Annotated in this window: 52 protein-coding genes and 1 tRNA gene (1 of these 53 cut by a window edge); 17 read left to right on the top strand and 36 right to left on the bottom strand. The window is 68.4% G+C overall.

The genetic code is table 11. The features are described from left to right. Positions 1-490: the 3' portion of an SDR family NAD(P)-dependent oxidoreductase gene (locus IRG63_RS01620; protein WP_349236231.1), read on the top strand. 380 nt of this gene lie to the left of the window's left edge; 490 of the gene's 870 nt are visible here — the last part of the coding sequence; its start codon lies beyond the left edge, outside the window; the stop codon is at positions 488-490. 8 nt (positions 491-498) lie between these two features. Further along, on the top strand, positions 499-1,245 hold the full coding sequence (locus IRG63_RS01625; protein ID WP_193509009.1) for a FadR/GntR family transcriptional regulator: 747 nt from the start codon (positions 499-501) through the stop codon (positions 1,243-1,245). Between the two features lie 46 nt (positions 1,246-1,291). Here IRG63_RS01625 and IRG63_RS01630 read toward each other — a convergent pair whose 3' ends face one another. Further along, on the bottom strand, positions 1,292-2,332 hold the full coding sequence (locus IRG63_RS01630) for a zinc-binding dehydrogenase (protein ID WP_193509010.1): 1,041 nt from the start codon (positions 2,330-2,332) through the stop codon (positions 1,292-1,294). Further along, the gene (locus IRG63_RS01635) at positions 2,329-3,324 is read right to left on the bottom strand and encodes a sugar phosphate isomerase/epimerase (protein WP_210422949.1); all 996 of its coding nucleotides are present in this window, start codon (positions 3,322-3,324) and stop codon (positions 2,329-2,331) included. The genes IRG63_RS01630 and IRG63_RS01635 overlap by 4 nt, the downstream gene beginning before the upstream one ends. 129 nt (positions 3,325-3,453) lie before the next feature. Between IRG63_RS01635 and IRG63_RS01640 the strand changes: the two genes are divergently transcribed. Genes IRG63_RS01640 through IRG63_RS01650 form a run of 3 tightly spaced genes read left to right on the top strand, consistent with a single transcriptional unit; the run spans position 3,454 to position 6,217 of the window. Then, positions 3,454-4,491: an Ldh family oxidoreductase gene (locus IRG63_RS01640; protein WP_193509011.1), complete on the top strand. Its 1,038-nt coding sequence runs from the start codon at positions 3,454-3,456 to the stop codon at positions 4,489-4,491. Continuing rightward, the gene (locus IRG63_RS01645) at positions 4,488-5,426 is read left to right on the top strand and encodes an NAD(P)-dependent oxidoreductase (RefSeq protein WP_193509012.1); all 939 of its coding nucleotides are present in this window, start codon (positions 4,488-4,490) and stop codon (positions 5,424-5,426) included. The genes IRG63_RS01640 and IRG63_RS01645 overlap by 4 nt, the downstream gene beginning before the upstream one ends. A 53-nt stretch (positions 5,427-5,479) precedes the next feature. Then, positions 5,480-6,217: an orotidine 5'-phosphate decarboxylase / HUMPS family protein gene (locus IRG63_RS01650; protein ID WP_370566151.1), complete on the top strand. Its 738-nt coding sequence runs from the start codon at positions 5,480-5,482 to the stop codon at positions 6,215-6,217. 101 nt (positions 6,218-6,318) lie between these two features. Here the strand turns inward: IRG63_RS01650 and IRG63_RS01655 are convergent, their stop codons facing one another. Continuing rightward, positions 6,319-7,740 carry a hypothetical protein gene (locus IRG63_RS01655; protein WP_168628123.1) on the bottom strand — a complete coding sequence of 474 codons (1,422 nt, stop codon included), beginning with the start codon at positions 7,738-7,740 and terminating at the stop codon, positions 6,319-6,321. A gap of 112 nt (positions 7,741-7,852) precedes the next feature. Here IRG63_RS01655 and gndA point away from each other — a divergent pair, with 112 nt between their 5' ends. Continuing rightward, entirely contained in the window at positions 7,853-9,295 is a 1,443-nt protein-coding gene (gene gndA / locus IRG63_RS01660) for an NADP-dependent phosphogluconate dehydrogenase (RefSeq protein ID WP_168628124.1), read from the top strand. Positions 9,296-9,408: 113 nt separating this feature from the next. Here the strand turns inward: gndA and IRG63_RS01665 are convergent, their stop codons facing one another. The 7 genes from IRG63_RS01665 to glmU all read right to left on the bottom strand — a co-directional run bounded on the left by IRG63_RS01665 (position 9,409) and on the right by glmU (position 18,507). Next, entirely contained in the window at positions 9,409-10,767 is a 1,359-nt protein-coding gene (locus IRG63_RS01665; RefSeq protein WP_193509014.1) for a CoA transferase, read from the bottom strand. A gap of 9 nt (positions 10,768-10,776) precedes the next feature. Next, positions 10,777-12,021 (bottom strand): APC family permease, encoded by a 1,245-nt coding sequence (locus tag IRG63_RS01670; RefSeq protein ID WP_193509015.1) that lies wholly within the window; start codon positions 12,019-12,021, stop codon positions 10,777-10,779. A 10-nt stretch (positions 12,022-12,031) separates the two neighbouring features. Then, positions 12,032-12,484, bottom strand: coding sequence for a hypothetical protein (locus IRG63_RS01675; protein ID WP_193509016.1), 453 nt, complete (start codon positions 12,482-12,484; stop codon positions 12,032-12,034). A 118-nt stretch (positions 12,485-12,602) separates the two neighbouring features. Further along, positions 12,603-14,258 carry a catalase gene (locus IRG63_RS01680; protein WP_193509017.1) on the bottom strand — a complete coding sequence of 552 codons (1,656 nt, stop codon included), beginning with the start codon at positions 14,256-14,258 and terminating at the stop codon, positions 12,603-12,605. A 109-nt stretch (positions 14,259-14,367) separates the two neighbouring features. After that, positions 14,368-16,062, bottom strand: coding sequence for a long-chain-fatty-acid--CoA ligase (locus tag IRG63_RS01685; RefSeq protein ID WP_193509018.1), 1,695 nt, complete (start codon positions 16,060-16,062; stop codon positions 14,368-14,370). Next, complete coding sequence (locus IRG63_RS01690; protein WP_168628130.1) at positions 16,062-17,039, bottom strand: ribose-phosphate diphosphokinase; 978 nt, start codon at positions 17,037-17,039, stop codon at positions 16,062-16,064. Before IRG63_RS01690 ends, IRG63_RS01685 begins: the two co-directional genes overlap by 1 nt. A 34-nt stretch (positions 17,040-17,073) precedes the next feature. Beyond that, positions 17,074-18,507: a bifunctional UDP-N-acetylglucosamine diphosphorylase/glucosamine-1-phosphate N-acetyltransferase GlmU gene (gene glmU, locus IRG63_RS01695; RefSeq protein ID WP_193509019.1), complete on the bottom strand. Its 1,434-nt coding sequence runs from the start codon at positions 18,505-18,507 to the stop codon at positions 17,074-17,076. A 104-nt stretch (positions 18,508-18,611) separates the two neighbouring features. Between glmU and IRG63_RS01700 the strand changes: the two genes are divergently transcribed. Together IRG63_RS01700 and IRG63_RS01705 are read left to right on the top strand one after the other, a co-directional pair. Continuing rightward, positions 18,612-18,683, top strand: a tRNA-Gln gene (locus tag IRG63_RS01700). Between the two features lie 39 nt (positions 18,684-18,722). Then, positions 18,723-19,217: a MarR family winged helix-turn-helix transcriptional regulator gene (locus IRG63_RS01705; RefSeq protein WP_168628132.1), complete on the top strand. Its 495-nt coding sequence runs from the start codon at positions 18,723-18,725 to the stop codon at positions 19,215-19,217. A gap of 16 nt (positions 19,218-19,233) precedes the next feature. Here IRG63_RS01705 and IRG63_RS01710 read toward each other — a convergent pair whose 3' ends face one another. The 9 genes from IRG63_RS01710 to rsmI all read right to left on the bottom strand — a co-directional run bounded on the left by IRG63_RS01710 (position 19,234) and on the right by rsmI (position 28,529). After that, positions 19,234-19,590 carry a TraR/DksA C4-type zinc finger protein gene (locus tag IRG63_RS01710; RefSeq protein ID WP_168628133.1) on the bottom strand — a complete coding sequence of 119 codons (357 nt, stop codon included), beginning with the start codon at positions 19,588-19,590 and terminating at the stop codon, positions 19,234-19,236. A gap of 179 nt (positions 19,591-19,769) precedes the next feature. Beyond that, positions 19,770-21,593 (bottom strand): ABC-F family ATP-binding cassette domain-containing protein, encoded by a 1,824-nt coding sequence (locus tag IRG63_RS01715; protein ID WP_193509020.1) that lies wholly within the window; start codon positions 21,591-21,593, stop codon positions 19,770-19,772. A gap of 121 nt (positions 21,594-21,714) precedes the next feature. Next, positions 21,715-22,455 (bottom strand): endonuclease domain-containing protein, encoded by a 741-nt coding sequence (locus tag IRG63_RS01720; RefSeq protein WP_227411691.1) that lies wholly within the window; start codon positions 22,453-22,455, stop codon positions 21,715-21,717. A 402-nt stretch (positions 22,456-22,857) separates the two neighbouring features. Continuing rightward, entirely contained in the window at positions 22,858-23,796 is a 939-nt protein-coding gene (locus IRG63_RS01725; protein WP_193509022.1) for a 4-(cytidine 5'-diphospho)-2-C-methyl-D-erythritol kinase, read from the bottom strand. Between the two features lie 27 nt (positions 23,797-23,823). Next, positions 23,824-24,342, bottom strand: coding sequence for a DUF4287 domain-containing protein (locus tag IRG63_RS01730; protein WP_193509023.1), 519 nt, complete (start codon positions 24,340-24,342; stop codon positions 23,824-23,826). A 9-nt stretch (positions 24,343-24,351) separates the two neighbouring features. Continuing rightward, positions 24,352-25,182 (bottom strand): 16S rRNA (adenine(1518)-N(6)/adenine(1519)-N(6))-dimethyltransferase RsmA, encoded by an 831-nt coding sequence (rsmA, locus tag IRG63_RS01735; RefSeq protein ID WP_193509024.1) that lies wholly within the window; start codon positions 25,180-25,182, stop codon positions 24,352-24,354. After that, entirely contained in the window at positions 25,179-26,102 is a 924-nt protein-coding gene (locus IRG63_RS01740; protein ID WP_193509025.1) for a TatD family hydrolase, read from the bottom strand. Before IRG63_RS01740 ends, rsmA begins: the two co-directional genes overlap by 4 nt. Continuing rightward, positions 26,099-27,682 carry a methionine--tRNA ligase gene (metG, locus tag IRG63_RS01745; protein WP_193509026.1) on the bottom strand — a complete coding sequence of 528 codons (1,584 nt, stop codon included), beginning with the start codon at positions 27,680-27,682 and terminating at the stop codon, positions 26,099-26,101. Before metG ends, IRG63_RS01740 begins: the two co-directional genes overlap by 4 nt. 31 nt (positions 27,683-27,713) lie before the next feature. Next, the gene (gene rsmI, locus IRG63_RS01750) at positions 27,714-28,529 is read right to left on the bottom strand and encodes a 16S rRNA (cytidine(1402)-2'-O)-methyltransferase (RefSeq protein WP_193509027.1); all 816 of its coding nucleotides are present in this window, start codon (positions 28,527-28,529) and stop codon (positions 27,714-27,716) included. Positions 28,530-28,569: 40 nt separating this feature from the next. Between rsmI and IRG63_RS01755 the strand changes: the two genes are divergently transcribed. Together IRG63_RS01755 and IRG63_RS01760 are read left to right on the top strand one after the other, a co-directional pair. Then, a complete protein-coding gene (locus tag IRG63_RS01755; RefSeq protein WP_193509028.1) occupies positions 28,570-30,240 on the top strand; it encodes a phospholipid carrier-dependent glycosyltransferase in 1,671 nt (556 codons plus the stop codon). 32 nt (positions 30,241-30,272) lie between these two features. Then, complete coding sequence (locus IRG63_RS01760) at positions 30,273-30,692, top strand: DUF1801 domain-containing protein (protein ID WP_168625532.1); 420 nt, start codon at positions 30,273-30,275, stop codon at positions 30,690-30,692. 2 nt (positions 30,693-30,694) lie between these two features. On the opposite strand, the gene IRG63_RS01765 is transcribed toward IRG63_RS01760, so the two are convergent. Continuing rightward, positions 30,695-32,512, bottom strand: coding sequence for a thioredoxin domain-containing protein (locus tag IRG63_RS01765; RefSeq protein ID WP_193509029.1), 1,818 nt, complete (start codon positions 32,510-32,512; stop codon positions 30,695-30,697). Between the two features lie 42 nt (positions 32,513-32,554). Between IRG63_RS01765 and IRG63_RS01770 the strand changes: the two genes are divergently transcribed. Further along, the gene (locus IRG63_RS01770) at positions 32,555-33,187 is read left to right on the top strand and encodes a pyridoxal 5'-phosphate synthase (RefSeq protein WP_370566152.1); all 633 of its coding nucleotides are present in this window, start codon (positions 32,555-32,557) and stop codon (positions 33,185-33,187) included. A gap of 90 nt (positions 33,188-33,277) precedes the next feature. On the opposite strand, the gene IRG63_RS01775 is transcribed toward IRG63_RS01770, so the two are convergent. The 6 genes from IRG63_RS01775 to IRG63_RS01800 form a co-directional block, all read right to left on the bottom strand. Beyond that, complete coding sequence (locus IRG63_RS01775; protein WP_193509030.1) at positions 33,278-34,099, bottom strand: aldo/keto reductase; 822 nt, start codon at positions 34,097-34,099, stop codon at positions 33,278-33,280. A gap of 36 nt (positions 34,100-34,135) precedes the next feature. Continuing rightward, positions 34,136-34,906, bottom strand: a complete 771-nt coding sequence (locus IRG63_RS01780) for a sulfite exporter TauE/SafE family protein (RefSeq protein ID WP_349236078.1) — start codon at positions 34,904-34,906, stop codon at positions 34,136-34,138. 46 nt (positions 34,907-34,952) lie between these two features. Next, positions 34,953-36,086, bottom strand: coding sequence for a bifunctional 2-methylcitrate synthase/citrate synthase (locus IRG63_RS01785; protein WP_193509545.1), 1,134 nt, complete (start codon positions 36,084-36,086; stop codon positions 34,953-34,955). A 76-nt stretch (positions 36,087-36,162) separates the two neighbouring features. Beyond that, positions 36,163-37,065 (bottom strand): methylisocitrate lyase, encoded by a 903-nt coding sequence (gene prpB / locus IRG63_RS01790; RefSeq protein WP_193509031.1) that lies wholly within the window; start codon positions 37,063-37,065, stop codon positions 36,163-36,165. Beyond that, a complete protein-coding gene (locus IRG63_RS01795; RefSeq protein WP_193509032.1) occupies positions 37,065-38,576 on the bottom strand; it encodes an MmgE/PrpD family protein in 1,512 nt (503 codons plus the stop codon). Before IRG63_RS01795 ends, prpB begins: the two co-directional genes overlap by 1 nt. After that, the gene (locus IRG63_RS01800; protein ID WP_193509033.1) at positions 38,573-39,253 is read right to left on the bottom strand and encodes a GntR family transcriptional regulator; all 681 of its coding nucleotides are present in this window, start codon (positions 39,251-39,253) and stop codon (positions 38,573-38,575) included. The genes IRG63_RS01795 and IRG63_RS01800 overlap by 4 nt, the downstream gene beginning before the upstream one ends. Positions 39,254-39,511: 258 nt before the next feature. Between IRG63_RS01800 and IRG63_RS01805 the strand changes: the two genes are divergently transcribed. Both IRG63_RS01805 and IRG63_RS01810 read left to right on the top strand, forming a co-directional pair. Then, positions 39,512-39,955 (top strand): VOC family protein, encoded by a 444-nt coding sequence (locus tag IRG63_RS01805; protein ID WP_193509034.1) that lies wholly within the window; start codon positions 39,512-39,514, stop codon positions 39,953-39,955. 3 nt (positions 39,956-39,958) lie between these two features. Next, positions 39,959-40,624 (top strand): helix-turn-helix domain-containing protein, encoded by a 666-nt coding sequence (locus IRG63_RS01810; RefSeq protein WP_168625539.1) that lies wholly within the window; start codon positions 39,959-39,961, stop codon positions 40,622-40,624. Between the two features lie 91 nt (positions 40,625-40,715). Here the strand turns inward: IRG63_RS01810 and IRG63_RS01815 are convergent, their stop codons facing one another. After that, positions 40,716-41,420 carry a TetR/AcrR family transcriptional regulator gene (locus tag IRG63_RS01815; RefSeq protein WP_193509035.1) on the bottom strand — a complete coding sequence of 235 codons (705 nt, stop codon included), beginning with the start codon at positions 41,418-41,420 and terminating at the stop codon, positions 40,716-40,718. 89 nt (positions 41,421-41,509) lie between these two features. Between IRG63_RS01815 and IRG63_RS01820 the strand changes: the two genes are divergently transcribed. Continuing rightward, complete coding sequence (locus IRG63_RS01820; RefSeq protein ID WP_168625541.1) at positions 41,510-42,478, top strand: ABC transporter ATP-binding protein; 969 nt, start codon at positions 41,510-41,512, stop codon at positions 42,476-42,478. Further along, positions 42,471-43,253 (top strand): ABC transporter permease, encoded by a 783-nt coding sequence (locus IRG63_RS01825; RefSeq protein ID WP_193509036.1) that lies wholly within the window; start codon positions 42,471-42,473, stop codon positions 43,251-43,253. The genes IRG63_RS01820 and IRG63_RS01825 overlap by 8 nt, the downstream gene beginning before the upstream one ends. A 26-nt stretch (positions 43,254-43,279) precedes the next feature. On the opposite strand, the gene IRG63_RS01830 is transcribed toward IRG63_RS01825, so the two are convergent. Genes IRG63_RS01830 through IRG63_RS13990 form a run of 5 tightly spaced genes read right to left on the bottom strand, consistent with a single transcriptional unit; the run spans position 43,280 to position 46,723 of the window. Continuing rightward, positions 43,280-44,032, bottom strand: a complete 753-nt coding sequence (locus tag IRG63_RS01830) for an ABC transporter permease (RefSeq protein ID WP_168625543.1) — start codon at positions 44,030-44,032, stop codon at positions 43,280-43,282. Next, on the bottom strand, positions 44,032-44,928 hold the full coding sequence (locus IRG63_RS01835) for an ABC transporter ATP-binding protein (protein WP_168625544.1): 897 nt from the start codon (positions 44,926-44,928) through the stop codon (positions 44,032-44,034). Before IRG63_RS01835 ends, IRG63_RS01830 begins: the two co-directional genes overlap by 1 nt. Next, positions 44,925-45,224, bottom strand: coding sequence for a transcriptional regulator (locus IRG63_RS01840; RefSeq protein WP_168625545.1), 300 nt, complete (start codon positions 45,222-45,224; stop codon positions 44,925-44,927). The genes IRG63_RS01835 and IRG63_RS01840 overlap by 4 nt, the downstream gene beginning before the upstream one ends. Continuing rightward, positions 45,221-45,868 carry a hypothetical protein gene (locus tag IRG63_RS01845; protein WP_193509037.1) on the bottom strand — a complete coding sequence of 216 codons (648 nt, stop codon included), beginning with the start codon at positions 45,866-45,868 and terminating at the stop codon, positions 45,221-45,223. The genes IRG63_RS01840 and IRG63_RS01845 overlap by 4 nt, the downstream gene beginning before the upstream one ends. Before the next feature lie 30 nt (positions 45,869-45,898). Further along, entirely contained in the window at positions 45,899-46,723 is an 825-nt protein-coding gene (locus IRG63_RS13990; protein ID WP_193509038.1) for a CPBP family intramembrane glutamic endopeptidase, read from the bottom strand. A 180-nt stretch (positions 46,724-46,903) separates the two neighbouring features. Between IRG63_RS13990 and hrpA the strand changes: the two genes are divergently transcribed. Next, positions 46,904-50,791: an ATP-dependent RNA helicase HrpA gene (gene hrpA, locus IRG63_RS01855; RefSeq protein WP_193509039.1), complete on the top strand. Its 3,888-nt coding sequence runs from the start codon at positions 46,904-46,906 to the stop codon at positions 50,789-50,791. 5 nt (positions 50,792-50,796) lie between these two features. Next, the gene (locus IRG63_RS13995; protein ID WP_193509040.1) at positions 50,797-52,149 is read left to right on the top strand and encodes a glycosyltransferase; all 1,353 of its coding nucleotides are present in this window, start codon (positions 50,797-50,799) and stop codon (positions 52,147-52,149) included. A gap of 3 nt (positions 52,150-52,152) precedes the next feature. Here the strand turns inward: IRG63_RS13995 and IRG63_RS01865 are convergent, their stop codons facing one another. The 4 genes from IRG63_RS01865 to IRG63_RS01880 all read right to left on the bottom strand — a co-directional run bounded on the left by IRG63_RS01865 (position 52,153) and on the right by IRG63_RS01880 (position 56,048). After that, positions 52,153-52,905: an amino acid ABC transporter ATP-binding protein gene (locus IRG63_RS01865; RefSeq protein ID WP_193509546.1), complete on the bottom strand. Its 753-nt coding sequence runs from the start codon at positions 52,903-52,905 to the stop codon at positions 52,153-52,155. 26 nt (positions 52,906-52,931) lie between these two features. Next, positions 52,932-53,924 carry an amino acid ABC transporter permease gene (locus IRG63_RS01870; protein ID WP_193509041.1) on the bottom strand — a complete coding sequence of 331 codons (993 nt, stop codon included), beginning with the start codon at positions 53,922-53,924 and terminating at the stop codon, positions 52,932-52,934. Between the two features lie 5 nt (positions 53,925-53,929). Next, positions 53,930-54,823 (bottom strand): ABC transporter substrate-binding protein, encoded by an 894-nt coding sequence (locus tag IRG63_RS01875; protein ID WP_193509042.1) that lies wholly within the window; start codon positions 54,821-54,823, stop codon positions 53,930-53,932. A gap of 226 nt (positions 54,824-55,049) precedes the next feature. Continuing rightward, positions 55,050-56,048, bottom strand: a complete 999-nt coding sequence (locus IRG63_RS01880) for a ribonucleotide-diphosphate reductase subunit beta (protein WP_168625552.1) — start codon at positions 56,046-56,048, stop codon at positions 55,050-55,052. Positions 56,049-56,171 lie beyond the last annotated feature (123 nt).

The following is a 56,171-nucleotide window of genomic DNA, read 5'->3' on the forward strand; positions in this document are numbered from 1 at the left end:
CTGGGACTTCAGCCACGACGTGAACCTCAAGGGCACCTTCCTGATGTGCAAGGCGGTGATCCCGACGATGAAGGAGCAGAAGCGCGGGCGCATCATCAACGCGGCCTCGTTCGCGGCCATCGTCCCGAGTATCGGCAGCGTCGCCTACGCGACGTCCAAGGCTGCGGTCGCGCACTTCACACGCGGCCTGGCCGGAGAGCTCGGGCCGTGGAACATCACGGTCAACGCCTACGCGCCGGGGATGATCCCGACCACGCTCAACCACTTCGCCGAGCTGCCGCAGGAGCAGCAGGACCGCCTGCTCGACACGCTCAGCCTGCGCGAGTGGGGCAGCAAGGAGGACATCGCGAACCTCATCTGCTTCCTCGCATCCGATCAGGCGCGCTACATCACCGGCACGCTGATCGACATCAGCGGAGGTAAACTCGCCACTCAGATACCGCGCGTCGCATACGATAACGCCGCCGCGGCCGGCGAGTACACGTTCTAGGAGTGCGGATGTCTGAGCTGACCTCCCCTGAGATCCAAGCGCTTCGCTCGCGCTCGCGCATCGGCACCGGCCTGTATGCCCACGTCGTGGAAGTGCTCGGCCAGGAGATCATCAACGGCGACCTGCCGGAGGGCGCGATCGTCTTCGCCGACCAGCTGTGCGAGCGCCTCGGCGTCTCCCGGTCGGTGGTGCGGGAGAGCCTGCGCACGCTGAGCTCGATGGGGCTGATCGAGGCCCGACCCCAGGTGGGAACCCGGGTGCTGCCGGAATCGAGCTGGGACCTGCTGAACCCGCACGTGGTCAAGTGGCGCGGTCAGGGACCCGACTACGTGCGCCAGATGCGCGAGATGCTCGAGCTGCGGCTGGGTCTCGAGCGCACCGCGGCGCGGCTCGCGTCGAAGCGCATCTCGCCGGAGAACGCCCAAGCGGTCATGGCCGCCGCGCAAGCCATGAAGGTCGCGTTCGACGGCCACGACACCAGGCGGTTCTTCGAGGCGGATGCTGTCTTTCACCGGCTGCTGCTCGAGGGCACAGACAACTCGGTCATCGCCCAGCTCGCGGACACGATCGGCGCGGTGCTGCACGTACGCGGCGCGGACACCCGGCCGGGCATGCACGACCTGACGATCGAGGCGGTCGAGCGGCACATCGCACTCGCCCAGGCGCTGATCGATGGCGACACCGACCAGGCGCAGGCCTCCGCCCTCGAACTGGTCGAGGGCACGCTGCTGGAGTTTGGCGGCGACCAAGCCTGATGACGAGTCGGGCCCGATCAGCCGATCGGGCCCAGACCGTGCCTGTTCAGCCGGGCATCACCATGACGGACTTGATGTTCCGTCCCGACTCCATGTGCTCGAACGCCTGCTCCCAGTCCTCGAGGTCGTACACCCCGCCCAGCACCGTCGCGGTGTCCAGGCGACCGGTGGAGAACAGTTCGAGCACGCGCTCCCAGGTGGTCCAGGTGTGCGAGAACGAGCCGTAGAGGGTGACCGCCTTGGCGACGAGCGGGTCGAGGCTGAAGCCCAGCGGCTGCGGCCCCCATCCGATCTTCACGATCGAACCAAGCGGGCGCACCAGCTCGAGGCCCTGCTTCAGCGCCGCGCTCACCCCGGTCGCGTCGACCACCAGGTCGGCACCGAGACCGTCGCCGACGCTGCGAATGATGTCGGCCGGATCTTCCGTGGTGATGTCGACGGTGATGTCGGCGCCGAGCAGCTTCGCCTTCGCGAGCCGCTCCTTGTCGACCGGGGTGCCGAGCACGATCGTGGTGCCCGCTCCCCTGAGCTTGGCCATCTGCAGCGACAGCGCGCCGATCGCGCCGATGCCCTGGATGACGACGACATCGCCCGGGTTGACTGGCGCACGCTCGACGAGCGCGTTGTAGGCGACAGCGAACGGCTCGGTCATCGCGGCCTGCTCGAACGTGACGTTGTCCGGGATGCGGTGCAGCACGCGCGGCTCCGCCTGCAGCAGCTGGCCGAACGCGCCGTCGCGGATCGCGCCGTAGCCCTGCCGCTTCGGGCACAGGTTGTAGCGGCCCGTGCGGCACAGCGCGCACGTGCCGCAGATGGACGCCGCGGTCTCGCACACGACGCGGTCGCCGACCGCCCAGCCCTCGACGTCGTCGGCGACGGCCGCGATGACGCCGGCCGTCTCGTGCCCGAGCACGACGGGGAGCCGGGTCTCCCAGCTCTGCTTGTTCCGCCACATGTGGATGTCGGAACCGCATACTCCCACCGCGCGCGCCGCGATCAGCACCGTGCCGGGTGCCAGCTGCGGCTCGGGGACCTCCCTCACTTCGACGTCGCCATCCGCTTCGCCGAACTTGACGAGCGCCTTCACGCGCCCGCCTCCCGCTGCTTGGTGAGCGCCGGCTGGGCGAGGCTGGGCAGCCCCGCCGCGGCGCGTGCCCGCTCGTGGTTCTCGACGCGCACCGCGGTCGAGCCGCCGAAGTAGCGCTCGCGCGCCTCGCGCAGGTACTCGACCGACTCGAGCATCTCGCCCATACCGTTGACGCCGTCCTCGATGCTGATCCAGCCGTCGTAGCCGGCACCGCTGAGGGTCGTGAAGATGCGGTCGTAGTCGTTGAGGCCCTTGCCGATCACGCCGTGCTGCAGCAGCGGCGAGTAGCCGATGGTGCCGTCGCTCTGACGCAGGTCGTCGAGCGAGCCGCCTGGCGCGAGGGAACGGTCGGATGCCTGCATAGTCACGACCCGGTCGATGACCAGGTCGAGGAAGTCGGCCGAGTCGTCGCCGGCGACGATCGCGTTGGACGGGTCGTACTGCACGCCGAAGTGCACGCGGTCGTCGATACGGTTCACCAGCTCGAGGAAGACCTCCTTCTTCTGCGCGAACTCGGGGTACTTCCAGTGACCGTCCTTGTAGTGGTTCTCGATCGCGAGGGTGATGTCGAGTTCGCGCGCGAGCGGCAGCAGCGACTCGATCGCCTCCGTCACCCAGTCCAGTCCCTGCTCGAGCGAGACCTCCGGATGGCGCTGGCCGGACAGCACGCGCGTGCTCGCGCCGGGCCCTCCCAGCCGCGAGGTGATGCGGATCATCTCGGCCTCGCGGTCCAGCTCGGCCTTGCGCACCTCGGGGTCGGGGTTGGTGAAGTCGGGCGATGCGCACAGCATCGGCATCTCGAAGCCGGCCGCCGCCAAGTCGTCGCCGACGCGGTCGACGAAATCGTCGCCGGTCTCCCAGAACATGCCCGAGTAGAGTTCGAGACCGTCGGCGGGCAGCACACGCGCCTTCTCGATCCACTCGAACACGGTCATGGTGCGCTTGACCGCGATTGCGTCAAGGTCACCCTTCGGGAAGACACTGATCCTCATTGAAATACCCCGTTTCACAAGCCGCGCTTGCGCGCTGTACGAGATAAGTATGACGTATAGGATTAATGCCGTGCATCACGCGAATGGCGGCGATGCGCATCGGCGCAGACGAGAAGGGCTGAGCGGCCAATGGTCATCGACGCGAGCGAACTCGAACAATGGGCGACTCGGCTGCTCGAGCAGTGGGGCTACGCACCGGCGGATGCCGCTTACCTCGCCGGCTCCCTCGTTGACGCCAACACCCGCGGGGTGGACTCGCACGGTGTCGTGCGACTGCCGGCCTACGAGCGCCGGATCACCGCGAAGCTCGTCGACCCGACCGCGACACCCGAGGTCACGGTCAACGGCGCCATCGCGGTGGTCAACGCGAACGGCACCGCGGGACAGCTCGCCGCGCGCGCCGCAGTGGACGCGCTGCTCGAGACGACCGAGACATCCGGCGTCGGCACCGCCGTCGTGCATGGCAGCGCCCACTTCGGCACCGCCGGCTACTACGCCCGCTCGCTCGCGGCGCACGGGAGGATCGCGCTCGTCGTATCGAACTCGGAGCCGGCGGTTGTGCCGTTCGGCGGTCGAGACGCGCTGCTCGGCACCAACCCGTTCGCCTTCGCGGCCCCGACCACGGGCGACCCGATCAGCCTCGACATGGCGACCAGCACGAGCGCGATGGGCAAGGTGCTCATCGCCCAGGCCTCAGGCGCGCCGATCCCGGATACCTGGGGCGTCGACTCGACCGGCACGCCAACCACCGACCCGAACGCCATCCACGCGCTGCTGCCGGCCGGCGGGCCGAAGGGGTACGGGCTCGGCTTCCTCATCGAGATCCTCGCCGGCGTGCTGAGCGGCGCCGCGATCGCGCACGGCATCGGCAACATGTACCAGGACTTCAGCAAGCCGCAGGATGTCGGGCACTTCATGTTCGCCATCGACATCAAGCGCATCATGCCGCTCGACGTGTTCACCGAGCGGATGCGAGAGCTCATCGACGCAGCGCACGGCACCGCTGCGGCCGAGGGCCACAGCGAGGTGCTGGTCCCCGGTGAGCCGGAGGAGCGCACGCGCCGCGCACGGCTGAGCGACGGCATCCCGCTTGCCGATGAGACCGTGACCGAGCTGACCGAGCTCGGCCGCACCTACAACACCGAGTTCCCCGGAGCCGCAGCATGAAGGTCCTCCTGCCCACCTCGCTCGAACTGACGTTGGACGCTGACGGCGTCGAGCCGGTGCTCTACGACCCCAGCCTGCCGGTGCCCGCAGAGCACGAGGACGCCGAGGCGCTGGTCGTGTGGGGCAACCCCGACGACCAGCTGCGCGATGCCGCAGCGCGGCTTCGGTCGGTGCGGCTCGTCCAGACCCTCGCCGCTGGTCCGGATGCCGTGGTCGCCGCCGGATTCGTCGACACCGCGCACATCGCATCCGGGCGCTCACTGCATGACCGGCCGGTGACCGAGCACGCGCTCGCGCTCGTGCTGGCCGCTGCGCGCCAGCTGCACACGCTGGTGCGGGCGCAGCTGGGGCACCGCTGGGCCTCCGAGCTCGGCGGGATGCAGCCGGAGAAGAACCCGGAAGTGTTCACGACACTGCGCGACGCCAACGTGCTGATCTGGGGCTTCGGCGGCATCGCGCGCACCCTCGCGCCGCTGCTCACCGCACTCGGCGCGAACGTCACGGGAGTCGCGACGACGGCACGCGAGGACTCTGGCTACCGGGTGATCGCGGTAGATGACATCGAGTCCGAGCTGCCGAAGGCCGACGTGCTGCTGATGATCCTGCCCTCGGTCGCATCCACCCGGCATGCCCTGAGCGCGCAGCGGATCGCCCTGCTGTCGAAGCACGCCTGGCTAGTCAACGTCGGCCGCGGGTCGACCGTCGACGAGGATGCCCTGATCGACGCGCTGGCCGCGCGCCGCATCGGCGGTGCCGCCCTTGATGTCACGAGCGTCGAGCCGCTGCCGCCGAGCTCGAGGCTCTGGGACCTGCCCAACGCGATCATCACGCCGCACGCCGCGGGCGGGCGACCGCTCGGCGCCAGCGCCCTGATCAGCGAGAACATCGCGGCGATCGCGGCCGGGAACGCGCCGCGCAACCTCGTCGAGCGCTAGCCAAGCCGCATCCGTCAGTCGAGTCTTCTCTTCGCGAAAAACAAAGGAGAACCGTGTCAACGTCGATCCGCGACATCACCCGCGAGACCCTCGAGCGCCCGCTCGTGCAGATCTCGCTCGACCTCACCAACAACGATGAGGCGCTGCGCACCGCCGCGATCGCCGTCGAGGCCGGTGCCGACTGGATCGAGGTGGGCACGCCGCTGGTGCTCGCGGAGGGGCTGCACTCGGTGCGGGCGCTGCGCAAGGAGTTTCCGGACCACCCGATCATCGTCGACCTGAAGACCATGGACGGCGGCTACCTGGAAGCCGAGATGATGGGCGACGCCGGCGCGGACGCGGTCATCGTCATGGGGCGCGCGCACGATGCGACCATCGCGCGCGTGATCGAGGCGGGAGAGAAGTTCGGGATGCTCGTGATGGGCGACGACCTGGGCGCACCGGATCGGGTCGCCGAGTGCGTGCGGCTCGAGCAGCTCGGTGTCGGGATGGTCATCCACCACATCGGCTATGACCACCGCGGGATGCACCCCGAGCTCGGCCTGACTCCGCTCACCGACCTGCCGGCGATCGTGGCAGCCACCACGGTCCCCGTGCAGGCGGTCGGCGGCTTGAGCATCGAGCAGGCGGTCAGCTGCCCGGAGATAGGGGCGCCCATCGTCGTGTTCGGCGCGCCGCTCGCGATCGACGGCGAATCGTTCAGCGCGGCGAGCGGCGACCTGCTCGGCGTGCTCACCGAGGCCTGCGCGCGCGTGCACGCTGCGCCGATCGTGTACCCGGCGACAAGCTGACCGAATTCGAGGAGCAACTACTCCCCCGTCGACGAAAGATCCTTGAAACCGCGTCGGCAGACCCATTCCTCCTCGAATCGCGTCGCGGCTGCCCGCTGTTCTCAGCCGAAGAAGTCGCCGAAGTCGCCGAGGTCGCCCAGCCCGTCGAGCAGGCCGCCGATGGCCAGGCCGCCGAGAACGCCGCCGATCACTCCGGAACCACTGGAGCCGTAGCCACGCGGGGCGCCATAGCCATAGCCCCCGTACTGGGCCGCCTGCATGTGCTCAAGGTCGGCTCGGGCGATGGCTGCGGCCTCCGCCGCCAGGGCGGCCGCGCGGCGGGCACGCCTGATCGCGGGCTCAGGCTCCCGCTCTGTCGGAAGCTCAGCGAGTTCACGCTCCGCCTCGGCGAGACGGGTTCGGGCATCCGGACCCACCGGTGCCCCGTAGTCCAGCACGAGCCCGCGCGCCGCGGCGATCTGTCGTTCGGCGTCATCCATCGCGGTGACGAGCTGCGCACGCAACCGCTCACGCCGATCCGCCTGCTGGGTGTGCTCCGCAACCGCATCGTCCAGCGCGGTGTTCGCCTGGCGGATGGCCGAGAGCGCGCCCACCGGATCGCGGAGCGAGCCGGGTGCCGGCAGGCTCGCCAACGCGCGCTCGAGGCGCTCGATCGCCGGATCGATGGTGGCGCGCCGCGTCGCTTCAGGCAGCTGCCGGGCCGCGGCCAGTTCGGCGTTCGACTCGGCGACCATCGCGGCGAGGGCAGCCTCGGCCTTGATCGCTTCGACCTCGAAACTGTCGACGGCGTCGACCAGCGCCTCGGCGCGCTGCGTCGACTCGGCAGCCGCCCGCAGCGCCGCTGAAGCCTCGGAGCCGCGGGACGCGGTCAGGCGGGCATCCGCCACCTCGGTGCTGCGCTGGGCGAACTCGAGCAGTTGCTCGGCCTGATCCGCGTTTGCCGCGATCGGGTCGAGCGCGCCCGCGGAGTACCGCTCGGCGAGGCTCGCGAGGGTTGCCCGGGCGGACGGCAGCGACTGCCGGATGCGTTCGACCTCCGCCCGCACGCGGTCGATCTCGGACGGGACCCTGTGCGCTTCCGCACGGCGGGCGGCGAACGCGTCGGACTGCTCTCTCAGCGAGGATTCCGCCGACTGGCACAGGGAGATGATCCGCTCGTTCCAGTCCCGCCGCTGCTCGTCGGTGTCCGGCACGTGATCGCTCAGGCGCTGGTTCAACTGGAACGCCTCGCTCAAGCGCTGCTTGGCGCGCTGCAGCGCCGCCCCGAATTCGGCGGCAGCGGCATCGCCGAACTCGGCAATCGCGAAACCCAGGTCGTCGCTGGCCAGGCGGACACGCTCGTCGGCACGCACGAGCGCGGACCCCGCCCGCTGTTCCAGTTCCGCCAGCTGCCCGGCGACCTGACGCTCCTGCTCGATCCGCTGCTGGTTTCTGCGGGCACGCGAGCGGAGCACCGCGACGGTGATGGTGATCCCGACGGCCAGCGGCGCCGCAATGACCAGGAGCAGCACGACCAGATCCATGGAGCGATCCTAGCCAGCCAGCATCCGCGGACCACCCGGTCGCAAGGCTCGCGCGATGTAGCACCCACTCGCGCCCTACTAGCCTTGAGGAGAGACCGATCAGGGAGCGAGCATGGACAACACGGGCAAGGCAAACATCGGCGTCGTCGGCTTGGCGGTGATGGGCTCCAATCTTGCCCGCAACCTCGCCAGTCGCGAGGGCAACACGGTCGCGATCTACAACCGTTCACCGCAGAAGACCCGCGAACTGGCGTCCCAGCATCCGGAAGCCGGGTTCGTGCCCAGCGAGACGATCGAGGAGTTCGCGGCGTCGCTGAGCCGCCCGCGAACCGCGATCATCATGGTCAAGGCCGGGGAGCCGACGGATGCCGTGATCGACCAGTTGGCCGCGGTGTTCGAGCCCGGCGACATCATCGTCGACGGCGGCAACGCGCTGTTCACCGACACCATCCGGCGCGAGAAGGCCATCACCGAGACCGGGCTGCACTTCGTGGGCGCCGGGATCTCCGGCGGCGAGGAGGGCGCGCTGACCGGGCCGAGCATCATGCCGGGCGGGTCAGCCGAGTCGTACCGCACGCTCGGACCGATCCTGGAGTCGATCGCCGCGCGCGTCGACGGCGTGCCGTGTGTGACGCACGTCGGCACTGATGGCGCAGGGCACTTCGTGAAGATGATCCACAACGGCATCGAATACGCCGACATGCAGCTGATCGCCGAGGCCTACGACCTGCTGCGCCACGTCGCGGGTCACTCCCCCGCGGCGATCGCCGACATCTTCGCCGAGTGGAACAAGGGCCCGCTGGAGTCGTACCTGATCGAGATCACCGCCGAAGTGCTGCGCCAGGTGGATGCCCGCACCGGCAAGCCGTTCATCGACGTCGTGCTCGACGAGGCCGGGTCCAAGGGCACCGGCGTGTGGACCGTGCAGAACGCGCTCGACCTGGGTATTCCGGTCGGCGGGATCGCGGAGGCGGTGTTCGCGCGCGCGGTGTCCAGCCATCCGGAGCAGCGCAAGGCGGTGCAGGCGAAGGTCGACGCCCGCCCGGAGACTGCTGTCGTCGGGCACACCTTCGAGGAGGATGTGCAGGCTGCGCTGTACGCGTCGAAGATCGTCGCGTACGCGCAGGGCTTCGACGCGATCCTCGCTGGTGCCGAGAAGTACGGCTGGGAGATCGACCCCGGCGCGATCGCGACGATCTGGCGTGGTGGGTGCATCATCCGGGCGCAGTTCCTGAACCGCATCGTTGACGCGTACGCCGCGAACCCGGATGCGCCGACCCTGCTCGCCGACGACTACTTCATGCAGGCGATCAAGGACGGCGAGGTCGCCTGGCGGCGCGTGGTGTCGACCGCTGCGCTGTCGGGGGTGCCGGTGCCCGGGTTCGGGTCTGCGCTGGCGTACTTCGACTCGCTCGCGTCCGAGCGGCTGCCCGCCGCGCTGGTGCAGGGGCAGCGGGACTTCTTCGGCGCCCACACCTACAAGCGCGTCGACATGCCGGGGACGTTCCACACGCTGTGGAGCGGCGACCGCACCGAGGAGCAGCTCGAGGAGTAGCGCCAGCATCCCGAGGGGTCACATAGCGCCCTTCACTGCGGCACGAAGGGCAGTCCTCGACCCTTCAGGGTCTCGACAGGCTCGACCACCGGGGCGCGACCACCGAGGACGGGTCACCAGGTGGCTGCGTCGGAGCCGAGGTCGCGCGCGTGCAGGCCCCAGGCCAGCGGGGCGCCCTCGATCGTGAGCGGCGGCAGCAATCGCTTCGCCGGTCCCCACTGGGTCGCCTCATCCCGCGTCGGCAGCGCATCCAGCGTCGCCTCGGCGGCATCGTCGCCCTCGCCCGCCGACGTCAGGACCAGCGCCGTGCGCGCCAGCGACAGCTGCGCGATCGACCCGCGCCCCTCCGTCACCGCCATCGTGAGTCCCCGCAGCACCGCGGCCGCCACGAGGTACCCGGTCGCGTGGTCGAGCGCCTGCACCGGCAACGGCACAGGCTTGTCCGCGCCCGCCCAGCGCATCCCACGCTCGGCGATGCCCGCCGACATCTGCACCAGGGAGTCGAAGCCGCGCCGGTGACTCCACGGTCCGGTCCAGCCGTAGGCGTCGAGCGACACGTCGACGAGTCCGGGCCGCAGCTCGGAGCGTGCGCGCGCTCCGAGCTCGAACCCGTCCAGCGCGCCGGGACGGTACCCCTGCACCACGACATCCGCCTCGGCGACCAGCGCGCGCAACTGCTCCAGCCCGGCAAACTCGTGCGCGTCGAGCCGCGCGGTGCGCTTGCCGATCGTCAGCTCCGGCACGATCGCCGGCTCGTTCCAGTCCGGCGGGTCGATGCGCAGCACGCTCGCACCGAGCCCGGCGAGCAGCCGCGTCGCCACCGGGCCGGCGATCACCCGGGTGAGGTCGAGCACGCGCAGGCCGGCCAGCGGCCGCCCGGCCGTCGGCTGCCAGCCTCCGCCTGGACGCCCGGCTAGTCCGTCCCGCCACGCCACGAGCGGCTCCTCGGCCACCGCCATGCCCTGCGGGTGTCGCCGCCACTCGATCGTCGACCGCATGACTGCCGCGCATCCGCCCGCCTCGACGACCTCATCCTCGAGCTCTTGCGCCGGCCACTGGGCGACCGCCCGCGCCACCGCTTCGCGATCGTCCGCGACGCCGAGCACCTCGAGCGCCACCGCCTTGTGGCGCGGCGCGTTGGTGTGCAGCCGGATCCAGCCATCGGATGCGCGATAGTCGCCCGCGATCGGGTCCCACGGTGACGGCACCTGCCAGCCGACGGGCGTCAAGGTCATCCCGAACCACCCGGAGGCGAGCGCCCGGTCCACCGTCACGGTGGGCGCTGCCCCGGCGGTGGCGCTGACCAGCTCGGATGCCGCGAGCCCGGCCGCGCCGATGGACGCCACCGCCAGCTCGGTGACCGGGAACGCCGAACGCAGCGAGCCTCGCCCGGTGGTCGGCTGTCGGCGCTCGACCAGGTCGTGCCCGCCGCCGAGCGCGGACCAGAAGCCGTCGACCACAGGATCGCCCATGTCCCGAGACTAGGTGCGAATCCGCCTTTTTGTCAGCATGCGTGTCAGCATCCGCAGCGTCAGCCCGAGCGCGAGCACGCCCGCGGTCACGACGAGCGCCTGCCAGGGCAGCGTGAACGCGAGCACCAGGCATCCGATCAGGCCAGCGATCTGCACGACGCGCGGCAGCCACCGATCGGATGCCCGCTGCCGCAGTGCGGACGCGTGCGCGAGCGCGTAGTAGCAGAGCACGGCGCACGAGCTGAAGCCCACAAGCCGTTCCGGCTGCAGGAAGACCACACCGGCGATCGCGAGGCACGCGATGACCGCCTCGGCGAGCGCCGGCGCGTGCGTGCGCGGCGAGATCCAGGCCAGGCCGGCGGGCAGTTCACGGTCGCGCGCCATCGCCAGCGAGGTGCGCGACAGGCCGGCGAGGATGCCGGCGAGCGAACCGAGGCACGCGATCCCGGCGACCACGCGGATGATGGTGTCCCAGGGTGCGGCGGTGCCGACCAGGTCGGCGACCGGCGTGGCCGTCGCGGCCAGCGCATCCGTGCCGAGCAGTGCGACGCACAGCACGCCGAGGGTGCCGTAGACGAGCAGCGTGATGGCCAGCGCGGTGATGATGGCCCGTGGCAGCGTGCGCTTCGGGTTGCGCACCTCCTCGCCGAGAGTTGCCATGCGCGCGTACCCGGCGAACGCGAAGAACAGCAGTCCGGCCGACTGCAGGATGCCGTACGGGCTGCCGGGCGTGAGCGCGCCGAGCCCGGGCGCATCCGCGGGCGGCGAGACGAGCGCGGCGATGACGACCGCCACGATGCCGCAGAGCACGACGGTGACGATGCCCGCGCTGATCGCGGCGGTGCTGCGGATGCCGGTCATGTTCACCACCGCGAGCACGACGATCACCATTACGGAGACCGCACGGGCCTGCTCTGGCCACAGGTAGCTGCCCGCGATGAGCGCGATCGCCCCCGCCGACGCGGTCTTGCCCGCGAGGAACAGCCAGCCAGCGGTGAAGCCCGCGAGCGGACTGATCTCGGCGCGCGCGTAAGCGTAGGTTCCGCCGGATACCGGATGCACCATCGCCAGTTGCGCCGAGCTGAGCGCGTTGAGGGTCGCGATCACCGCCGCGATGGCGAGGCCGATCAGCAGCCCACCGCCGGCGACCTGCGCCGCGGGCGACCAGACGAAGAACACCCCCGCGCCGACCATCGAGGCGAGCCCGATGACGACCGCCTGACGGGTCCCGAGGCTGCGTTGCAGCGTGTTCATTTCCCCCAGCCTATTCGGCGGCGAAGGTGGGGCGGATGTCGTTGACCGTGTCCTTCAGCACAGCGTGAGCGAGCGCATCCCGCGCCAACTCGATCGCGTGCGCGCGGTCGCGTTCGTTGAAATACCAGCGCGCGCACGCGAGCACCGGGAACCCATCGAGGGTGAAATACCAGCCGAACCCGCCGTAGCGCTGCTCGCGGCGCGCCTGCGGGAGCATCCGGTTTTCCTCTTCGACCATCCGCAGGGCGTCGGCGCGCGCCTCATCGACGGAGGCGAACACCGCGGTGCGGCGCCCCAGCGGCCGGAAGTTGCCGGATACCAGTTGCCACACCACCGCGCTGCCGGCTCCGGCGCGCAGTGTCTCGTCGACACCAGCGACCCGGTTCAGGTGGCCGGCCCACGCCGCGAGCCGCGGATGGCGCGGCGACGGGAAACGTGTGAACACGATTCGCGCTGTCCCCATCGACCGATCACCCCCTGATTGCCGTTATCCAATCGAAACCGGGTGAACGAGCGCCCACGGCTGACCCAACGCGCGGTGAACGCGATGTGAGACGGGGCGGAAATCGAGTCGCCCGGGCTCAGGCGGCGTGCATCACCCGTTCGTCGGGCACGCAGTGGGTCATGGTGAGTCCTTCCACGTCGCGCGGGCCGTTCTGGCCCAGGTTCTGCCGGCGGCGCTGATCCTCGTCGGTGAGGGTCTGCCCTGGCAGCGGGTCCATCCCCTTCACCTCGTCGATGCCGATGCCGAGCCCATCGCCCACCCTCTGCCCGAGCTCGTCATCGACCAGGTAGAAGTGCCACAGCATCCGTTCTTGCACGGCGCGCGCCGCCTGGCCGATCAACATCACGAAGTTGCCGACCAGGTCGTCCTTCTCCCACTGCTCCAGCAGTTGGTAGCGCTGCCCGGCCTGCAGGTAGTCGTTGGTGCGCGGGATGCGGGCGCGGGTGAGCCGGCCGCTGAGTTCCGGGCCCTCGATGTCCTCGGTCTGGTACTGATCCTCGCGCAGGCCGCCGGTGATCGACGGCTCGTAGTTGACGTGCGGGTTCTGTCTGTCGCCCAGGTCCACCTGGTATGCCATCTGGCCGCCGCGCTGGTTGGTCGCCACCTGCGCCTTCGGCGCGTTGACCGGCAGCTGCAGGTAGTTCGAACCCACCCGGTACCGTTGCGTGTCGCTGTAGCTGAAGGTACGACCGACCAGCATCTTGTCGTCCGAGAAGTCGAGCCCGTCGACGAGCACGCCGGTGCCGAACGCGATCTGCTCGTTCTCCAGGTGGTGGTCGCTGACGTTGCGATTCAGCGTCATCGTGCCCACCAGCTTCGGCGGGAAGTCCTGCTCCGGCCACGTCTTCGTGTCATCCAGCGGGTCCCAGTCGAGTTCCGGATGCTCGTCATCGCTCATCAGCTGCACGTAGAGATCCCATTTCGGGTAGTCGCCGCGCTCGATCGCCTCGAACAGGTCTTTTGAGGCATGCCCGGTGTCATGCGCCTGGATACGCGCGGCATCCTCCTCGGTCATGCTCTTGACACCCTGATGCGGCTGCCAGTGGTACTTCACCAGCACGGTGTCGCCTGCCTTGTTGCACCACTTGTAGGTGTTCACCCCGAAGCCCTGCATGTGCCGGTAGTCGGCGGGGATGCCGCGTGGGCTGAACAGGTTCACCAGCATGTGCAGCGACTCCGGCGACTGCGACATGAAGTCGAAGATGCGGGCCGGGTCCTGCCGGAAGGTCACCGGATCCGGCTTCAAGGAGTGGATCACATCCGGGAACTTGATCGCGTCCCGGATGAAGAACACCCCGAGGTCGTTGCCGACGAGATCCCAGTTGCCGTCCTCCGTGTAGAACTTCACCGCGAAGCCGCGCGGGTCACGAGCAGTCTCGGCCGAGTCGCGGCCGCCGATCACGGTCGAGAACCGGATGGCCACCTCCGTTTTCTTGCCCGGCTCCTGGAACAGCTTCGCGCGCGTGTACTTCGACACCGGCTCGTCGCCCCACTTGCCGGTCGCCTCGAACTCGCCGAAGGCAACGAACCCGCGGGCGTGCACCACCCGCTCCGGGATGCGCTCACGATCGAAGTGGCTGATCTTCTCGAGGAACTGGTAGTTCTCCAGGGTGGCCGGTCCGCGCGGCCCGACGGTGCGCTGGTTCTGGTTGTCGTAGACCTGATGCCCCTGGCGGTTGGTCAGGATCGCCTGGTCATCGCCTTGCGCGTAGCCATCGTGCTCGTCGGCCATGATCGCTCCCTTGAGATCGTCGCCCTGCCAGTCCAACAAGCCCACTGGCGGGTGTCAACGATCAGCACCCGAGAGGTCACCGGGAAAGCCGCCGGTTCGCACCAAGCGCCTAGCGCTTGATGAGCTGCTCGCGCACCTGCCTGCGCAGCACCTTGCCGATGAGCGACTTCGGCAGCGCATCGACCTGGATCACCTGCTTCGGCACCTTGTACGCGGTCAACGACGAGCGTGCCGCATCGCGAATCGCAGCCTCGTCGAATTTCGCGCCTGGTGCCATCACAACTGCGGCGACAACATCCTCACCGGAGTGCTGGCTCGGCAACCCGACGACCGCGGCCTCGGCAACGCCCGGATGCGCGCGCACCGCTTCCTCGACCTCGCTCGGAGAGACATTGAAGCCACCGGTGATGATGAGCTCCTTGATCCGGTCGACCACCCGCACGAAGCCGTCGTCGTCAACCGTGACGATGTCCCCGGTGCGGAACCATGGCGCCCCGCCGTCGGGCGCGTCCACGAAGACCGCGGCCGTCGCATCCGGGTTCTTCCAGTAGCCACTGAACACCTGCGGACCACGGACGATCAGCTCGCCTTCCTCGCCGGGCGCGCGATCGACAGTGGGGTTGTCCGGGTCGACGACGCGAATCTCTGTGCCAGGCAGCGGCAGGCCGACGGTGCCGGCGCGGCGGGTGGTGCCGACGGGGTTGGCCATCAGCACCGGGCTCGCCTCGGACAGGCCGTAACCCTCGACGAGGTAGCCGCCGGTGAGCGCCTCCCACGGTTCGACAACGGATGCCTGCAGCGGCATTGCCCCGGAGATGGCGATCTGGATGCCCTTCAGCGAGACGCCCTTCTCCTTGGCCCGGCTCATCAGCCGCTCGTAGATCGGCGGGACGGCGGGCAGGAACGTCGCCGGATGCTTCTTCACCACATCCAGCACCAGATCGGGGTCGAACTTGGGGAACAGCACCAGCCGGGCGCCCATGCTCATGGCGAAGGTCAGGCACAGAGTGAGCCCGTAGGCGTGGAACATCGGCAGCACCGCGTACACCACCGCGGTTCCGCGTGGCACGGTCGGCACCCACGCGCGCGCCTGCGCGGCGTTGGAGGTGAGGTTCAGATGGGTGAGCGTCGCACCCTTCGGGTAGCCGGTGGTGCCGCTCGTGTACTGCAGGATCGCGACATCGTCGGCGGTCGGGCGCACAATCCGCGGCTCGATCCGGTCGGTCTTCAGCAGGTCCTTCCACAGGATGGTGCCGCTCACCTTGCTGGTGAGCGCCGCGCGGGACTCGCGGGCCTTGGCAACCGGCAGGCGGAGCATGGCACGCATCGCCAACGGCAGCTCTTCGGCGATGTCCACCGAGATGACGCGCGCGACGCCGAGGTCCTTCGGGAAGTCCTGAATGGTGGCGACGACGTTGTTCCAGGCGATGACGGTATGCGCGCCGTGATCCTCGAACTGGTGGCGAAGCTCACGCGGCGTGTACAGCGGGTTATGCTCGACGACGATCGCGCCGAGCCGCAGCACCGCGTAGAACGCGACAACATGCTGCGGGCTGTTCGGCAGCACCAGCGCGACGGTGTCGCCCTTCTGCACGCCGAGTCGGCGCAATCCCTCCGCGGCACGCTCGATCTGCTCACCGAGCTCGGCGTAGCTGGTGGTGCGCCCGAAGAACTGGAGGGCGACGTTGTCGGGGTAGGTCCGAACCGACTCCTCGACGAGGTCGTAGAGCGACCCGGTCGGAAGCTCCAGCTCCTCCGGCACGCCGTCGGCGTAGCTGGAGAGCCAGGGCCTGGGGTAGTCCATCAGGCCGCGCCGTCGAACATCGAGGTCACTGACCCGTCGTCGAACACCTCGCGGATGGCTCGCGCCAGCAGCGGCGCGATCGGCAGCACAGTGAGGGTCGGGAACCGCTTCTCCTCCGGCACCGGCAGGGTGTCGGTGACGACCACGGAGTCGATGAATTCGGACTGCAGCAGCTGCGTAGCCGGGTCGGAGAAGACCGCATGGGTGGCTGCGACGACGACGCCGATGGCGCCGGCCTTCTTCAGCGCCTCCGCCGCATGCACGATGGTGCGTCCGGTGTCGATCATGTCGTCGACCAGCAGGCAGACGCGACCCTCGACCTCACCGACGATCTCGTGCACTGACACCTTGTTCGGCACCAGCGGGTCGCGGCGCTTGTGGATGATCGCCAGCGGCGCACCCAGCTTGTCGCTCCACAGGTCGGCCACCCGGACGCGTCCCATGTCGGGCGAGACGACGGTGAGCAGGTCCTTCGGCAGCTTCGCCTTGAAGTGCTCGAGCAGCACCGGCATCGCGAACAGGTGGTCGACCGGACCGTCGAAGAAGCCCTGGATCTGGGCGGCGTGCAGGTCGACGCTCATGATGCGGTCGGCGCCGGCGGCCTTGAACAGGTCCGCGACGAGTCGCGCCGAGATCGGCTCGCGGCCACGGCCCTTCTTGTCCTGGCGGGCGTACGGGTAGAACGGGGCAACCACGGTGATGCGCTTGGCGGATGCTCGCTTGAGCGCGTCCACCATGATCAGCTGCTCCATGAGCCACTCGTTGATCGGTGTGGTGTGCGACTGGATCACGAACGCGTCGCATCCGCGCACACTCTCGTCGTAGCGCGCGTAGATCTCGCCGTTCGCGAAGGTGCGCGCATCCGTCGGTACGAGCTCAGAGCCCAGCTCTGCAGCGATCTGCTCCGCGAGCGCGGGGTGTGCTCGTCCGGACACGAGCACGAGCCTCTTCTGACCGCTGATCTTGATGCCGGACACGTTTCTCGCTCTCTGCCGGTGAACCGACTGGTTTTTAGTCCTGCTCGCCGTCAGCAGCCGCGGCGGCGTCGGCCGCAGCGGTTCCCGCACGGTTCTGCACGACCCACCCCGTGATGTTCCTTTGCGGAGCAACGTTGAGGGCCAGCGCACCCGCTGGGACGTCTTTGCGGACCACCGTGCCGGCGCCCGTGTAGGCTCCGTCGCCAATTCTAACCGGGGCGACGAACACGTTGTGCGAGCCGGTGCGCGCGTGCGAGCCGACCACGGTGCGGTGCTTGTTGACCCCGTCGTAATTGGCGGTGATGGTTCCTGCGCCGACGTTCGAGCCGACACCAACCTCGGTGTCGCCGATGTAGCTGAGGTGCGGCACCTTGCTGTTCTCGCCGATGGTGGCGTTCTTGGTCTCCACGAAGGTGCCGATCTTGCCGCCCGCGCCGAGGTAGGTGCCCGGCCGCAGGTAGCTGAACGGGCCGACGGATGCGCCGGCGCCGATCACCGCGAGCGTGCCGTCGGTGCGCTTCACGGTCGCACCCTCGCCCACCTCGCAGTCGACGAGGGTGGTGTCCGGGCCGATGGTGGCGCCACGTTCGACCTTGGTGGCACCCTTCAGCTGGGTGCCGGGGAGGATCTCGACGTCCTCGGCGAGGGTCACGTTGCGGTCGATCCAGGTGGTGGACGGGTCCTGCACGGTGACGCCCGCGCGCTGCCAGCCGCGCACGATCATCCGGTTCAGCCGCTCGCCGAGCTCGCTCAGCTGCACCCGGTCGTTGACGCCGGAGACCATCCAGCTCTCGGCAACCGGGGTTGCCTCGACGGTGGATCCGGATGCGCGCAGCAAGCCGACCACATCGGTCAGGTACTTCTCGCCCTGCGCGTTGTCGGTGCCGATGCGCGGCAGCTGCTCGCGCAGCGCGCGGGCGGAGAACACGTAGCTGCCGGAGTTGATCTCGGTGATGGCCAGTTCGTCCTCGGCGGCGTCCTTCTGCTCGACGATGCGGTCGAGGCTGCCATCGGCGGCGCGCACGACGCGGCCGTAGCCGGTGGCGTCGTCGAGGAGCGCGGACAGCACGGTCGCGGCGGCGCGGGCGCTGCGGTGCGCGGCGATGAACTCGCGGAGGGTGTCGGCGTCGAGCAGCGGGACGTCGCCGCTGACCACCACGACGTCTCCGTCGAACTCACCCGGTAGCGCGTTCAGCGCAACCTCGACCGCGCGGCCGGTGCCGGGGATGTCGTCCTGGTCGCAGATCACGCACTCCGGCAGCAGGGCGGTGGCCGCCTCGGCGACCTGGTCGCGTCCGTGGCGGACGACGGTGATGATGTGGGACGGTTCGAGGGCCCGCGCGGTGGCGAGCACGTGGCCGAGCAGCGGGATGCCGGCCAGCGGGTGCAGCACCTTCGGCGTCGAGGACTTCATCCGGGTGCCCTGCCCGGCGGCGAGCACGACGACGGCGAGATTCTGGTCGGTCATGCGCACAACTTTACCGATCGCCTCCCCGGCGGCCGCCGCGTGCGCCGTGAACCGACGAGTGGAGACGGATGCTTCTGGCAGACTTGAGTGCGCGCGAAGCGCGGTCCGCCTTGGTGTAACGGCAGCACGACAGCCTTTGGAGCTGTTAGGTCCAGGTTCGAATCCTGGGGGCGGAGCAACGCTCATCCGGATGCGGCGGGCGGGATAATGAGTGGATGCGCTCACACGACGAGGTCGACCGGATCGTCGATGCGTGGTCCCGGGAACGGGCCGACCTGGACTTCGCTCCACTGCAGATCCTGTCCCGCGTCGGCCGACTCTCGAAGCACCTGGATCGGGCGCGACGGGAGGCGTTCGGCGCATCCGACCTGGAATCGTGGGAGTTCGATGTGCTCTCCGCCCTGCGCCGGGCAGGCACGCCGTACCAGCTGAGCCCCAAGCAGCTGCTGCAGCAGACGCTCGTGTCATCCGGGACCATGACCAACCGCATCGACCGCCTGGTCGAACGTGGCCTGGTGCAGCGCCGCACCGACCCGAACGACGGCCGCGGCATCATCGTGACGATGACCACCCGCGGGCGGGAGAGCGTGGACAGCGCGATCAGCGAACTGCTGCAGCACGAGCGCGAGCTGCTGGGTGCGCTGTCGCCCGCGGAGCAGGACCGGCTGGCCACCCTGTTGCGCAAGCTGAGCCTGGACTTCGAGCAGTAACGTCGCGGACGTCGGACTACATCAGGTCGGCGTGCTCGACGCACGCGCGCGCGTACGGCCTGGCGGCCAGGCGTTCGTAGCCGATCGGCTTGCCACACACCTGGCACAGGCCGTAGGTGCCCTCGTCGATGCGTTTCAGGGCATCCGTGATCTCGTGCAGGCGGCGTTGCGACTGGCGGAGCAGCGCGTCGGTCTGCGACCGCTCGTAGGCGAGGGTGACACCTTCCGGGTCATGTTCGTCATCGTTGTTCGAACCCTGCCGCGCGTCGACGATTGCGCTGATGTCCGCGCCGAGCTCGCCGAGCAGGCTCACGGTCTCGTCCCGCTCCTTCAGCAGCAGGTCGCGGTAATGGTCGACATCCAGCCGGCTCATCGAAGCATCCTCGCTCGAACCATGCATGACAGTGTGGCAGACCCGCGACGAAATGGCGCTCTCATCGGCGCAAAGCGGTTCTGGCGGGCGATGGCGGTGCATCGAGTCGGGACATTTGCCCGCTTGGGCGGGCATACCGGGTAAGACTCCCGACTCGATGCAGCTACTGGATGCGGGGGTCAGGACTCGAGTTGCTCGGAGAGCTCGATCCAGCGGTTCTCGAGTTCTGCGGTCTCCGCTTCCAGGGCGGTGAGTTCGGCGGTGATCGTACCGAGCCCCTCGTAGTCGCTCTGGTCGTGCGCGGCGAGCTGCTCGTGCTTCTTCGCGATCTGGTCGGAGAGTTTCGCGAGCTTGCGGTCGATCGCCGAGACCTCCTTCTCGGCGGAGCGGCGGTCGGCGCCGGAGAGCGCGGCGCCGGTGTCCGAGCTTGTCGGGACCGCCGCGTTAGCCTTTCCCGCATCCGATTTGGCGGAATCCGGTTTCGGCGTCGTCGCGGTCCGCGCGGTCGCTCGCAGCTTCAGGTACTCGTCGACGCCGCCCGGCAGGTGCCGGAAGTGCCCGTGCAGCACCGCGTACTGCTGGTCGGTGACCCGCTCGATGAGGTAGCGGTCGTGGCTGACGACGATGAGGGTGCCGGGCCAGTCGTCGAGCAGGTCTTCGATCGCGGCGAGCATGTCGGTGTCGAGGTCGTTGGTCGGCTCGTCGAGGAGGAGCACGTTCGGCTCGTTGAGCAGGATGAGCAGCAGCTGCAGCCGGCGCTTCTGCCCACCGCTGAGGTCGCGCACCGGGGTGGCGAGCTGCGCGCTGGAGAAACCGAGCCGCTCGAGGAGTTGGCCGGGCGTGAGCTCCTTGCCGCCGGCGACGTAGGAGCGCTTCTGGCGGGAGACGACATCCGTAACCCGGTCGTCGAGGATGTCGGCGAGCTCGCCGAGCCGCTGGTCGAGCATCGCGATGCGCACTGTCTTGCCGCGCTTCACCCTGCCGGCGGTCGGCTCGATGGTGCCGCCGACCAGTCCGAGCAGGGTCGACTTGCCTGCGCCGTTCGCGCCAAGGATGCCGGTGCGCTCGCCCGGCGCGATGCGCCAGGTCACGTCGCGCAGGATCTCGCGACCGTCGAAGCTGACGGATGCGTCGAGCACGTCGACGACGTCCTTGCCGAGCCGCGCGACGGCGAGCTGCTGCAGTTGCACGGTGTCCCGCGGTGGCGGTTCATTGCTGATGAGCTCGAGCGCGGCGTCCATGCGGAACTTCGGCTTGGCCGTGCGTGCCGGTGCGCCGCGACGCAGCCAGGCGAGTTCCTTGCGGGCGAGGTTCTGCCGTTTCGCCTCGGATGCTGCCGCCATCCGATCGCGTTCGACGCGCTGCAGGATGTAGGCCGCGTAGCCGCCCTCAAACGGTTCGATGATGCGGTCGTGGACCTCCCAGGTGGCGGTCGAGACCTCGTCGAGGAACCAGCGGTCGTGGGTGACGACAACCAGTCCGCCCTGGCCGGACGGCCAGCGCCGCTTCAGGTGCTCGGCGAGCCAGGCGATGCCCTCGACGTCGAGGTGGTTGGTGGGCTCGTCCAGGAAGATGACGTCCCAGTCGCGGGTGAGCAGGGCAGCGAGCGCCACCCGGCGCCGTTGCCCGCCGCTGAGGGCTGCCATCCGGGACTCCCACGGGATGTCGCGGACCAGCCCGGCGATGACGTCGCGCACGCGCGGGTCGCCTGCCCATTCGTGTTCGGCGCGGTCGCCGACGATGGCGGCGCCGACGGTGAGATCGTCGGGGAGCTCGTCCGCTTGGTCGAGCATGCCGAGGGTGACGCCGCCGCGGCGGGTGACACGTCCGGCATGCGGGTCGAGGCGACCGGAGAGCAGGCGCAGCAGGGTCGACTTGCCGTCGCCGTTGCGGCCGACGACGCCGACGCGGTCGCCCTCGTTCAGGCCGACGGTGACCGCATCGAAGATCACGCGGGTCGGGTACTCGAGGTGCAGCGCTTCGGCGCCGAGCAGGTGGGCCATTCCCCCAAGGCTACCTGCGGGTCGCCAGCGGGCCCTCCGTCCCCTCGACTCCCCGCGAGACTGCGCAAACCTGCACTCTCGCAGGCCAGAGCGCACGTTTCTGCAGTTTCGAGCGGCTAGGTCACACCCGCGCACCCCGGGCGCGCAGCCGCCTACGGATGCGCTCGATCGTCTGAAGCGGGTGGTGGCGAAGAATGTCGTCAGCGGACACGTAGATGACCGTCCATCCCTGATCCTCGATGCGCTCGCGCCGGGTGATGTCCCGCCGGAAGCGCTCCTTCTCGCGATGCACATCGCCCTGATACTCGATGCCCACCTTCCATTCCGGGAACGCGAGGTCGAGCATCGCGACGAAACCGCCGGCGCGATCCGCGAGCGTGAAGTTCAGAAGCGGCTCTGGAAGTCCCGCCCGAACGATGAGCAGCCGCGTCAGGGTCTCCATTCGGGACAACGAGCCGTAGCGAACGAGCAGAAACGCTTCACTGAGACGCCGAATGCCGCGCCGCCCCGCCCGCGCTTCGACGGCCAGTTCGAGATCTGACAGCGTCGCCAGCGGAGGCACCGCGCTGAGCGGCTCGTCGCCCGTCACCAGAAAATCCCCCGCGGCGACCAAATCATCCGTTCTCAGCAGCGTCGCGATTTCGCACCAGCAGTCGACGGGCGACGACACACGAAGCCCCTGCCTTGACTCGACCGTTGTCGACTGGCCGGAGTGGTGGCCGACGACGCCGCGCGCCCTCGGAAAACCCACCGACTGATCGGCGCTCACGTGCAGTGGCGTCGCATTCTCAACAGCGAACGGAAGCGGAATGCCGTGGATGAGCGCCGCAGTCGTGTGGCTGAAATGCTGCGAATCCGGCATCCGCAGTGCGTAGGCACGGATGAGCGCCGGCACGGAATCGGGATGCTCGGCCGGTATGCGAACCCCGTGGAATGGTCGATGCAGGTCGGGCGCACGTAAGCGGCGGGAGCTGATCCCGGTTTCCGTCGCTTCCCTGCTCGCGAACGCGCGACCTCGCAGGTGCTCTGGGAGGTCACGCGGTCGTCTCACCCCGACAGCATCCGCGCGCCAATCGCCGCTCGGTGCCACTCCGCCGGGCCGCGGCCCCCTTCCGCCCCACCGCCATCGCTGGGGAGGAGGGGAACCCGCCTCGCGAGACTGCAGGAACCTGCGGAATGGGGCGCCAAAACGCCGTTTCGTGCAGTCTCGGCGGATGCAGAGGCCGGAGCCGGGCCGGGCCGGGGCGAAGGGTTGCGAGCGCGCTCAGGGCTCGGGGGTTACGCGGGCACCGTGCACCGGCCCGCTCGCCCGCACCACGCGCTTCCCGGATGCCGACAGCGCCACCTGCAGCGCAAGCGCGGCGTCGTTGTCGACCGCCAGGAACGCCACCGTCGGCCCGGATCCGGACACGATGCCGGCGAGCGCCCCGTTCTCCTCACCCAGCTCGAGCACCTCGGCCAGCCGGGGCTCCAGGTGCAGCGCCGCCGCCTGCAGGTCGTTGTGCATGCACGCCGCAAGCATGTGCGGGTCACCCGCCCGCAGCGCCTGCAGCACCGTCGTCTCCACGTGCGGCAGGTCCAGCACCGGCGACAGCTCGCCGGCGTGACGCTCCCGGTGCCTGTCGAGCTCGCGGTAGACCTCCGGGGTGCTCATGCCGAAGTCGGCGAGCGCGAGCACCCACTGGTAGTGCCCCTGCGCGAGCGCCGGGCTCAGCTGGTCACCCCGGCCGGTGCCGACCGCGGTCCCGCCGAGCAGCGCGAACGGCACGTCGGCTCCGAGCTCTGCGGCCAGCCCGAGCAGGTCGTCGCGGGAGAGCCCGGTCCCCCACAGCGCATCGCACGCGAGCAGCGTCGCAGCGGCATCCGCCGACCCGCCGCCCATGCCACCGGCGACCGGGACGTTCTTGTCGATCTCCAGCCGCACGCCCTCGCGCCACCCGGTCCGCCGCGCCAGCAGCGTCGCCGCGCGGATCGCAAGGTTCGAGCCGTCCGTGCTCAGCCCGGTCAGGTCGACGCTGCCGGTGAAGCTGACCGAGAAGTCCGGCGCGGGGCTGGCCCGCACCTCCTCGTACAGCGAGACCGCCTGGTAGGCGGTCGCAACCTCGTGATACCCGTCCTCCTGGAGGGTGCCGACGCCGAGGTAGACGTTCAGCTTTCCCGGCGCTCTGGCGTGCACCACCCGTTCGGGGGCCTCGGTCGTCATGGCTATAAACCTAGTAGACCGAAGCGGTCACTTCAGTGCACGATCGAGCGCCGCAGCGAGATCCGCCTTCGCCGCAGCCAGGCCATCGTCGTCGGCGATCCGCGATCGGGTGAGCGTCACCCGGGTCGCGCCACCCTTCACCGGTGAGATCGTCATCAGCACGCTCTCGTCACCGTCCCTCCACCGTGCGGTCGGATGCCTCGCGCCGGGGCTCCGTGACATCGTCTCCCCGTAGCTGTCAGCGAGCCTCTCGACGACCGCGTCGTACTCGGCGCCACCGAGTGTGCGGCTCACCGAGACCGCGAACGTGCCGTCGGCCTGCTGGCCGGGCCGCCGCATCCCGCGCGCCTGCTCGAAGCCGACCGTGATGCCTTGCGCCCACCAGCCGTCGACCCCGTGTTCGTCGACCAGCCAGCGCGCGATCTGCGGATGCTTCCACCCGGTCGCACCGGCACCGTCGAGCAGCTGATGCCACTGGTCCATCGTGCGTCCGGTTGACGCGATGACCTTCTCTTCGCTGTAGTTCTGACCCTCGACCGCTGACATGCGAAAACGCTACCGCGCCCGGGCGATGGCCAGGAAGTCGTGCACTGACAGCTCCTCGCCGCGGGCGGTGGGTGCGATCCCTGCACGTTCGAGCACAGCGGATGCCGCGGCACTGCCCCCGAGTTCGGCCGCCAGCGCCTGCCGCAGCATCTTCCGGCGCTGCTGGAACGCGCCGTCGATGAGCGCAAACGTCGACTTCCGTTCCGCTTCTGTTCCCGGCGGCGTGCCGCGCTCGAACGACACCAGGATGGAGTCGACGTTCGGCACCGGCCAGAAAACTTGCCTGCTGATCTGCCCGGCCGCGCGCCACTGCCCGTACCAGGCAGCCTTGGCGCTCGGCCCGCCGTACACCTTCGAGCCCGGCCCGGCCGCGATCCGCTGCCCGACCTCGGCCTGCACCATCACAAGTCCGCTCGTCAGGTTCGGGAAGGTCTCGATCAGGTGCAGCAGCACCGGCACCGACACGTTGTACGGCAGGTTCGCGACCAGCGTGGTCGGCTCCCCCGGCAGCTCGGTGACGGTCAGCGCGTCGGCGGTCAGCACGGTCAGCGACGCATCCGGAGCCATCAGCTGCACCGTCTTCGGCAGCTGGTCGGCGAGCCGCCCGTCGATCTCGACCGCGGTGACGGATGCGCCGGCCGCGAGCAGCCCGAGGGTCAGCGAGCCGAGCCCTGGGCCGACCTCCAGTACAGAGTCACCGGCGCGCACTCCGGCGGTGTCGACGATGCGTCGCACCGTGTTGCCGTCGAGAAGGAAGTTCTGGCCGAGCTTCTTGGTCGGCCGCAGGTCGAGCGTCTCGGCGAGGTCGCGGATCTCGGCCGGCCCGAGCAGCCGGGTCATCCGTGCCCGTGCTCGAGGGTCACCGGTTCCGCCTCCCAGCTGCCGTAGGCGAGCTCGGTGTTGGAGCTGATCTGCGCGGCCAGCAGCGCGACATCCGTGCCCAGCTCGTCGGCCATGAACCGCAGCGTGTGCGGGATCAGGTACGGCGAATTGGGCCGCCCGCGGAACGGCATCGGGGTCAGGAACGGCGCATCCGTCTCGATCAGGATGCGATCGCGCGGGATGGCGGCGAGCGCTTCACGCAGGTTGGCCGCGTTCTTGAAGGTGATGTTGCCGGCGAACGACAGGTACCAGCCGCGTTCGGCGCAATACCTGGCCATCTCGGCGTCACCACTGAAGCAGTGGAAGACGGTGCGCTCCGGCGCGCCGACCCGCTCAAGCGTTGCGAGCACCTCGGCGTGCGCGTCACGGTCGTGGATCTGCATCGCGAGGTCGTGCTTCTTGGCGATCTCGATGTGCGCCTCGAACGACCTGTACTGGGCGTCCCGGCCGCTCTCGTCGGTGCGGAAGAAGTCCAGCCCGGTCTCCCCCACCGCGGCCACCCGCGGCTTGGACGCCAGCTCGTCGATCTCGGCGATCGCGTCATCGAGGGTGCCGGCGCGCTCGTACACGGGCGCTTCGTTCGGGTGGATGGCGACCGCCGCGAGCAGCCGAGGCTCGCGCTGCGCCGCCTCGACCGACCAGCGACTGGTCTCCAGGTCGCCGCCGACCTGCACGACGCCCCGGATGCCGACCGCGCTCGCCCGATCCAGCTGCTCCCTGTAGTCCAGAGGCTCGTCGCCGTCCATGATTTCCAGGTGCGCGTGGTTGTCGTACACCCCGACGACCAGCGGTGTCGGCAGCGGCGGGTAGCTGAGGTCGCGGCTCGCGCCATTCTCGGCGCGGTGCTCGCGCTTGCGGACGTAATTGGACTCGGTCATCGCCGCTCGTCCGCGGCCGCGACATCCTGCTCGACCCGCGGGAACAGCGCCTCCAGCGCGCGGACGGCCGTACCCGGCTGCAGCACACCCCAGGACCCTGCCTCCCGGATGGGCTGCTCGGTCAGCGGGCCCAGTCCGTCAGCGCCGATCGCCTCCCACAGCTTCGCGGTCGCCTTCGGCATCACCGGGGATAGCAGCACCGCGAGCGCACGCAACCCCTCCGACACCGTGTAGATGACGGTCGCCAGCCGCTCCCGGGTGTCAGACGACTTGGCCAGCACCCACGGCTCCTGCACCGTGATGTAGCCGTTCAGCTCGTCCACGATGGTCCAGATCGCCTCGATCGCCTCGTTGATCAGCAGTCGCTCGATCGCCGCGTCGGCGTCCTCGGCGGCCTTCGCGACCGTGCGCTGGATGGCGAGATCGGCGTCGAGGTAGCCGGAGGGCGCCGGGATGAGCCCGTCGAAGTACTTGTTCACCATCGCGATCACGCGCGAGGCGAGGTTGCCGAAACCGTTGGCGAGCTCGGCGTTGTACCGCGCGGACAGGTCCTCCCAGCTGAAGGAGCCGTCCTGCCCGAAGTGGATGGCGCTCATGAAGTAGAACCGGAACGCATCCGTGCCGAACGTGTCGGTGATGTCGCTCGGCGCGATACCGGTGAGCTTCGACTTGGACATCTTCTCGCCGCCGACCAGCAGCCATCCGTGACCGAAGACCCGCTTGGGCACCTCCAGGCCGGCCGCCATGAGCGTCGCGGGCCAGACCACAGCGTGGAAACGGGCGATGTCCTTGCCGACGATGTGGGTTCCCGGCCAGCGTCGCGCGAAGTTCACGTCGTCGGTGCCGTAGCCGATCGCGGTGATGTAGTTCATCAGCGCCTCGAACCAGACGTAGACGACATGGGACTCGTCCCACGGGATCTTGATGCCCCAGTCGAAACTCGAGCGGGAGATCGACAAGTCGGCGAGACCCTGCTTTACGAAATGCATGATCTCGTTGCGGACGCTCTCCGGCTGGATGAAGTCCGGCTGGCTCTCGTACAGCTCGATCAGACGGTCCTGGAACTCGCTCATCCGGAAGAAGTAGTTGCGTTCCTTGAGCACCTCGACCGGGCGGCCGTGGATGGCGCACACCAGGTCGCCGTCGACCTCGAGCAGCTCATCCTTCTGCTTGTACTCCTCGCAGCCGACGCAGTAGTAGCCCTCGTACTCGCCCGAGTAGATGAAGCCGTCGTCGTACAGCTTCTGCAGGAAGACCTGCACCGCACTCTCGTGCCGCTCATCGGTGGTGCGGATGAAGTCGTCGTTGGCGATGTCGATGGTGTCCAGCAGCGGCAGCCACGCCTCCGCCACCAGCCTGTCCGCCCAGGACTTGGGGTCGGTGTCGTTGGCGACCGCGGTGCGCAGGATCTTCTGGCCGTGCTCGTCGGTGCCGGTGAGCAGCCAGGTGTCGTCGCCCGCCTGGCGGTGCCAGCGCGCGAGCACGTCCGCCGCCACCTCCGTGTAGGCGTGACCGATGTGCGGCACATCGTTCACGTAGAAGATGGGCGTCGTGATGTAGAACGAGCGGTCGGCGGCCATGCTCTACATCCTAAAGGTGGCCCCGGTTGCGTTACCGGGCGCGAGCGGCGAGCGCACCCTCGTACAGGTCGCGCCGGCTGAGCCCGCTCGCCTCGGACACCTCGGCGGCGGCCTCCTTCAGCCGGGACCCGGCCGCGACGAGCGCGAGCACCTGAGTGATGCCGTCCTCGAGGGACGCGGATGCCGGCGCGGCACCCTCGACGACGATGACCACTTCGCCGCGGGTGCCGGCGGCGAACCGCTCTGCAAGTTCAGCCGCGGTTCCCCGCGCCACCTCCTCATGCAGCTTGGTCAGTTCGCGGGCGACCACCATCCGGCGGTCTGCGCCGAATGCCTCGGCGGCATCCGTCAGCGTCGCCGCCAGCCGGTTAGGGGACTCGAAGAAGACGAGCGTGCGTTCCTCCCTGGCGAGGCGCCTCAGGTGCTCGAGCCGACCCTTGCGCGGGACAAACCCCTCGAACGCGAACCGGTCGGTCGGCAGCCCCGACACGGCGAGCGCGGTGAGCACCGCACTCGGGCCCGGCAACGCGGTGACGGTCACCTCGGCCTTCGCCGCCGCAGCAACCAGCGGGAAACCGGGGTCGCTGATCGCCGGCATCCCGGCATCCGTGAGCACCAGTACGTCAGTGTCGCGGGCCAGTTCGACCAGTTCGCCGGCGATCTGCGCCTCGTTGTGCTCGTGCAGCGCAATAAGCCGCGGCCGGTTGTCGATGCCGAGCGCACGCATCAGGTGGATGGCAGTGCGGGTGTCCTCGGCCGCGATGACCTCGACGTTCTCGAGCGCCTCGATGAGCCGCCGGCTGGCGTCCCCCAGGTTGCCGATCGGCGTCGCGGCGAGGATGATCACGCCCCCATCCTTCCACCGCCGCGCGAGGTGCGTCAGTAGCATGACCAAGGTGACGAGCAGAGGCGACGACGAGTTCGACGAGGTCGTGTCCGGCCCGGTCGCGCTCGCGGACGGCGAGCGCGCGGTCATCGAACCGGTCGTCGTCGAGTCCACCGGCTCGCGTCTGGATGACTGGTGGTCCCGGATGCTGAGCACGCCGGCCCGACGCAGGGCCTGGGAGTGGGGTGGTCCGGCCGCGGTAACCGCGCTCGCGGCGGGCCTGCGGCTGTGGAACCTGGGGCATCCGCACGAGCTGGTCTTCGATGAGACCTTCTATGTGAAGGATGCCTGGACGCTCTTGGGCCTCGGCTACGAGGCGCAGTGGGGCATGGACCCTGACACCGCGTTCGAGGCCGGTCAGGTCGATGGCTACACCGACAGGCCGGCATATGTTGTGCATCCGCCGCTCGGCAAATGGGTGATCGCGCTCGGCCTGGCCGCTTTCGGCGCGGAGAGTTCGGTGGGCTGGCGCATCGGCACCGCGGTGGTGGGCATCCTGCTGGTGCTGCTCGTGATGCTCGTCGCGAAGCGGCTGTTTCGGTCGACCCTGCTCGCGGTCATCGCGGGCGGCCTGATCGCGATTGACGGCAATGCGATCGTGATGTCGCGGGTGGCGATCCTCGACGGAATTTTGGCCCTGTTCCTGCTGCTCGGCTTCGGCGCGGTGCTGCTCGACCGGGAGCACAGTCGCACCAGGCTCGCGCTCTGGCTGGCCCAGCGGGAGGCGGCCGGCCGCAGCACCGACTGGGGCCCGGCTCTGTGGTGGCGGCCGTGGCTCATCGCCGCCGGGGTCGCGTTCGGGCTGGCGGCAGCGGTCAAGTGGAACGCGCTCTACTATTTGGCCGCGTTCGCGCTGTACACCCTCGTCGTCGACGCCCTCGCCAGGCGACGGGCTGGTATCGGTTTCTGGGCATCCGGGACCGCGCTGAAGCAGGCGCCGGTGAGTTTTCTGCTCACCGTGCCGGTCGCCGTGATCGCCTACCTGGCCACCTGGACCGGCTGGTTCGTCACCGATGGCGGCTACAACCGTGACTGGGCGGAGCAACCCGGTAACGCCTGGACCGGCCCGCTGGCGTGGGTCCCGCTGCCGTTGCAGAGCCTGTGGCAGTTCGAGATCGGCGTGTACAACTACCACGTCGGCGAGAACAACCCGCACGGGTGGCAGGCGCATCCGCTCACCTGGCTGCTGCTGGTGCGTCCGACGATGATGTACTACCGCGGTACCGATTTCGGCGTCGACGGATGCGGGTCCACGCGCTGTGCCGAGGTCATCCACGACCTCGCCAACCCGATCGTCTGGTGGGCGTCGGTGGTCGCGCTGCTGTACCTCGTGTACCGGCTGATCCGGTATCGCGAGTGGCAGGTGGGCATCATCGTGCTCGGCTTCGCGGCCGGGTACCTGCCGTGGCTGATGTACCTGAACCGCACGGTGTTCCAGTTCTATACGATCGCGTTCCAGCCGTATCTGATTTTCGCGCTGACCTTCGCCCTCGGGGTGATCCTCGGGAAACCGAGCGACCCGACCTGGAGGCGGGTCGGGGGCATCCGGCTGGTCGCGGTCTTCCTCATTCTGGTGGTGTGCGTCAGTGCGTTCTTCTACCCGCTGTGGACCGCGATGCAGGTCCCGGCCGAGTTCGTGCAGCTGCACTACTGGCTGCCAACCTGGCGGTAGCGCTGTGATGAGCCAGCCGGAACAATGGGGGCATGGCTGACGCACCCAAGACCGTGCCGACCGACGCATCCGCTCACGAGTTCGTCGATTCCTTCGAGGATGAGAAGCGCCGCACCGCCGGTCACCACCTCTTGAAGCTCATGAGCGAGGCGACCGGGGACGAACCGGTCATGTGGGGGCCGACGATGATCGGCTTCGGCTCACAGCGCTACAAGTACGCCAGCGGGCGAGAGGGCGACTGGCCGAAGGTGGGCTTCGCGCTGCGCGCCGCGGCAATCACGTTCTACGGGCTGCTCGACCACGCCGAAGTCGCTGCGGAGATCGAGAAGATCGGCAAGCACACCACCGGGCGTGGCTGCGTGTACGTCAAGAAGCTCGCCGACATCGACGAGGACGCGTTGAAGGACCTGGTCGGTCGTGCCTACAGGCTCGCGAACGGCACCTTCGCGTAGTCCTACGCGCCCAGCTGGGTGGCCATGAGCGCCGGATCGGTGACCGGCAGCTGGCAGACGAATTCGCGACAGAGGTACCCGGTCGCTGCATCCTGAGCCGTCTTCGCCTCGAACAGCGTGAACCCGTGCTCGGCGAAGCGGAGTGCCTGCTCGCTGGTCAGCACGGTGACTACTCCGCGCGGCATCGGCATCGAGCGCACCAGGTTGCCGAGCTCAGACGTGTCGTCGGAGACGACCACCACCTGCGCGCCCGGTTCGGCGAGCGCTGCCATCACCGTCAGTGACGTGCCGAACGCTGTCGGCTGGCGGAGCGCGAGCGATGCGACCTGGCGGACGGCCGCCTCACTCGCGTCGCGGTACCGGCGGTCGGCGGTCAGTTGATACAACAGCAGCGCCGCCCGGGCAATCGCGCTGACCCCGGACGGATAGGCGCCCTCGGACGGATCGGCGCTCAGCGTCAGGCCGCGTGCTTCGAGCACCGGGTCGGCGGATGCGCGGAACGAGCCGTCCTGCAGGCACCGGTCGATCAGCTCCCTCGCCGCGATCGCGTAGTCGGCCTCGCCGGTGGCGAGCGAGAGTTGCAGCAGTCCGCCGGCGAACAGGCCGTAGTCCTCGAGGGTGGCGACGGCATCCGAGAGCCGCCCGTCGACCGAGGCACGCACGAGCGAGCCGTCGGCGCGGACGTGGTGCTTGCGCAGCCAGTCGGCCGCAGTGCGCGCGGCATCCACCCAGTCGGGACGATCGAGGTGGAAACCCGCGAACGTGAGCGCCTCGATGGCCATCCCGTTCCACCCGGTGAGCACCTTCTCGTCGAGCGCGGGTGCCGGTTGACCCGCGCGCTCATCGGCGGACAACCGGTAGTAGCCGCCCTCGGTGCGAGTGCCGTCGACCTCGCTCTCGCTGTCTTGCGCGGAGGCGAACACCCCGTCGGACAATCGCAGAACATCGAGCAGGAAGTCGGCGATGCCGCCGGCGGCGGCTTCGCTGCCTCCCGGCACCTGCGCGTAGAGGCGCAGCAGCTGGGCGTTGTCATACAGCATCCGCTCGTAGTGCGGGTCGGTCCAGTCCCGTTTCGTCGCGTAGCGGAAGAACCCGCCCTCGACGCTGTCTCGCAACCCGGATGCCGCCATGGTGTCGAGCGTGCGGATCGCCAACTCGCGGCCCGCGGTTGTGCCCTCAAGCAGGAAGGTCAACGCGGGCGCCATCGGGAATTTCGGCGCCAGGCCGAAGCCGCCGAATTCGACATCCTCGGCGTCGGCGAAGCGCTCGGCGAGCGCCTCGAGCTCGGGCGTGGTCGGCAACCCCGCCACCTCGGGCGACCCGAGAGCGGCGATCGCATCCACGACCGCCTGGGCGCTGTGCTCGACCTGCTCGCGCTCGTTCGCCCACGCCTCGCGCACTGCCTCGAGCACCTGGCGGAAGGCCGGGCTGCCCTGCACCGGACCCGGCGGCCAGTAGGTGCCGGCGTAGAACGCGTGACCCTGCGGGGTCACGAACACGTTCAGCGGCCAGCCCAGGTTCGGGGTGAACGCGCTCGCCGCGGCGAGCATCGTGCTGTCGACATCCGGATGCTCCTCGCGGTCGACCTTGATCGCGACGAAGTTGTCGTTGAGGTAGGCGGCGAGGTCGGGGTCGCTGAAGCTCTCGCGCGCCATCACGTGGCACCAGTGGCAGGTCGCATAGCCGATGGAGATCAGCACGGGCACGTCACGCTCGGATGCCTCGGCGAAGGCATCCTCGCCCCACTGTTTCCAGGCGACCGGATTCTCGGCGTGACTGCGCAGGTACGGGCTGATCGCGTTGGCGAGGCTGTTGGCCATGCGCTCAAAATTAGCGGCGACGCGTCGGCCTATGCTGGGAATGTGATCTCACGGCCGACCCTGACGGGCACGATCGAGCTGGCGCTGCCGGAGTTTGATGCGCCGCCGGCCGATCCCATGCCGCTGCTCGTCGCGTGGGTCGACACCGCCGAGCAGCTGGGCATCGTGGAGCCGTACAACGTCGCGTTGGCGACGAGCGACGAGGCCGGCCTACCATCGAACCGGATGGTGCTGGCCAAGTCGTTCGACCTGGACGGGATGACGTTCGCGACCAGCAGCCTCAGCCGGAAGGGACACGAACTCGCGGTGCGGCCGTATGCCGCCGCCACCATCTTCTGGCGGGAGACGCGGCAGCAGCTGCGGTTGTCCGGGCCGATCGAGCAGGTGCCGGATGCCGAGAGCGACGCGATCTGGGACGACCGGCCCGTCGCATCCCAAGCCTCAGCCACCGTGTCGCAGCAGAGCACGCCGCTCGACGACGAGACCGCGTTCCGCAGCGCAGCGGCCGAGCTGGCCCTGGCGGGGGCGGCGCTGCCGCGGCCGGCGACCTGGGTCGGCTACCGACTGGTCCCGGACGAGCTGGAGTTCTGGCACGGCAGCGTCGACCGCATGCACCGCCGGCTGCGGTACCTGCGCACCGCGGAGGGCTGGACCCACGAGCGTCTGCAGCCCTGACCGCCGCCCCGTCACCACCCACAGCGTTGAGTCGGGAGTAGTTGCCCAAATGGCCGCGCTCGTTTGGGCAACTACTCCCGACTCGATGGGTTAGTCGACCTCGTTGGGGTCGCTGCTGACCCTGTGTCCACGCTCAAGCGCATCGATCGCGCCCATCTGCTCGGCGTTCAGCTCGAAGTCGAACACCTCGAAGTTCTCCCTCAGCCGCTCACGACGCGCCGACTTCGGAAACACGATGAAGTCGTGCTGCAGGTGCCAGCGGATCACCACCTGAGCGGGGGACTTGCCGTGCGCCTCGGCGGCCGCGGTGATCTCCGGCAGCTCGAGCAGCGGGTACTTGCCCTGACCGAGCGGCCCCCACGACTCGATGTTGATGCCGTGCTGCCGCGCGAAGGTCACGATCTCGCGCTCCTGGAAGTACGGGTGCAGCTCCACCTGGTTGACCGCCGGCACCACGTCGGTCTCGTCGAGCAGGCGCTGCAGGTGCGGCACCTGGAAGTTCGAGACGCCGATGCTCTTTGCGAGCCCGCGGTCGCGGATCACGCCAAGCGACTTCCACGACTCGACGAACTTGTTCGTCTTCGGTGCGGGCCAGTGGATCAGGTACAGGTCGACGTAGTCGAGCCCGAGCTTGCCGAGGCTCTCGTCCATCGCCGCGAACGGCTTGTCGCCACCCTGGTGGTCCTGCCACAGTTTGGTGGTGATCCACAGCTCGTCGCGCGGAATTCCGGATGCGGCGATCGCCCGCCCGACGCCCTCCTCGTTGCGGTAGATGGCGGCAGTGTCGATGTGCCGGTAGCCCAGTTCGAGGGCTTCGCTGACCACCCGTTCGGTCTCCTCCGGCGGTGTCTTGAAGACTCCGAGGCCGAGTTGCGGAATGGTTCTGCCGTCGTTGAGGGTGATCGTAAGCATTCACTCAGCCTACGGTGAGCGGCGCGGCGTGCTGCCTCAGCGGTTGTTGCGCAGCGCGTTCCACGCGAGCTGCCCGGCGCTGTACAGCAGCAGCAGCGCGAACAGGATGCTGCCCAGCAGCGGCGGGACCACCGCGGCGAGCGCGGCGCCGCCGAACGACGCCGGGATCGCGAGGCCTCCGATCACCAGCGCACCACGGACATCGGAATTCCGCCGGCGAAGGTTGGAGATGGTGCCGGTGATCGAGGTGGGGATCATCATCAACAGGCTGGTGCCCTTGGCGACCAGGTCGCTGGCGCCGAACAGCAGCATCAGCACCGGAACCACGATGACCCCGCCGCCAACACCGAGCAGCCCTGACAGGATGCCGGTGACCAGTCCGGTGCCTACCAGCGCGGCGACCAGCAGCGGGTCCAGGTCGAGGTCGGCGCCGCGCTCCGGGACGAAGAAGAACATCCGCACCGCGACGATGAGCAGGAAGGCGATGAACATCCAGCGCAGGGCCAGCAGGTGGGTGCGATGCAGGAGCCAGGTGCCGATGAGCGAGCCAACGATCGCCCCGGCGCCGAGGCACAGCCCGGCGATCCAGTCGACGGAGCCCTGCAGCCCGTACGCGATGGTGCCGGCGACGGCGGTCGGCAGGATCGCGGTGAGCGATGTGCCCGCGGCGAGTCGCTGGTCGTAGTGCAGCAGCAGGATCAGCAGCGGCACGATGATGATGCCGCCGCCGACGCCGAAAAGTCCGGAGAAGAAGCCGCCGATGACGCCGATGAGGGCGAGGCGCAGCATCCGACCCGATCGACTCACTCGAACGAGCCTACTGCGCGGCCCGCCATCGCTGAAGCGGCACGGTCTAGGGCTGGGCGGGCGTCGTGTCGACGACCTGCAGGTGCCGCTCGTCGACGCCGTTGTAGGCGCTCAGCGGGCGGATCAGCGCGTTCGACTCCAGCTGCTCCATGATGTGCGCGGTCCAGCCGGTGATGCGGCTGGCGACGAAGAGCGGCGTGAACTGCTCGGTGTCGAAACCCATCAGGTGGTAGGCGGGACCGGACGGGTAGTCCAGGTTCGGCAGGATGCCTTTGCGCTCGGTCATCGCGCTCTCCAGCGCGTCGTACAGCTCGAGCAGGTCGGGGCGGTCGAACTCGGCGATGAGCGTGTCGAGCGCGGCCTTCATGGTCGGCACCCGGGAGTCGCCGTGCTTGTAGACCCGGTGACCGAATCCCATGATCTTGCGCTTCTCGGCGAGCGCGGCATCCAGCCAGTCGGCCGCCCGGTCGGCGCTGCCGATCTCGTCGAAGATATGCATGACGGCCTCATTGGCGCCGCCGTGCAACGGGCCCTTCAGCGCGCCGATCGCCCCGGTGACGGCCGAGTACAGGTCGGACAGGGTGCTTGTGATGACCCGGCTGGTGAAGGTGGAGGCGTTGAAGGAGTGCTCCGCGTACAGGATCATCGACACGTCGAACGCGTCGACAACCGCGAGCCCGGGGACCTCGCCGAAGACCATGTGGAGGAAGTTCGCCGAATAGGCCAGGTCATCGCGCGGCTCGACCGGCTCGAGTCCGCGGCGGCGGCGCTGGTCGTAAGCGACAATCGCCGGCAGCTGGGCGAACAGGTAGGTCGCTCGTCCCTCGTTGAGCCGCCGATCCGTCATCCCACCCGGTTCCGCGAGCGTCGGGTCGGTCGCGCCGATCACGCTGACCGCGGTGCGCACGACATCCATCGGATGCGCGGTGAGCGGCAGTTCGTCGATGATTCGCTTCGTGCGCTCATCGAGGCGTCTCAGCGAGCGCTCGTGCTTGGAGAACTCGTCGAGCTGCTGCGGCGTCGGCAGTTCACCATGCCAGAGCAGGTAGGCGACCTCCTCGAAGATGCAGTTCGCCGCGAGTTCCTGCACCGGGTAGCCGCGGTACAGCAGGGAATTGGTGTCGGGGTTCACCTTCGAGATCGCCGTGTAGTCGGCGACGACTCCGGCGAGTCCCTTCATGATCTCGGTCACGCGTGCTCCTTCGTTGGTGCTGGTCTTACTCAATCAGCGCTGGTGGTCTCAATCAACGGTGTTCTTAGTCAACACTGAGTGTGAAGTTGTAGACGGACGTGTCGAACGTGTTGTACGCGGCATAGTCGAGCAGCTCGTACAGCCGCGCACGCGTCTGCATGTCGGGCACGACCGGGTTCAGGCTGCCTTCGGCTGCGAGCACGTCGAGGCCGCGTTCGGCGGCGCCCATCGCGATGCGCAGGAGGCTCACCGGGTGGATGACGATGTTGATGCCGACCGAGGCGAGCTGCTCGTGGCTGAACAGCTCGCTCTTGCCGAATTCGGTCATGTTGGCGAGCACCGGCACATCGACCGCGGCGCGCACGGCGGCGAACTCGTCGAGGTTCGCCATCGCCTCGGGGAAGATCGCGTCCGCCCCGGCGTCGACCAGCTCCCTGACCCGGTCGATGGTCGCATCGATGCCCTCGACCGCCCGGATGTCGGTGCGCGCCATGATCAGCAGGTTCGGGTCGCGACGCGCATCGGAGGCCGCCCGGATGCGTTTGATCGCGGTCTGCGAGTCCACCACCGCCTTGCCGTCGAGGTGGCCGCAGCGTTTCGGGTTGACCTGGTCCTCGATGTGCAGGCCCGCGACCCCGGCGTCCTCGAGGGTCTGCACGGTGCGGGCGACGTTCATCGGTTCGCCGAAGCCGGTGTCGGCGTCGACGATCGCCGGGAGATCGGTCATCCGGGCGATCTGGCCGGCGCGCGTCGCCACCTCGCTCAGCGTTGTCAGGCCGATGTCGGGCAGGCCGAGGTCGGCGGCGATGACCGCGCCGGAGATGTAGACGCCCTCGAAGCCCTTGTCCTGGATGAGCCGGGCCGACAGCGGGTTGAACGCGCCGGGGAAGCGCAGCAGTTCGCCGGTGGCGAGCCGCTCCCGCAACAGCTGGCGCTTGGTCGCGCTGGTGACTGTGGAGTACAGCATTAGAAGAGGCCCTTCGGGGCGGGGACGGTGTCGAGCAGGCCGGGCCGCGCGGTCACGGTCAGGCCCGCGAGCTCGGCCGCGGACAGCTCGGGCAGGCGCTGAGCGACGTCGAGGAACCGCTCGATCTCGGCCGGCTCCAGAACGCCATCGGCGAGGGTGCGGAACTTGGCGACGTACTGCTCACGCGCGAACGGGCGCGCGCCGAGCGGGTGCGCGTCGGCGACGGCGATCTCGTCGACAATGCGGGTGCCGTCGACCAGTTCGATCTCCACACGACCGCCGAACGCCTTCTCGGCCGGGTCGGTGGAGTGGTAGCGGCGGGTCCACTCCGGGTCCTCCAGGGTGGTGACCTTGTTCCACAGCGCGACCGTGTCGGGGCGGGCCGCCCTCTCGGGTGCGTAGGAGTCAACGTGGTGCCAGGCGCCATCCTGCAGCGCGACCGTGAAGATGTACGGGATCGAGTGGTCCAGGGTCTCCCGGCTCGCGGTCGGGTCGTACTTCTGCGGGTCGTTCGCGCCGGACCCGATCACGTAGTGGGTGTGGTGGCTGGTGTGGATGACGATGCTCTTGACCTGCTCCGCGGTGAGGGCGGGGTGCTCGCGGTGCAGCTTGCGGGCCAAGTCGATGAGCGCCTGTGCCTGGTACTCGGCCGAGTGCTCCTTGGTGTAGCTGTCGAGGATCGCCCGGCGGGTCTCGCCGCGCTCGGGCAGCGGCACCTCGTAGTGGGCATCCGGACCGTCGAGGAGCCAGGCGATGACGCCGTCCTCGCCCTCGTAGATCGGGGTCGGGCTGGTCTGGCCGCGCATCGCCCGGTCGACCGCTTCGACGGCCATCTTGCCCGCGAAGGCCGGTGCGTGCGCCTTCCAGGTGGAGATCTCGCCCTTGCGGGACTGCCGGGTCGCGGTGGTGGTGTGCAGCGCCTGGCCGATGGCCTGGTAGATGGTCTCGGTGTCGAGGCCGAGCAGCGTGCCGATGCCGGCGGCGGCGGACGGGCCGAGGTGGGCGACGTGGTCGATCTTGTGCTTGTGCAGGCTGATCGCCTTCACCAGGTCGACCTGGATCTCATAGCCCGTGACGAGACCGCGGACGAGGTCGGCGCCGCCGCGTCCGGTGTGCTGGGCGACTGCGAGGATCGGCGGGATGTTGTCGCCGGGGTGGGAGTAGTCGGCCGCGAGGAACGTGTCGTGGTAGTCGAGCTCACGCACCGCGACACCGTTGGCCCAGGCCGCCCACTCCGGGCTGAGCCGGCGGTCGGATGCGAGCCCGAAGACGGTTGCCCCGGGCTGGTAGGGGTGCGCCTCGGCCTGGCTGCGGGCCGCGACGACGGGCGCGCGGGTCAGCGATGCGGTCGCGACGGCGGCGTTGTCGATGATGCGGTTGATGACCATGTCGGTCGCCTCGGGCGTCACCTCGACCGGGTCGGTCGCGACTTCGGCGATCTTCCAGGCGAGCTGGTCCTGACGGGCCAGGTTGTCAGAGCTGGGGTGGACGCGGACGGAGTGGAGCTTCAACTTGCGGTCCTTTCGGTGGGGCCGGTGGTCATGGCGGTCGGGGCGGTGTGCGCGGCCAACAGGTGCTCGAGCGCGCGGTGCAGGTGGATGTGAGTGGCGTGGGCGGCGAGCTCGGAGTCGCCGGCTGCGATTGCCCGCACGATGGTGAGGTGCTCGCGCGCGGCCTCGCGTAGACGGTCCTTGTCGTCGCGGGCGAGGCGCCGGATACGCACCAGATGCGTGCGCAGGTTGCGAAGCGCGGTGACGAGGTACGGGTTGGCGACGGCGTCATCGATCGCGTCGTCGAGGCGGGCGACGAGGTCGTAGTAGTCGTGGCGCGCCGGGTCCTCCGACTCGAGCAGGGCGGGCACCGCAACGAACTCACGCTCGAGCGCGTCAAAGACGGCGGGGTCGCCGCGTTCTGCGGCGAGGCGCGCGGCCTGCTCCTCGAGTGCGCGGCGCACCTCGAACAGTTCCCGGATGTTGTCGGTCGAGACATCCGTGACGACGAGGCCACGTCCGGCTTGGGTGGCGACGAGCCCGTCGGCGGTGAGGCGCGCGAGAGCTTCGCGCAGTGGCGTGCGGGAAACGCCGAGCCGAGTGGACTGTTCTACCTCGCCGAGCACGGTGCCCGGAGGCAGTTGCCAGTCGATGATCTCGCTGCGAAGCGTGCGGTAAGCCTTGTCGCTCGCGCGCATGTCACCACCTATGTATACAGAACCCGGAACCTACGCCAATCTAGCCCACTTCATGAGGCCTACGCCACCCACTGTGTATACACACAGCTCGAGCGCACCACCGTGGCCGAGACTGCAGAAATGTGCACTTTGATGGCCAAGAGTGCAGGTTCGTGCAGTTTCGACGAGGTCATCCCGCGGGTTACTTGCTATTGACAAGCATGCTTGCTTTTTGCAAGCATGGCTCCCATCACAAAACCGATCGACAAGGGAGTCATCATGGCAACGAGTGTGTTCGTCAACATCCCGACGAACGATCTGGAACGCGCCAAGGCGTTTTACGAGGGAATCGGCTGGAAGATCAATCCCCTCTTCACCGATGAGAACGCCACGTGCGTTGTCATCTCCGACACCATCTACCTGATGGTGCTCACGCGCGACTTCTTCGCGACCTTCACCGACAAGCCGATCGTCGACCCGGCCACAGCCCTGCAGGTCGAGACGGCGTTCAGTGTGGACTCGCGCGAGGAGGTGGACGCGTTCCTGTCCAAGGTCACCGCGGCCGGCGGCGCCGAGCATCGTGAGGCACAGGACTACGGCTTCATGTACGCGCGCGACTTCGAGGACCCCGACGGCAACCTGTTCAGCGTCCTCTGGATGGACCCGGTGGCCGCGGAACAGGGCCCGGAGGCGTATCTGGCGCAGCAGGGGCAGAGTTCCTAGGCAATGGCGGCGCGCAACTACGGCCAATACTGCGGTGTGGTCACGGCCGTCGAGCTGGTCGGCGAACGATGGGCACTGCTCATCGTTCGCGACCTGCTCGTCGGTGCGCGCCGGTACAGCGACCTCAAGAACGGGCTGCCGCGCATCCCGACCAACATTCTGAGCACCAGGCTCAAGGAACTGCAGCAAGCCGGCGTCGTGCGTCGCGTGCCGCTCGCTCACGGCCTGGTCTACGAGCTGACCGAGTTCGGTCGGGGGCTGGAGGACGTGATCCTCGCCCTCGGCCGTTGGGGCTTCCAAGCGATGGGCGAGCCGGATCAGGGTGACATCGTCACCCCGGATTCGATGACCATCGCATTCCGCACCGCGTTCAGCCCGGATGCGGCGAGCGCGCTGCCGTCGACCGTGTACGACGCGCACATCGCCGACTTCGCGCTGCGCCTGCACGTCGAAAGCGCGGACCTTCGAGTGCTGCGTCTCGGGACGGCGCCGCGCGGCACCGCGCACCTGGCGTTCGCATCCGGGCCGGCCCTGCGCAAGCTGATCTCCGGTGAGGTGTCGCCCGCGGACGCGATCGAGCAGGAGGTCGTGCACGTGCTCTCCGGTGACCCGGCCCTTCTCGGCCGCTTCGCCGAGACGTTCCATCTGGCGGCCCGCCCCGCCGCTTGACCCTCGCGCGGTCGAACTTCCCAGCGCGGGTCGGATTCGACCCGCGCGTGGGTGTTCGACCCGCGCGTGCACGCGGTGGCCGCTTCGACAGTCAGCCGTCCGATGGCGGCGGAAGCTGGTCGTTCAGCGCGGCCGCGATGCGGTTCCGCATCACCTGATCGTGCAAGGCCGGCTCGCCGGCGCCTCCCCTCGCGGCCATCGCCCCTGCGCTCGGGGCGAGCAGTCGCTGCATGCCGATTCGCAGCAGTCGCTGATCGATCGCGGCACTGCCGCTCAGGGTCAGCAGCGCGGCCCCCTGGTCCAGCGCGGTGAGCAGGGCGCCCGCCTCGCTCGCAGAGAGCTCTTCGTCCTGGGCCCGCGACTCCTCTGCTACCGCCTCATAGGCGTTCGTCAGTGCCTGCATCCGCTTGCCGAGTTCGACCGCCAGGTTCTCATCGCGGGCGGCGGTGGCGATGAACTCGAGGGTCGCGAGAGCGAAACCCTTGAGCGCCTCGACCACCTCTTCGCTCCCGAAGCGGCCGGTATCCGGATCCTCCGGCTGCTCGGAGACATTCCAGGCGCCCTCGGCGAGTGCCGCCTCCAGGTTCGCGTCCATCACCGCTAGAAAGAGCGCGGCCTTGCCGTCGAAATTGGAGTACACGGCGCCCTTGGAGAAGCCGGCCTCGCGCGCGATCAACTCGAGGTTCGCAGCGTGGTACCCGTCCTTGGCGAAGGCCGCGCGCGCCGCGGCGACCAGCGCCTGCCGTGTCTGCCGCTGGCTCTCCTGCCGCGATAGGGGGGCAGGGAGTTCGGACATAGACCCGATCATACGTGTGCACCGATTGACATACCACTGGTATTCGAATACGGTCAGTATCCAGATACCATCAGTATTTAGGAGTGCTTATGAACCAGGATGTCCTGCGTATTGCAGGCCTCACGCGCCGATTCGGCGCGACAGTGGCGAACGACGACGTGTCATTGCGCGTTCGCCCCGGCGAAGTGGTCGGGCTGCTCGGGCACAACGGAGCGGGCAAGACCACCCTTGTCTCCCAGATCGTCGGTTTGCTTCGGCCAGAGCGCGGCACCATTCGCGTCGACGGGATCGACGCAGTGGCCGACCCTGGGGCGGCTCGGCGACGAGTCGCGATGCAGCCACAGGCTCAGGCACCCATCGATGGCCTGACGCCTCGAATGGCGATCGAGATCGCCGGCCGGATCCGCGGGCTGTCCAGTCGGGACGCTCGCACCGCGGCCGCCCAGCTGGCCGAAGAGCTGGACATCGCACAGTGGCTCGACCAGCGCGCAATGCCAGAAGGGCGTGGCCTCTCCGGAGGGATCAGGCGGCTCACCGCCTTCGCAATGACAGTCGCGGCACCCACTCCCCTGGTCGTGCTCGACGAACCGACGAACGACATCGACGCCTCGCGCCGCCGCCTGCTGTGGGCGGCCGTCCGCCGCAGGGGCGACGAGGGCGCCGGGGTTCTGCTGGTCACCCACAACGTCGCCGAAGCCGAGCGGATCGTCGACGAACTCGTCATCCTCGACAACGGCAAGGTGGTCGCATCCGGCACCCCAGCCAGCCTGCGCGGCACAGACGACAACGACCTTCGCCTCGAACTGCAGCTCCCGCCCGGGGGCGAAGATCCGACCACTGATCCGCGCGACCTGCCCGTCACCACACTGCGGCTGGTGCGCACCGGCAGGCGTGTGCTGTTGACGGTGCCCGCCGGCGAGGCTGCACCAGCCGTCACCTGGGCGACAACGCTGCGCGACCAGGAGCGACTCGACGGCTTTGCGTTGGGGCCAACAACTCTCGAGGACGCCTACCTATCCCTCACGCAATCCACCCCACTGGAGGTCTCCAATGTCTGAGCAGACAACCATCACAGAGCAGGCAAGCCATCCGCAGGCCGGCCTGTGGTCCAGTTACCGGACGCTGCTGCGCTGGCAGTTCGCCCAGATCGGCAGCATGCTGCCGCTCATCATCGTCATCCAGGCCCTCCTGGCCGGCGGCATCATCATCGGGTTCGGTTTTCTCATCCCAAACATCGACTCTGCGACGGCGATGTTCCTCTCAACCGGCGCCCCGACTGTTCTGCTGCTCACCATCGGCCTGGTGATCGTCCCGCAGGGTGTCGCACGCTCGCGAACCGACGGCACCTTCAACTACATGCGCTCACTGCCCCTTGCCCGTCCGCTGCTGTTCGCGGCTGACCTGACCGTGTGGGTGATCATCGCACTGCCGAGCGTCGGGGTCGCGGTGCTCACCGGATGGCTCAGGTACGACCTCGTCTTCAGCTTCAACTGGCCCCTGCTCATCGCGGCTGCACTGCTCATCACCGTGATGGCAACCGCCGTCGGTTACGCGATCGCCGTGAGCGTGCCGCCGATGCTGGCGCAACTGATCACCCAGGTATTGGTGTTCTTCGTCATGCTGTTCTCCCCCATCACCTTCGCCCCCGGCCAGCTGCCCGGCTGGTTCCAGACGGTGCACGACATCCTGCCGCTGCGCCCCGGCGCCGACCTGCTGCGTGCTGGACTCGCGTCAGAGACCTTCGACGCGAGCGGACGCGACCTCCTGGTGCTCAGCGTGTGGTGCCTCGCGGGCGTCGCAATCACCATCCGGGCACTCGTCCGCAGGCACTAGCGCCCCGCGCCCGGTGACGGCCGCCGCTAGCGGTAGCGGCGGCCCTCGTCGCGGCGGTACAGGAACAGCGCGAGCACCGCGGTGCCGACGATCCAGGCACCCATGCCGAGCCAGACCCACGGGTGGAGGTCGCCTCCCTGCACCGCCCAGATCACCAGCTCGCGCGCCTGACGCGACGGAAAGAACGTCGACAGGGTGTCCAGCCACGGAGCGAACAGCATCGGCGGCAGGAAGAGGCCACCGGCGAACGCGAACCCGAACATGACGATCTGCACCACCGCGATGGCGGCCTTGGCCGGCAGCGAGTAGCCGATGCAGACGCCGATCAGCATGAACGGCAGCGCCGAGACGATGACCGCGAGCAGCCCAGCCAGGATGGACAGCACGGATGCCTCGGCCGCAGTGAAGATGGCGCCGAGCACGATCACGGGCAGCACCGCGACCAGCCCGATGAGCCCGGTCGAGAACACGTAGCCGAGCACCCGGGATACACCGGCGACCGGCAGCGTGCGGAGGTAGGGATCCCACGGCTTCTCCCGATCCTCGGCGATGCCCAGGCCGAAGCTGAACAGCGCGTTGGCCATCACCGCGAACAGGGCCATAGAGATGACCGCCTGTGTGGCGTACAACGGGTTGGTGGCCACCACCTGCTGCGGAACAACGAAGAACAGCAGCGAAAGGGCAGGAAAGGCCAGGGCGCTGATCACGGCGATCGGAACGCGCGTGGTCTCGAGCAGCAGGTACTTCCCGTGCACCGCGGCGAGTCGCAGGGTGGTCATCAGATCATCTCCAGTTCGGGCTGAGCGGTGAGGGTGAGGAACGCTTCTTCGAGGCTCGCCCCGCGCACCCCAAGCCCCGAGAACGGGAGGCCGGAGGTGACGAGCGCGGTGACGGTCTCGTCGGCGTCGCGAGTGAAGAGCGTGTGCGAGCCGTCATCCTCGGCCCGCGTGGAGACGACGCCAGGCAGGCCGGTAAGCGCATCCGGGGCATCCGTCGTCAGGCGCACCATGCGCATGCCGACCTGGTCGAGCACCGCGTCGAGGGTGTCGTCGGCAAGCACACGCCCGCGGCCGATCACGATGACTCGTTCGGCCAGCGCCTCGATCTCCTCGAGGTAGTGGCTGGTCACCACGACGGTGGCGCCTACGGCGTTCTGCCGACGGACCGCCTCCCACAGGGTGCGGCGCGCGTCGACGTCCAGGCCGGTGGTCGGCTCATCCAGCAGCACGAGCTTCGGTCGGCCGACGAACGCGAGCGCGACACTGAGCCGTCGCTTCTGCCCTCCGGAGAGCGCACCGGTCTGCCGCTTCAGCAACTCGGTGAGCCCGAACTCGTCGGCGATCTCGGCACGCGGCACCGGATTCGGGAAGTGCGTCGACACGAAGTCGATGACCTCACCGACGCGGAGGGTCGGGGGCAGCGCCGTCTCCTGCGGGGTGCTGCCGAGTCCGACGCGGGTGCGGTGGTCGGACGGGCTGCCGCCGAACAGCTCGACGGTGCCCGCCGTGGGGCGGCGCAAGCCCTGCAGCAAGGACAGCATCGTGGTCTTGCCTGCGCCGTTCGGACCGAGCAGGCCGACGATCCTCCCGGAGTCGATTTCAAGCGAGACATCGTCGAGCGCCGTGACGTCGCCGAACCGGCGGGTCACGTGATCGAGTCGGGCAAGGGTCGTCATTCGGTGGCTCCCAGTACTGATCGAAGGGTTTCGGTGTAGCGCTCGAACGCGTGGCGTCCGGATGTGGTGAGTGCGAGATACGTGACGGGGGTGCGGCCCTGATGCGTCTTGGTGACGTCGACGTAGCCGGCGTCCTCGAGCTTGCGCAGATGGGTGGAGAGGTTCCCCGGCGTCATCTCGAGGATCTCCTGCAGCCGGGGAAACGACATCCGGTCCCCCGCGGGCAGGGTGGCGAGGGTGGCGGTGATCCGCAGCCGCGCGGCGGCGTGGATGACCGGGTCGAGTTCGCCGCTCATTGCCTGCTCCGGGCCCGGATGATGAACAGCACGATGCCGTAGACCAGGAATGCGCCGCCGCCCGCGAGCCCCATGACGAGGTAGTTGTGCGGCAGTCCCGCGAACACCGAGACGGTCGACACGAGCAGCAACCACAACCCCAGTACCAGCTGCGAGATGCTGCGCCAGATTGTCGCCCCGGCCAAGTAGAGGAGTCCGGCGACCAGGCCGTAGAGCGCCGGGAACAGCACCCCCGCAAGGTCGCTCGACATGCCAAGCCGCACCATCCCGGCGCCGATGCCTGCAGCCGCGATGCTGCCGAAAGTCCAGCTGAGTCCGTAGACGGCTCCGGAGAATCCAGATGCGCCGCGCACACCGCGTCCGATGCGCGACCCGAGGATGGCCGAGACGACGATGGCGACAATCAGCAGTGCGACGAAAGTCAGCCACGCGATCGTGGGCGGCACCTCGAAGAGCGGGTTGCCACCGCCGGGCATCGACCACAGGGCGAGGAAGCCAAGCAGCCACGCGAAGCCCCAGACCAGCAGGATCCACGGCACAGGCGCGATCAGGTCGTTGTTGACCTTGCGCTGCTGCTGCTCGAGCAGGGCGAGCATGGCCGCCGGGTCGAGCGGTGTGTCGTCGTCGGGAAGATCGTTGGTCATGACGGTGGCTCCTCTAGGCGGGCGGATAGGTCAGGCGGGCAGGACGAACGGCAGGATGAGCGCCGGTGCGCTGGTCACAAGGTTCACGAGAACGTGGGCGACGATGAGCGGCATGAGGCGGCGCTGCCAGCGGAAGATGAGTGCAGAGCCCAGTCCCCAGACGAAGAATGCGACCGCGAAGACGACCATTGCCGCCGGCGTGCTTGCAAAGAAGATGTGCTGCAGCCCGAAAGCGACCGACGGCAGCAGCACGGCAAGAACCGGGAAGCGCGCCTGCAGCCTGCCCTGGCTGTAGCCGCGGAACACGAACTCCTCGGCGGGCGCGTTCAGCGGCGCGAAGGTCAGCACGACGACAATGCCGAACACCATGGCCGCGGCAGGGGCAAGCGCCGGCAATTCGGCCGGGTCGGGCGCGAAGACAGTGCCGAAGCTGGTGAACGCGTCACCACCCTCCAGCGCGAACATCGTGCCGATGATCGCCAGCGCGAATGGCACGTAGAGCACCATCAGCCAGAGCAGCCCCCACAGCAGGTCGCGGCCAAGACGGGATCGGTCGAAGCCGGCCAGTTCACGCAGCGTGCTGCCCTCGCGGCTGACCAGTCGACGCACGAGCAGCAGGCTCAGGATGTTGACCGGCAGCAGCGCGAGCGGGGAGTAAGCCGCAGCGGCAGGGATCCCGGATGGCTGCCCCAGGAGTGCGAGCACGCCCATGGTGGCCAGCCAGGAGAGCGCGACCAGGCCGACCCGCGCGAATGGGAGCAGAGCGGGCCAGGCGAGTCCGGGCATCCGGGGCTCGCGGTCGGCGCGTTCAGAGACCGGCGATTGGGTGCCTGTGTTCGAGGTGGTGTGTTGCACAAAGACTTTGTAACACAAAGTACTCTGCCGCCACAACACCTTTGCACTCTGCACGCGCGGGTCGTTCTCCCACGCGCGGGTCCAATTCGACCAGCGTGTGGGTGTTCGACCCGCGCGACGGCAGCTGCCTGCACGGCGGCGGGGCGGGCGGCGGGGCGTCCTTTATAGGATGGAGGGCTCATGATTCCCGCGATCGGCGCCATCACCTACCCGCCTGACCTCCCGGTCAGTCAGCGGCGCGACGACATTTCCGCCGCCATCCGGGACCACCAGGTCGTCATCGTCGCCGGCGCGACCGGCTCGGGCAAGACGACCCAGCTGCCGAAGATCTGCCTCGAGCTCGGGCGCGAATCGATCGGCCACACCCAGCCGCGCCGCATCGCCGCGCGCACCATCGCCGAGCGCATCGCCGAGGAACTCGGCAGCGAACTCGGCGACCTCGTCGGCTACCAGGTGCGCTTCACCGACCGGGTCGGCAAGAACACGCGCATCAAGCTGATGACCGACGGTATTTTGCTCAATGAATTGCAGCGCGACCGGATGCTGCGAAAGTACGACACGATCATCATCGACGAGGCGCACGAGCGTTCGTTGAACGTCGACTTCCTGCTCGGCTACCTGAAGCGCCTGCTGCCGAAGCGTCCGGACCTGAAGGTCATCATCACTTCAGCGACCATCGACCCGGAGAGCTTCGCCGCCCACTTCGCGGCGGCGGATGGCACGCCCGCGCCGATCGTCGAGGTGTCCGGGCGCAGCTTCCCGGTGGAGATCCGCTACCGACCGCTCGCGCCGGAGCCGGCATCCGACGACCCAGACGACGACCCCACCCCTGATATGCAGGACTTACCCCCCTCTCGCCGCCAGGTCATTGGCAAGCAGGGCCGTTCGGCCGAGAAAGTCCTGCACAACGGGGAAGATGAGGAGCCGGGGCGGGACCTCTTCCAGGCCATCAACGACTCACTCGACGAACTGGCCCGGGAGGCGCCGGGCGACGTGCTCGTCTTCCTGAGCGGCGAGAACGAGATCCGGGACGCTCAGGATGCGATCACCGCGCGCAACCTCCCCGGCACCGAGGTGCTCCCCCTGTATGGGCGGCTGAGCTCTGCCGAGCAGCACCGCGTGTTCCGGCCGAGCACGACGCCGGGCACTCGCCGCCGGGTGGTGCTCGCCACTAACGTCGCGGAGACGAGCCTGACCGTCCCCGGCATCAAGTACGTCATCGACGCCGGCACCGCGCGCATCAGCCGGTACAGCACACGCGCGAAGATCCAGCGCCTGCCGATCGAGCCGATCTCGCAGGCATCCGCGAACCAGCGCTCCGGGCGCGCCGGCCGCACGAGCGACGGCATCGCGATCCGCCTCTACTCCGAAGAGGACTACGAGCGCCGCCCGGAGTTCACCGACCCGGAGATCCTTCGCACCAACCTGGCCGCGGTCATCCTGCAGATGATCTCGCTCGGGCTGGGCGACATCCGGGAGTTCCCGTTCCTGCAGCCACCGGATTCGCGCGGCGTGAAGGACGGCGTCGACCTGCTGTCAGAGCTGGGCGCGATCGAGAGCTTCCGCGAGGGCCCGTCGATCACCAAGGTCGGCCGGCAGCTCGCGCAGCTGCCGATCGACCCGCGACTCGCCCGGATGGTCGTCGAGTCGAAGCGCTGGAACGTCACGCGCGACGTCATGGTCATCGTCGCCGGGCTCAGCGTGCAGGACCCTCGCGAGCGCCCGCTCGACAAGCGACCGCAGGCCGACCAGGCGCATGCCCGGTTCACCGACAAGACGAGCGACTTCTTGACCCTGCTGAACCTCTGGAACCACCTGAAACGCAAGGAGAAAGAGCTCTCCGGGAGCGCTTTCCGGCGCCTGTGCCGCGCCGAGTACGTCAATTTCCTGCGTTTTCGGGAGTGGGAGGATGTCTACCGGCAGCTGAAGCGCATGTCCAAGCCGCTCGGGTTGACGGTCGAAGAGGGCAGCCACGAACCGGATGGCCCGGGCATCCACCGCTCGCTCCTCGCGGGGCTGCTCAGCCAGTTGGGCATTCGAGACCAGACCGGTAACGACAAGCGCGGCCGCGGCGACTACATCGGCGCGAGGCAGGTGCGGTTCTCTATCTTCCCGGGCTCGGCGCTGGCCAAGAAGCAGCCGGCCGAGCTGATGAGCGCCGAGCTGGTCGAGACCAGCCGGCTGTTCGCCCGGATGAACGCGTCGATCGACCTGTCCTGGGCCGAGCCCATCGCCGGGCACCTGGTGAAGCGCTCCTACGGCGAGCCGCACTGGGAGAAGCGGCAGGGTTCCGCGGTCGCCCACGAGCGGGTGACGCTGTACGGGGTGCCGATCGTCGCCCGCCGGCGCATCCAGCTAGAGCGCATCGACCTGCCGCAGGCGCGCGCGCTCTTCATCCGGCACGCGCTCGTCGACGGCGAGCTCAGCTTCGACACGAAGGATCGCGGCTACGCCTTCGACCGCGCCAACCGTCGGCTGCGCGCCGAACTCGCCGAGGTCGAGGAGCGCACCCGCCGCCGCGACATCCTCGTCGACGACGAGGCGGTATTCGAGTTCTACGACACGCGCGTCCCCGCCGAGGTCGCCAACCAGCGCTCGTTCGAGAAGTGGTGGCGCACCGCGCGCGCCGAGAGCCCCGACCTGCTCACCATGCGCAAGGAGGACCTGCTCCCGGATGCCCAGCAACCACAGACGGTCGCCGGCGGGTACCCCGGCGAGTGGCACCAGGGCGATCAGACGCTGCGACTGAGCTACCGGTTCGAGCCCGGCGCCGACGATGACGGCGTCACAGTGCAGGTGCCGCTCGCGCTGCTCCCCCGGCTGCGGCCGGACGGGTTCGACTGGCAGGTGCCAGGGCTGCGTCACGAACTGACCACCGCGCTGATCAAGGCGTTGCCCAAGGCGATCCGCCGCAACGTCGTGCCGGCGAACGACTGGGCGCACCGACTGCTCGACGGGGCCCCGGCGGACGGCTCCGAAGAAGTGTCGCTGCGCCAATACCTCGCCCAGCAGATCCAGCGTCTCACCTACACACCGGTCGACCCGGACGACTTCGAACTCGAGCGAGTTCCCGACCACCTGCGGATGACGTTCGCGGTCATCGACGAGCGCGGCCGCCGCGTGGCAGCCTCCAAGGAGCTGGAGAGCCTGCAGCACAAGCTCAAGAGCCGGGCCCGCGAGTCGGTGGCCCATGCGCACGTGCGCACCCCGAATGCGCTCGAGCGGGACGGGCTCACCGGCTGGGACGTCGACACCCTGCCCCGCGTGCTCGACACCACGGTCGGCGGCAACACCGTCCGCGCCTACCCGGCGCTCGTCGACCAGGGAGCGACGGTCAGCATCCGGCTCCTCGGCACCGAGGACGAGCGCGCGCGGGTGCATCGTCGGGGCGTGCTCCGGATGCTGCTGCTCACCGTGCCGTCACCGGTCGGGTACGTGCAGGAGCACCTCACCAGCGCCGAGAAGCTCACGCTGGCCCGCAGTCCGTACCAGAGCACTGGCGAATTGTTCACCGACGCGGCGTTGGCCGTCGCCGACGACGTGCTCGGCGAGACGGAGGTGTTCACGCGCGCCGAGTTCGACGCGGTGCGCGATCGGCTCTCCACCGCGCTTGTCGACTCGCTGTTCGACACCGTCGCGTTGGTCAGCCGCGTCCTCGGGGCGGCTCGCGAGGCGGAGAAGGCGATCGCGGCAAGCTCGGGGCTGGCGCTGCTGGCACCGCTCGCCGACGCGCGCGAACAGCTGCAGGCCCTGGTCTTCCCCGGTTTCGTCGGCCGCACCGGCATCCGCCAACTTCGCCGGCTGCCGATCTACCTGGCCGGCATCACCCACCGGGTCGGCAAGCTCGCCGAGAACCTCGGCCGAGACCGGGTCTGGATGGGTGAGGTGCAGGCGGCCACAGAGCGGTACCGGGCTGCGGGTGGCCAACTGCCGCTGCAACCGGATGCATCGGCGAAGCTCGCGCGGGCCCGCTGGCTGCTCGAGGAGCTGCGCTTGAGCCTGTTCGCCCAGCACCTCGGCGCCGCGGAACCGGTGAGCCTGCAGCGCATCACCCGGGCGCTACAGTGACGAGCGTGGAGTTCCCGCGCGTCAACCTGCTCATCGCCACCAGCCGGCTGCATCCCGGGGCGGATGGCGGTTACACGATCGCGGCCATGAACCGCGCTCGGCAGCTGCGGGAGGCCGGGGCCGACCCGATCCTCCTCACCGTCGACTTCGCATCCGACTACGACGAGCATCGCGAAGGGTTCCGCCGCATCGGCCTCGCCGATGAGCGCACGGTGCTGCGCAACCTGTACGAGGAGGCGCGCGCCGACCCGACCTGGCTGATCAGGGCGGCAGACCCGGGACTGAGTGGCCCGATCTCGACAAGCTCGATCACCGAGGGCTCGCACACCGACCATCCGGATGCCGCCGGAGCGCCGCTGCTGCGCACGCCGCTGGTGCCGCGTCCGGACTGGCACCGCGCCACCGACACCATCACCGTCTTCGACGACGGCGAACCGGTCGGCACTCTCGCCGGATTCGGGGCGCTGTACCGGGCCTGGGTGGATCACGTCATCGCCGGACTCGACCCCGACCTGCCGACGGTGATCATCGCCGAATCGCGGCAGGTCGGCGAACTGCTCATCCCGCTACGCAACGGCAGCACGAAACTCGTGCACACCGTGCACAACGCCCACACCATGCCGCCGCACGAGTGGGACTCGCCGATGGATGCGCTGTGGAGCGGCTGGATCGGCACGCTGGCCGGCTACGACGCGGTGACGTTTCCCACCGCCAGACAGCGCGACGACGTCATCCGCCGGTTCGGTGAGCCGACCCGGTTCGAGATCCTCCCCAGCGCGGTGCCGGCGCCCCCGGCCGGAGCGCCCGCACCTAGGCGCGATCCGCTCCTTACCGTCATCGTCGCCAGGCTGGCGCCGCAGAAGCGCGTCGACCGCGCCATCCGGGCGATCGCCGCGGTGCGGCAGCGCGGCATCCTGGCGCGGCTGGACGTCTACGGCGACGGTCCGTTGCGTGGCGAACTGGAAGCCCTCATCGACGAGCTGCAGCTGCGCAACGCGGTGCGGCTGCTCGGCTACGACCCGGCGGTGACGGAACGGATCGGTGGGGCGTCGCTGCTGCTGCTGACCAGCGAGTACGAGGGGCAGAGCCTCGTGATCCTGGAGGGGTTCAACCGCGGCACCCCGGCGGTCGCCTTCGACGTCAACTACGGACCGTCCGAGCTCATCGACGAGGGGGTGAGCGGTCACCTCGTCCCGGTCGGTGACATCGACCGACTTGCCGACACGATCGCCGATGTGCTCAGCAGCCCTCCGGTACTCGCGGCACTTATCGACGGCGCGAGGGTCTCAGCCGAGCGGATGAGCGTCGCCGCCGTGATGGAACGCTGGCGGCGACTGCTCTCCGATCTGGTCGGCTGAGACTCAGAGCACCTTCGACAGGAACGCCTTGGTCCGCTGGTGCTGCGGGTTGGCAAGCACCTCGGCCGGGTCGCCCGACTCGACGACCACGCCGCCGTCCATGAAGACGAGCGAGTCCGCTACCTCACGAGCGAAGCCCATCTCGTGAGTGACGACGATCATCGTCATCCCGGATGCGGCGAGCTGCTTCATGACCTCGAGCACGTCCCCGACGAGTTCGGGGTCAAGAGCGGAAGTCGGCTCGTCGAACAGCATGAGCTTGGGGTCCATCGCGAGCGCACGCGCGATCGCCACCCGCTGCTGCTGGCCGCCGGAGAGGTGTGCAGGGTAGGCATCCGCCTTCTCCGCGAGCCCCACCCGGTCGAGTAGTTCCTTTCCGCGAGCCACGGCGGCCGCCTTGGCTGTGCCCTTGACCTTCATCGGCGCCTCGATGATGTTCTCCAGCGCGGTCATATGCGGGAACAGGTTGAACCGCTGGAACACCATGCCGATGTCACGCCGCTGACGTGCAGCAACGTTCGGCTTCAGCTCGTAGAGCTTGTCGTCACGCTCTTCGTAGCCGACCAGCACGCCGTCTACCGAGAGCCGTCCGGCGTCGACCCGCTCGAGGTGGTTGATGCAGCGCAGGAATGTGGATTTGCCCGACCCGCTCGGCCCGATGAGGCACATGACTTCACCGCGGTTGACGTCAAGCGTGATGCCCTTCAGGACCTGGTTGGTGCCGAAGTTCTTCGATACCTGTTCTGCCTGCACCATCGGGTGCTGCGCTGGTGGAATGGACGTCATCGGTGCTCCCGTCCGTGCGTGTCTAGGTTGTCGGGACCGGCATCCGGACCTGTCGTCTGGATGGCACCGGTCTCAACGGTGGGCCGCTTCTCGATCGCCTGCCCAACGCCGCGCGAGAACCGCTTCTCGAGGAAGTACTGACCCACCATCAGGATCGAGGTGAACAGCAGGTACCAGGCCGAGGCGACGAGCAGCAGCGGAACGGGGTCGAAGATGACCGCGGAGATGTCGCGCGAGCGCCCGTACAGGTCGAAGCTGAACGGTACCGCCGCGACAAGCGATGTGGTCTTCAGCATCGAGATGACCTCGTTGCCGGTCGGCGGGATGATGATGCGCATCGCCTGCGGGATGACAATGCGGCGCATCGACTGGGACCAGCCCATGCCGAGCGCCTTCGACGCCTCCGTCTGACCTGGGTCGACCGAAAGAATGCCTGCTCGAACGATTTCCGCCATGTACGCGGCCTCGTTCAGGGACAGTCCAATGACCGCGAGCCAGAACACGTCGATCGTCGCCTTGGTCTCGATCGACGTCCACGGTGCCGTAAACGGAATGCCGATGTCGATGGTCGCGTAGATCGTCGTGAACAGTCCCCAGAAGACGAGCTGCACGTACACGGGCGTGCCGCGGAACACCCACAGGTAGAGCCAGGCGACACCCTTGACCACCGGGTTGTCGGAAAGTCGCATCACCGCGAGGATGACGCCCAGCACGATCGCGATGACCATCGAATAGATCGTCATCAGCAGGGTGATCAGCGCCGCCTGCGAGATGCGGCGGTCGAAGATGTACTTCGCGAACTGGTCCCATCCGTACGCGTCACGCTGTGACGCGTCATAGATGAAGAGGGCCAGGCCAAGGATCAGGATGACGGCGAAGACGATCCGCCAGGGATGGCGAAGCTTGATCGCCTTGATGGGTTCGGGTTGTGCCGATACCGGCGGCACGGTCGCCCGTGCCGCCGGTCGGTCCGCCTGAGGCGCACTCATGGGAATTACCCCTTGGTTGCTGCGTTGATCGTAATCTCGTCGATGGCGCCATCCTGAACGCCCCACTTGGTGAGGATGTCCATGTAGGTGCCGTCATCGACCAACGACTGCAGTGCTGCCTGCAGTGCTGCGGCGAGTTCGGAGCCCTTCTTCACAGCGATGCCGTACGGGGCGACCTCGAACGCGTCACCGGCGAGCTCGATCTTGTCGCTCACCTGCGCGACCGCGTACTGGGTGATCGGTGAGTCGGCGCTCATCGCGTCGGCGCGGCCGAGCGCGAGTGCGTTGGTAGCCTCATCCTGGCTCTCGAACTTGAGGATGTTGATCGGCTCCTTGCCAGCAGCCTCGCACGCAGCGGACTTGGCTGGCAGTTCCTCGGTCTCCTCGTAGGTGGTGGCCTGCACCGACACCGTCAGCCCGCACGCGTTGTCCGGGTCGACTGCCTTGCCGATCTGCTGCGCCCACTGCACGCCGGCGTTGTAGTAGTTGACGAAGTCGACCGACTGCTCACGCTCGGCGGTGTCGGTAAACGACGAGTAGCCGATGTCGAAGGTGCCGCCGTTGACTGCCGGGATAATGCGGTCGAACGCCGACTGCTGGTACTCGGTGGTGAGCCCGAGCTTCGCGGCCATCGCGTTGCCGAGCTCGACCGCCCAGCCGTCAGCGCTGCCGTCTTCCTTCTTGAACTCGTTCGGCGCGTAGCCGATGTCCATGCCGATCATCAGCTTGCCGGCCTCGCGGATCTCGTCCGGCAGCAGCGCCTCGGCTGCCTGGTCGACCTGAATCTCTGCGCCGGGAGCGGCGTTGTTGTCGGTCGGCGGTGCGGAGTTGTCTACGCATCCGGTGAGCAGGAGAGCGGATGCGGCGGCGATGGCCGCCACCGTGAGTCTGGTGCGCATGGTTTTCCTCTTCTCTTGGGTACTGCGGGACCTAAAGGCAGACTAAGCCGACCCGCCCATTCTTGACCGGTCCTGACAGGGAGAAGAGATAACAATCCGATCTTGACCCCATCGTCACAGCGGTATTCGTACCTTATCGCAGGCGCAACGCCGCTTTTCACACGTTAAACCGCTGGTCGCGCACGATTTCGTGCGCGACCAGCGGGAAGTGGTAGCGAAAACTACGTCAGTTCGTCGATGACTTGGAAACCGACTTGGTGTTGGTCTCGTACGACGTGTTGGTGGACTCGAAGAAGTTGACCAGTTCGTAGGTGTCGTTGGCGGTCGCCATCCACTTGGCCGGGTTGGAGACCCTGTATTCGGGGTCGAAGCCGAGCTCCTCGAGGCGACGGTCGGCCAGGTACTTGACGTACTGGTTGATGTAGTTGGCGTTCAGCCCGAGGATGCCGCTAGGCAGCAGGTCCTGGTTGTACTCCTCCTCCATCTCGACCGCGTCGAGGATCATCTGCTTGATCTCCTGCGCGAACTCCGGCGTCTGCAGGTCGGGATTCTCCTCCAGCACGGTGAGGATGAGGTTGATGCCGAACTTCAGGTGCAGCGACTCGTCGCGGATGATCCAGTCCATCAGCGAGCCGAAGTTGCGCAGCAGGTTCCGCTGGCGGAAGCTCAGGGCGACCATGAAGCCCGAGTAGAACCAGATGCCCTCGAGGATGATGTTGTACGCGACGAGGTTGCGGACGAAGTCCTGCTTGCCCTCGGTCGTGGAGATGTCGAGGGTTTCCTCGGTCATGCGCTTGATGTACTTGACCTGGAACTCTTCCTTGCGCGCCATCGACGGCACCTCGACGTGCGAGTTGTAGGCCTCTTCACGGTCGATCGGGAAGGTCTCCAGCACGTACTCGAAGCTCATGCAGTGGTTGGCCTCCTCCCACATCTGCTTGGCGAGGTAGAGGTGCGCCTCGGCAGCGTTGATGTAGGGGTACACCCCGAACGCGAGAGCCTTGTTGACGAGCAGCTCGTTCGGGTTGAAGTAGCTCATGAGGAAGGTGATCGCGTGACGCTCTTCGTCCGTCATGCGCTTGAAGTCGGCGATGTCCTGGTCGAGCTGGATCTCGTTCGGGAACCAGGTGTTCGCGACAGCCTGGTCGTACAGGTCCATCGCCCACTGGTACTTGACCGGCTTCAGCAGGAGGCCTTCCTGTACGCCGGTTCCGAGAATTGACATGCCTATCTTCCTTCTTCCTTATTCATCGGTGGTCGAGTCGTGGTCGAGCCACATCGGGGGTCGAGCCACATCGGTGGTCGAGCCCGTCGAGACCCCCTACTGGCAGCTGTCGCACTGAAGCTC

This window comes from Cryobacterium sp. BB736 (assembly GCF_014980265.1).
Taxonomy (GTDB): domain Bacteria; phylum Actinomycetota; class Actinomycetes; order Actinomycetales; family Microbacteriaceae; genus Terrimesophilobacter.

What these genes read in the sequence shown, in the direction of transcription:
- IRG63_RS01705 (WP_168628132.1), top strand. Translation starts at nt 18,723, where the DNA reads ATGCGCTCACACGACGAGGTCGACCGGATCGTCGATGCGTGGTCCCGG.
- metG (WP_193509026.1), bottom strand. Translation starts at nt 27,682, where the DNA reads ATGGCCGCCGACCGCTCGTTCTACATCACGACGCCCATCTTCTACGTG.
- IRG63_RS01765 (WP_193509029.1), bottom strand. Translation starts at nt 32,512, where the DNA reads ATGGCCAACAGCCTCGCCAACGCGATCAGCCCGTACCTGCGCAGTCAC.
- hrpA (WP_193509039.1), top strand. Translation starts at nt 46,904, where the DNA reads ATGATTCCCGCGATCGGCGCCATCACCTACCCGCCTGACCTCCCGGTC.
- glmU (WP_193509019.1), bottom strand. Translation starts at nt 18,507, where the DNA reads ATGACCGACCAGAATCTCGCCGTCGTCGTGCTCGCCGCCGGGCAGGGC.
- IRG63_RS01845 (WP_193509037.1), bottom strand. Translation starts at nt 45,868, where the DNA reads ATGACCAACGATCTTCCCGACGACGACACACCGCTCGACCCGGCGGCC.
- IRG63_RS01820 (WP_168625541.1), top strand. Translation starts at nt 41,510, where the DNA reads ATGAACCAGGATGTCCTGCGTATTGCAGGCCTCACGCGCCGATTCGGC.
- IRG63_RS01645 (WP_193509012.1), top strand. Translation starts at nt 4,488, where the DNA reads ATGAAGGTCCTCCTGCCCACCTCGCTCGAACTGACGTTGGACGCTGAC.
- IRG63_RS01665 (WP_193509014.1), bottom strand. Translation starts at nt 10,767, where the DNA reads ATGGGCGATCCTGTGGTCGACGGCTTCTGGTCCGCGCTCGGCGGCGGG.
- IRG63_RS01640 (WP_193509011.1), top strand. Translation starts at nt 3,454, where the DNA reads ATGGTCATCGACGCGAGCGAACTCGAACAATGGGCGACTCGGCTGCTC.
- IRG63_RS01655 (WP_168628123.1), bottom strand. Translation starts at nt 7,740, where the DNA reads ATGGATCTGGTCGTGCTGCTCCTGGTCATTGCGGCGCCGCTGGCCGTC.
- IRG63_RS01710 (WP_168628133.1), bottom strand. Translation starts at nt 19,590, where the DNA reads ATGAGCCGGCTGGATGTCGACCATTACCGCGACCTGCTGCTGAAGGAG.
- IRG63_RS01805 (WP_193509034.1), top strand. Translation starts at nt 39,512, where the DNA reads ATGGCAACGAGTGTGTTCGTCAACATCCCGACGAACGATCTGGAACGC.
- IRG63_RS01625 (WP_193509009.1), top strand. Translation starts at nt 499, where the DNA reads ATGTCTGAGCTGACCTCCCCTGAGATCCAAGCGCTTCGCTCGCGCTCG.
- IRG63_RS01835 (WP_168625544.1), bottom strand. Translation starts at nt 44,928, where the DNA reads ATGACGACCCTTGCCCGACTCGATCACGTGACCCGCCGGTTCGGCGAC.
- IRG63_RS01870 (WP_193509041.1), bottom strand. Translation starts at nt 53,924, where the DNA reads ATGAGTGCGCCTCAGGCGGACCGACCGGCGGCACGGGCGACCGTGCCG.
- rsmA (WP_193509024.1), bottom strand. Translation starts at nt 25,182, where the DNA reads ATGACCCGGCTGCTCGGGCCGGCCGAGATCCGCGACCTCGCCGAGACG.
- IRG63_RS01730 (WP_193509023.1), bottom strand. Translation starts at nt 24,342, where the DNA reads ATGTCAGCGGTCGAGGGTCAGAACTACAGCGAAGAGAAGGTCATCGCG.
- IRG63_RS01775 (WP_193509030.1), bottom strand. Translation starts at nt 34,099, where the DNA reads ATGCTTACGATCACCCTCAACGACGGCAGAACCATTCCGCAACTCGGC.
- IRG63_RS01685 (WP_193509018.1), bottom strand. Translation starts at nt 16,062, where the DNA reads ATGGACTACCCCAGGCCCTGGCTCTCCAGCTACGCCGACGGCGTGCCG.
- IRG63_RS01715 (WP_193509020.1), bottom strand. Translation starts at nt 21,593, where the DNA reads ATGGCCCACCTGCTCGGCGCCGAAGCGCTGCACCTCGAGTACCCGACC.
- IRG63_RS01725 (WP_193509022.1), bottom strand. Translation starts at nt 23,796, where the DNA reads ATGACGACCGAGGCCCCCGAACGGGTGGTGCACGCCAGAGCGCCGGGA.
- IRG63_RS01880 (WP_168625552.1), bottom strand. Translation starts at nt 56,048, where the DNA reads ATGTCAATTCTCGGAACCGGCGTACAGGAAGGCCTCCTGCTGAAGCCG.
- IRG63_RS01800 (WP_193509033.1), bottom strand. Translation starts at nt 39,253, where the DNA reads ATGCGCGCGAGCGACAAGGCTTACCGCACGCTTCGCAGCGAGATCATC.
- IRG63_RS01875 (WP_193509042.1), bottom strand. Translation starts at nt 54,823, where the DNA reads ATGCGCACCAGACTCACGGTGGCGGCCATCGCCGCCGCATCCGCTCTC.
- IRG63_RS01825 (WP_193509036.1), top strand. Translation starts at nt 42,471, where the DNA reads ATGTCTGAGCAGACAACCATCACAGAGCAGGCAAGCCATCCGCAGGCC.
- IRG63_RS01675 (WP_193509016.1), bottom strand. Translation starts at nt 12,484, where the DNA reads ATGGGGACAGCGCGAATCGTGTTCACACGTTTCCCGTCGCCGCGCCAT.
- IRG63_RS01680 (WP_193509017.1), bottom strand. Translation starts at nt 14,258, where the DNA reads ATGGCCGACGAGCACGATGGCTACGCGCAAGGCGATGACCAGGCGATC.
- IRG63_RS01815 (WP_193509035.1), bottom strand. Translation starts at nt 41,420, where the DNA reads ATGTCCGAACTCCCTGCCCCCCTATCGCGGCAGGAGAGCCAGCGGCAG.
- gndA (WP_168628124.1), top strand. Translation starts at nt 7,853, where the DNA reads ATGGACAACACGGGCAAGGCAAACATCGGCGTCGTCGGCTTGGCGGTG.
- IRG63_RS01830 (WP_168625543.1), bottom strand. Translation starts at nt 44,032, where the DNA reads ATGACCACCCTGCGACTCGCCGCGGTGCACGGGAAGTACCTGCTGCTC.
- IRG63_RS01740 (WP_193509025.1), bottom strand. Translation starts at nt 26,102, where the DNA reads ATGACCGAGTCCAATTACGTCCGCAAGCGCGAGCACCGCGCCGAGAAT.
- IRG63_RS01810 (WP_168625539.1), top strand. Translation starts at nt 39,959, where the DNA reads ATGGCGGCGCGCAACTACGGCCAATACTGCGGTGTGGTCACGGCCGTC.
- IRG63_RS01840 (WP_168625545.1), bottom strand. Translation starts at nt 45,224, where the DNA reads ATGAGCGGCGAACTCGACCCGGTCATCCACGCCGCCGCGCGGCTGCGG.
- prpB (WP_193509031.1), bottom strand. Translation starts at nt 37,065, where the DNA reads ATGCTGTACTCCACAGTCACCAGCGCGACCAAGCGCCAGCTGTTGCGG.
- IRG63_RS01670 (WP_193509015.1), bottom strand. Translation starts at nt 12,021, where the DNA reads ATGAACACGCTGCAACGCAGCCTCGGGACCCGTCAGGCGGTCGTCATC.
- IRG63_RS01865 (WP_193509546.1), bottom strand. Translation starts at nt 52,905, where the DNA reads ATGGTGCAGGCAGAACAGGTATCGAAGAACTTCGGCACCAACCAGGTC.
- IRG63_RS01635 (WP_210422949.1), bottom strand. Translation starts at nt 3,324, where the DNA reads ATGAGGATCAGTGTCTTCCCGAAGGGTGACCTTGACGCAATCGCGGTC.
- IRG63_RS01760 (WP_168625532.1), top strand. Translation starts at nt 30,273, where the DNA reads ATGGCTGACGCACCCAAGACCGTGCCGACCGACGCATCCGCTCACGAG.
- IRG63_RS01755 (WP_193509028.1), top strand. Translation starts at nt 28,570, where the DNA reads ATGACCAAGGTGACGAGCAGAGGCGACGACGAGTTCGACGAGGTCGTG.
- IRG63_RS01720 (WP_227411691.1), bottom strand. Translation starts at nt 22,455, where the DNA reads ATGCCGGATTCGCAGCATTTCAGCCACACGACTGCGGCGCTCATCCAC.
- IRG63_RS01785 (WP_193509545.1), bottom strand. Translation starts at nt 36,086, where the DNA reads ATGAAGGGACTCGCCGGAGTCGTCGCCGACTACACGGCGATCTCGAAG.